The following is a 55409-nucleotide window of genomic DNA, read 5'->3' as shown; positions in this document are numbered from 1 at the left end:
CAGCACGCCGAACAGCGTGCCCAGCACCAGCCCCGCGCCCCCGGTCAGCAACGTGCCGCCCACGACCACGGCGGCGATGGCGTCAAGTTCGACCCCCACCGTAGCAAGCGAATAGCCGGCCGAGGTGTAAAGCGTATAGGCCAGCCCCGCCAATCCCGCCATGAACCCGGAAAACGCATATAGTTGAACGGTGGTGCGGCGCAGCGGCACGCCCATCAGTTCGGCGGATTGGCTTGATCCGCCAAGGGCATAGACATTGGCCCCGAACCGCGTGCGATGGGCCAGGACGACCCCGATGACAAAGGCGGCCAGCATCAGCATGGCCAGAAACGTCAGGCGCCCCTTGTCCGGCAGGCTGATATACAACCCCTTGAGCGTGCGCAGGAAATCGTGGCTGATCGGCACGCTGTCGGTGGAAATCAGGAAGGCCGCGCCGCGCGCCAGAAACATCCCGGCCAGCGTGACGACAAAGGCGGGCATCTTCAGCGCATGGATCGTCAGCCCCATCAATGCTCCGAAGCCCGTGGACAGCGCGAGTGCCAAAGCGAATGCCAGCGCCGGATGCACGCCCGCCCGGATCAGCACTGCAACAAAGACCGAGGTGAAGGCGATGACCGAACCAACCGACAGATCGATACCGCCCGACAGGATCACGAAGGTCATGCCCACCGCCGCGATACCAAGAAATGCGTTGTCAGTCAGCAGGTTGCCCGCAACGCGGAACGACAGCATGTTCGGAAATTGCAGCGCGCAAAGCGCGTAAGCCAGCAGGAAGATGACGACTGTGGCGACAAAGGGCAGGTTGCGGGCGCGGATCATTTCTGCGGGCCTTTCCGGCGGAACAAGCCGCGCAGCGCCGTCAGCTCATCCGCGACGGCGGGGGATTGCAGCGTCAGGATGGCGACGATGACGACTGCCTTGACGATCAGGTTGAACTCGGGCGGCCAGCCGGACATCAGGATGCCGGTGTTCAGCGCCTGAATGATCAGCGCCCCGATTAGCGATGCGGTGATCGAAAACCGCCCGCCCGACAGCGCCGTGCCGCCGATGACGACCGCAAGGATTGCGTCCAGCTCAAGCCACAGACCCGCGTTATTGGCATCGGCCCCGCGAATATCGGCGGTGACGATCATGCCCGCCATCGCGGCGCAAAGCCCCGAGATCGCGTAGGTCGCAAGGATCAGGAAGCGGGCGCGCACCCCCACCAGCATAGAGGCGCGGCGGTTGATGCCCACCGCCTCGATCAGCAGGCCAAGGGCGGTGCGGCGGACCAGCAGGCCCACCACAAGACCGGTGGCCAGCCAGATCAGGATGGGCATGGGGATGCCCAGAACTGCGCCCGAGCCGATGAAGCTGAAAGCGGGATCGTTGAATGTCAGGATGACGCCGCCGGTCACAAGCTGCGCGATGCCGCGTCCCGCGACCATCAGGATCAGCGTGGCGATGATCGGCTGGATGTCCAGAAACGCCACCAGCACGCCGTTCCAGATGCCACAGATAAGTCCCAGCGCCAGCGATACGGCCAGCACGACGATGACCGGTTGGCCGTCCGCCACAAGGCTGGCCGCGACCGCCCCGGTGATCGCCATGACCGCGCCGACCGACAGGTCGATCCCCTTGGTCGCAATCACCAGCGTCATGCCCACCGCCAGCAACGCCACAGGGGCCACGCGCACGCCCACGTCGATCAGGCTGCCATACAGCCTGCCGCCCTGCACGGTGACGTTGAAAAAGCCCGGTGAGATCAGGGCGATCAGCAGCAGCACGACGACCAAAGCGATGAGTTGCGGGCGCAGGTCCAGAAGTTTCCTCATGCGGCGGCTCCCGGCTGGGCCATGGCATCGACGATGGCCTGCGCGTTGATCTGATCGCCGCGCAATTCGCGGACGTGGTGGCGGTCGGACAGCACGACAATGCGCGAGGAGTATGCGACAAGCTCCTCGATTTCCGAGGAAATCACGACCAACGCCATGCCATCGGCGCGAAGCCGGGCGATCAGATTGATGATCTCGGCATGGGCGCCGATGTCGATGCCGCGCGTGGGTTCGTCAAGGATCAACAGGCGCGGATCGGTGGCCAGCCAGCGGGCAAGGATCGCCTTTTGCTGATTGCCGCCGGACAGGAACTTGATGGGCCGGTTCGGATCGGGCGGACGAATGTCCAGCGCCTTGATATAGCGTTCGGCCAGCGCATCGGCCTCGCGGCGCGGCACGGGATGGGCCCAGCCGCGCCGGGCTTGCAGCGCCAGCACGATGTTCTGGCGCAGGGACAAATCGCCGACGATGCCGTCCGATTTCCGCTCCTCGGGGCACATGCCGAAGCCCAAGCGGATCGCATCCTCGGGCGAGGTCAGGGTGACGGGCTGCCCGTCCACCGTCGCCTGACCGCTATCGGCGCGGTCTATGCCGAACAGCAGCCGTGCGGTTTCGGTGCGGCCCGAACCCAGCAGACCCGCGATGCCCACCACCTCTCCGGGACGGATGTCCAGATCGAAGGGGGCGATGCTGCCGCGTTTGCCATAGCCCTGGAAACGGAACGCTGCGGGGGTGTCGGGGGGCGTGGCGTCGGGATCGCGTTGCCCGGTCGCCTCGGCCAGTTCACGGCCCAGCATCAGCGCGACCAGATCGCGGCGGGGCAGGTCGGCAATGGCGCGGCTGCCGACCATGCGGCCATTGCGCAGCACCGTCACCCGGTCGGCGATCTGATAAACCTGCTCCAGAAAATGCGTGATGATGACGATGGCCATGCCCTGCGCGCGAAGCTGACGCAGCACGGTGAACAGCGCCTGAACCTCGCGCGCGTCAAGGCTGGCGGTGGGTTCGTCCAGAAACAGCACCTTGCCCGACAGGTCCACCGCGCGGGCGATGGCGATGATCTGGCGCACAGCGACGGGATAATGCGCCAGCGTTTCGTCAGGGTCGGCGTCGATGCCATAGCGGGTCAGCAGGGCGCGCGCGTCGTCGCGCATCCGGGCGCGACGGATCAGACCATAGCGGCGCGGCTGGCGGCCCAGATACAGGTTTTCCGCGACGGTCAGGTTCTCCAGCAGGTTCACTTCCTGATAGACGGTGCCGATGCCCAGATCCTGTGCCTCGGCCACGGAACGCGGCTCAACCGATATGCCTCCAAGCTGCATCGTGCCCGCGTCGCGGCGGTAAGCGCCGGTCAGAATCTTGACCAGCGTCGATTTGCCCGCCCCGTTTTCGCCCAGAAGCGCGTGGATTTCGCCGCCATGCAGGTCGAAATCCACCCCGTCCAGCACCTTGACGCCGAAAAATGCCTTGTCGATGCCGCGCGCCGTCAGAACCGCGTCCATGCCCAATCCCCCCGATTGGTCGGGCGGGGTCGCCCCCGCCCGTTCCGGTCAGTAGCCGAGGCCCTTTTTCGCCTCATAGACCGCTTTCGGGTCGTCGGCCTGGGTGTAAAGCTTCGACTCGGTCTGGATCCATTTCGGCGGCGCGGTGCCGTCCGCCTTGAACTTGGCCAGCGCATCGAAGGCGGGTCCGGCCATGTTGGGCGTCAGCTCGACCGTGGCATTCGCCTCACCGGCTTCCATGGCCAGAAAGATGTCGGGCACGGCGTCGATCGACACGACCTTGATGTCGGTGCCGGGCTTCAGGCCGGCTTCCTTGATCGCCTGAATCGCGCCCACGGCCATGTCGTCGTTATGGGCATAGACCGCGCAGATGTCCTTGCCACCACCTTCGGCCTTGATGAAGCTTTCCATGACTTCCTTGCCCTTGGTGCGGGTAAAGTCGCCGGTCTGGCTGCGGGCGATGGTGATTTTCGGATTGGACGCGATGCCTTCCTCGAAGCCCTTCTTGCGGTTGATGGCGGGGGACGACCCAGTGGTGCCTTGCAGCTCGACCACCTTGCAGTCCTTGTCGCCGACTTCCTTGGCCAGCCATTCGCCTGCGACCTTGCCCTCATAGACCTGATCCGAGGTGACGGCAGTCAGATACAGGTCGTCGGGCGCGTCGATCTGACGGTCCAGCAGGACCACGGGGATTTCGGCATCCTTGGCCTCGGTCAGCACGTCGTCCCAGCCGGTGGCGACGACGGGCGCGATCAGGATCGCGTCCACGCCCTGCGCGATGAAGCCGCGCACGGCCTTGATCTGATTTTCCTGTTTCTGCTGGGCATCGGCGAATTTCAGGTCGATGCCGCGTTCCTTGGCCTGCTGCTGGGTCACGGTGGTTTCCGCCGCGCGCCAACCCGATTCCGAGCCGATCTGCGAAAAGCCCACGGTCATATCTTGCGCATAGACCGCGCCGGACAGCATCAGACAGGCGACCGAGCTGGCCGCCAGAAGCTTGCGTTTCATGGTATTCCTCCCCTGTAAGGGCCTCCCAACCCTCAGGGTGAATCGGTAAAGTATGATTTATTTTCCGTCAACGCCGATTTTGCCGGGGATTTTGCTGCATGGCGGCGAAATCTTGCGGGATTAGTCTGATCAGGGCGAATCCGCTTTACTTGGCGGCGGGGCATCTGTAATCAGCCATCCTTTGGCTCCGCACGCCCGGAGTGGCGGGTTGGGAGTGGCCGCCGCAAGGGTCTTGGGCCTCCATCGGGTGCTGGTCACCCCCCGTTTTGGCGAAGATATGACAGAACACAATATTGCCGCGCCTTTGGCTGCGGCGCTGGCGGCCAAGGGCTATGCCAGCCTCACCTCGGTGCAGGAAGCCGTGCTGGCTGCCGATGCTGCGGGCCGCGACATGCTGGTTTCGGCGCAGACCGGATCGGGCAAGACCGTGGCATTCGGTCTGGCCGTCGCGCCCGACATTTTGCGCGGCAGCGATACGCTGGAGCCGGCCTATGTGCCGCTGGGACTGGCGATTGCGCCGACCCGCGAACTGGCGTTGCAAGTCGCGCGCGAGCTTGAATGGCTTTACGCCGAAACCGGTGCCCGCATCGCGACCTGCGTCGGCGGCATGGATTACCGCACCGAGCGTCGTGCGCTGGAACGTGGCCCGCATATCGTCGTGGGCACCCCCGGCCGTCTGCGCGACCATATCGACCGTGGCGGTCTGGACCTGTCCGGCCTGCGCGCCGCTGTTCTGGACGAAGCCGATGAAATGCTGGATCTGGGCTTCCGCGAGGATCTGGAGTTCATCCTTGGTGCCGCGCCGTCCGATCGCCGCACGCTGATGTTTTCGGCCACCGTGCCGCCTGCCATCGAAAAGCTGGCCAAGGATTTCCAGAATGACGCGCTGCGCATCGCCGCGCAGGGCGAAGCCCGCCAGCATGGCGACATCGAATACCGCGCGATCAGCGTGCAGACGCGCGACCGCGAACCCGCGATCTTCAACATGCTGCGCCTGCATGACGCACGCACCACGATCATCTTCTGCAAGACCCGCGCCAATGTGAACCACCTGCTGGCCCGCATGAGCAATCGCGGCTTCAAGGCCGTGGCGCTGTCGGGCGAACTGTCGCAATCCGAACGCACCCACGCGCTGCAAGCCCTGCGCGACGGTCGCGCCAGCGTCTGCATCGCGACCGATGTGGCTGCGCGTGGCATCGACCTGCCGGGGCTGGAACTGGTGATCCATGCCGATCTGCCGACCAATGCCGAAACCCTGCTGCACCGTTCGGGTCGCACGGGTCGCGCAGGCTCCAAGGGCGTCTCGGCCCTGATCGTCGTCGCGCCGGAATACAAGAAAGCGCAGCGCTTGCTGAAATTTGCCAAGGTCGAAGCCGAATGGGGGCCCGCCCCCTCGGCCGATGAGGTGCGCGCCAAGGATGACGAACGTATGCTGGCTCATCCGGGTCTGGCCGAGCAGCCGGGTGATGAGGCCGCGCAGGCCGCCACGCTGATCGAACGCTTTGGCGCCGAAAACGTCGCCAGCGCCTTTATCCGGCTGTGGCGCGAAGGGCGCCCCACGCCCGAGGAACTGACCGTGGTGCGCGAGCGTCCCGAACCGACCGCGCCGCGCGAACCGCGCGAATTCGGCGATTCCGTCTGGTTCTCGCTTTCCGTGGGCTATTCGGGCCGGGCCGAGGCGCGTTGGCTGCTGCCCAAGATTTGCGAAGCAGGCGGCGTGACCAAGAATGCCATCGGCGCGATCAAAGTGCGTGACGACGAAAGCTATGTCCAGATCGCCAAGGCCGATGCCGACAAGTTCGGTGAGGCGATCGAGCTGGAAGAAGGGCTTATGATGATGCGTCTGGCTGGTATGCCCAGCTTTGAACGCAGCGAACGCCCCGCCGGTCCGCGTCCGCGACCCGAGAAAAAGGGCTATCCCAAGCGCGAAGCCAGCGAGCGCAGCTATGAGCCGCGCGCGCCCCGCGAACCGCGTGAAGAACGTGCGCCCCGCGAATATCGCGAAGATCGTGCCCCGCGTGAATATCGCGATGACCGCGCCCCGCGGGATGAGGCTGCGCCCAAGAAAGCCCGCTGGTCGACCAGCGAAAAGGCCGCAAAACGCGCCGAAGGTGTGCGGGACTACAAACCCGCCGGAAAACCTGCTGCCAAGGCCGGTTGGGCCAAACCCGCACCCAAGCGCGACGCCGCCAAAGGCAAGCACGCGCCGCGCGGCAAAAAGTAATACGAAAACGCCCGGAGGAAACTCCGGGCGTCTTTCATTTCAGGGCTTTGCGCGGATCACTTGCGTCGTAGTGATCGCGATGGCGGCCAGCAGGCCCACGGCTGCAAAGACATAGAAGCCCCATGGATGGCCGATGCCCATCGTGACCAACGTGCCACCCAGAAGCGGGCCGGAAATCGCACCCAGGCGTCCGATCCCTGCCGCCATGCCAAGCGCGGTTGCGCGGATCGCGGGCGGGTGGTTTGCCGCCGTATAGGCATAGACCAGAACCTGCGCCGAAAACACAAAGCAGCCCGTGACGAAGATGACCGGGTAAAGCGCTAGCACGGGCAGTTTGACCGACAGCGCCGCCAGTAGGACCGCGCTGGCCAGAAACCAGATCGTTGCCGCTGTCTTCAGCCCGATACGGTCGCCCACCTGGCCCGCGATCAGCAGCCCGACGATTGCACCGACATTCATCAAAAGCAGGAACCACAGCCCTTTGCTAAGCCCGTAACCCGCCGAGATCATAAGCGTCGGAAGCCAGGTGTTCAGCGCATATACCAACAGCAGCCCCATGAAGGAGGTGACCCAGATGCCGATCGAATTGCGCAGCAAGGGCGCGCGGAACAGCGTCGAGGCCGAGGCGTTTTCCTGCGCTGCGACGGGCGCTTCCTCAAGCGTCAGGCCGTGGGCGCGGGCGATTTCCTCGGCCTCGGCGTGGCGTCCCTTGGTCATAAGGAATGAAGGAGATTCAGGGAGTTGCCGCATCATTATGGGAAAAAGGATGAACCCCGGCAATGCGCCTGCGACGAACATCGCACGCCAACCCAGCGTCGGCAGCAGGATCAGCCCCAGCAGAGCCGTCGCGACTGCGCCGACATGGTAGCCCGTCATCACGCGGGTCGATGCCTTGCCCGTCTGACCCTTGGAAAATTCGGTGACCATGGCGATTGCTGTGGGCAGGCAACCGCCCAGCCCGAAGCCTGCCAGAAAACGGAACAGACCCAGCGTCGTCCAGTCATGCGCAAAGGCGCAGGCCAGAGTTGCCAGTGAAAATGACGCGACCGCCCAGATCATGGCGCGTCTGCGACCCACCATATCCGTCAGGGCGCCGATCATCAGCGCGCCCAGCGTCATGCCGAGAAGGCTGATGGTCGATACGAACGTCGCCTGCGCCGGCGTCATGAACGGCGCATCGCCCCCGGTCAGCGTCGGGATCAGCGCCCCTAGAACGACCAGATCGAACCCGTCCAGAACCACGGCGGTCCAGCAAAGACCAGCCACCGTGCCCGCCGACATCAGTCCGCGCGCCTGCGTTTGAAGCCCCATGGGGATGCCCTCCTTCGTTGTGCGAAAAAACGCGAAGGCTCCTCGACCTCCGGCGATTTTCGCGCCCAGTAACAACGGGCAGGGCAGGCGTAAACGGTTTTTTACGGGGCTGCGCGACAGCTTCGGCGCGGCCCGTCACGCCTCGCGCGTAGATATATCCCGCGCGATATGCAGGAAATCCTCAAGCCCAGGCGCGGCAGCTTCGTGACGTTGCGTCACTCCGACGGCGCCGGACAGGAAACGTGCCCCGGTGGGCAGCTCGATCAGTTCGGCGCGCTGCAATTCATGGACCACCACGCCGCGGGAAATGAACCACAGCGCGTCCGAGCCAAGGCAGAGCCCGCGGCCCAAAGCCAGGGATACCGTCTCGAAGGCCGGGCGTAGTCCGGCCAGCCCGTTCGCCGCCAGATAATCGGCGACCACCGGGCGGATCAGCGCGGTCGCGGGCGGCAGGATGACGGGGCAGGCGGCCAGCGCCTGAGGTGCGGGAAGGTCGCGCATCGGATGGCCCGCGCGGGCGGTCAGGATGACATCCTCTTCGTAAAGATGATCGAAGCGCAAGCCAGCCATCTCGGTCGCGCCGGGCAGGCGACCCACGACCAGATCGACCGCGCCGTCGCGCAGCGCGCGCATCAGGTGGAAATGTGGCCCGGTTTCCGCAGCGACCAGAATTTCAGGATGCAGCGTCCGAAAGCGCAGCAGCACTTGCGGCAGGAAATGCGTGGCGACCGTGGGCAGCACGCCGATGCGCAGCGTGGTTTCACCGCCCGGCCGCAGCGCCGCCGCGCCCGCCTCAAGCGCCTGAACGGCTGCGAAGGCGTGGCGACGAAACAGTGCCCCGCCCTCGGTCAAGACCAGCTTGCGGCCCTGACGCAGGAACATGGGTTGGCCCAGCAGCGTTTCCAGTTCGGCCAATGTGCGCGACAGGGCGGGCTGGGTGATGCCTTGCGCACGGGCGACCGAAGTCAGCCCCCCTTCCGCCGCGATGTCCAGAAAGGCGCGGATATGGCGCAGCTTCACGCCGGGATGCATAGCAGGACGGTTATCCATTTTGGCCGATTTTGCATTATTAACACTGAATTCGTTATGTCAGATTATCAAACGAGGGAGAACACCATGCAAGTTCTGAACCGTCCTTGGGGCGCGATGCATTACCGCATCGACGGACCGGCCGATGGCCCGCCCGTCGTCTTTGCCAATTCACTGGGGACGGATCTGCGTCTGTGGGACGCGCTTTTGGCGGAAATGCCCGGCATCCGCGCCGTGCGGTTCGACAAGCGCGGGCACGGTCTGTCGGACGAAGGCGGCGATTTCAGCATTGATGATCTGGCCGATGACGCGGCGGCGCTGATCGAGCATCTGGCGCTTGGCCCGGTCGTCTTTGTCGGCCTGTCCATCGGCGGGATGATCGCGCAGGCTTTGGCAGCACGTCGCCCGGATTTGGTCCGGGCGGCCGTGTTGTCGAATACCGCCGTCCGCATGGGCACCACCCAAAGCTGGGGCGACCGCATTGCGGCTGTCGAAACCGGCGGTATCGACGCGATTGCCGACACGATCATGGAACGCTGGTTCGCCCCCGCATTTCGCGCCACGCCTGTGCTGGCCGCTTGGCGCAACATGGTCGCGCGCACCTCGGTCCCCGGATATGTCGGTGCCTGCCGCGCCTTGGCGACGACCGATCTTAGCCTGACCACGCGGCTTTTGGATCTGCCGGTGCTGGTGATCGCGGGGGATCAGGACGGATCGTCCCCATCCGATCTGGTGCTGGCCACTGCCGAGCTGATCCCCGGCGCGACGTTCCACATCGTCCGCGATGCGGGCCATCTGCCCTGCGTCGAACAGCCTGCGGCATTTGCCGCGATCCTAAAGCCATTCTTGCAGGAACATGCCCGATGAACCCACGCTTTGACCAAGGCATGGCGACCCGCCGCCGCGTTCTGGGCGATGCCCATGTGAACCGCGCCGAGGCTGCCAAGACCGATTTCGACGAACCGTTCCAGACGCTGATCACTGAGGCCGCATGGGGTTCGGTCTGGTCCCGCGACGCGATCAGCCCGCGCGAACGTTCCATGCTGACCATCGCGCTGTTGGCGGGCTTGGGCAATGACCACGAACTGGCCATGCATATCCGCGCCACCGCCAATACCGGGGCCACACAGGACGACGTGCTTGAGGCGCTTTTGCATGTCGCGATCTATGCCGGCGTGCCCCGCGCCAATCACGCCATCAAGATTGCCAAGGAAACCTTCGCCGAAATGGAGAGCAAGGGATGAACCCCAGCCAAACCGACCGCGGCCCGCTGTTCTTTCGTGACCGCGACTGGCATCCGGCGGCTTATACACCGGGCTACAAGACCTCGATGACGCGCGCGCCGTTCCGCCCGCTGGTCGCGATGGGGTCAACCCTGTCCGAGGAGACCGGCCCCGCCTTCGGTCATTCTATGATCGGCGCGTTGGACAACAACCTGATCCTGAATTTCACCGGCCAGCCCGCAATAGGCGAGCGGATCATCATGCATGGCCGGGTGCTGGACGAAAACGGTCGCGGCGTGCCCCATGTGCTGGTCGAGATCTGGCAGGCCAATGCAGGCGGGCGCTACCGGCATAAAAAGGACAGCTATGCCGCGCCGCTGGACCCGAATTTCGGCGGCTGTGGTCGCACCTTGTCCGGCCCGGACGGTGCTTACGAATTCCTGACTGTTCGTCCCGGCGCCTATCCATGGCCCAACCGCGTCAACGACTGGCGCCCGATGCATATCCATATCTCGGTCTTCGGGTCCGGTTTTGGTCAACGCCTGATCACACAGCTTTATTTCGAAGGCGACCCGCTGATCGCCCGCTGCCCCATCGTCAAGACCATTGGCAACGACAAGGCCATTCAGGCACTGATCGCGCCTCTGGACATGAACCGCGCCATTCCGATGGATTGTCTTGCCTATAGGTTCGACATCGTGCTGCGCGGTCGCCGCCAGTCGTTCTTCGAAAACCGCAAGGAGGGGATGTGATGCAGGATCTGGACTACCTCAAGGAAACGCCGTCGCAGACCGGCGGGCCTTACGTTCATATCGGCCTGACCCCCAACAAGCTGGGCATCGAAGGCATCTATCCCGTCGATCTGGGCGAAAGCCCGATCCGCGACGGGGCCAAGGGCGAGATCGTGACGATCACCGGCACGGTCAGCGACGGCGCGGGCATGGTCATGCGCGATGCGCTGATGGAAAGCTGGCAGGCCGATGCGGCGGGCATCTATCCCGGCAACGATCCACGCGGCGCGGCAGATCCGAATGTCACGGGCTGGGCGCGTATCATCGCCGATTTCGACAGCGGCGAATGGGTGCTGAAAACCGTCAAACCGGGCCGCGTGCCGTTCCCGGACGGGCGGATGATGGCGCCGCATATCTCGCTTTGGATCGTGGCGCGCGGTATCAATCTGGCACTGCAGACCCGCATCTATTTCGAGGATGAGGATAACGAAGCCTGCCCCGTCCTGCAGCGTATCGAACACCGCGCCCGCGTGACCACGCTGATCGCGAAAAAATCGGGCGCGGGGCAATATCGTTTCGACATCGTGCTGCAGGGCGACAACGAAACCGTCTTCTTCGACATTTAGGCGCGCGTCATGGAGTTTTCGGCCAAACCCTGCATGATCTGCGTGGCGATCACCGGCTCAATTCCGACCAAGGCCAAAAACCCCGCTGCCCAGATCACGGTGGCCGAGCGGATCGTGCCCACGCATGAGGCGTTCGAGCCGGGCGCCTCGATCGCGCATTGCCATGTCCGCGACCACGCGGGTCGCCCGACCTCGCACCCCGAGCGGTTTGCAGCCGTGCGCGGTGGCTTGCGCAAACACTGCCCCGGCCTGATCGTGCAATTGTCCACAGGCGGGCGTTCCGGTGCCGGGCAGGAACGCGGCGGAATGCCGGGACTTCAACTCGACATGGCATCGCTTTCCGTGGGATCGAACAATTTCCCGACGCGGGTCTATCAAATCCGCCCGATCTGGTGGACTGGCTCGCCGCCGAAATGATCCGCCATGACATCAAGCCCGAGATCAAGGCCTTCGACCTCAGCCACATCCTGCAGGCCGCGGCGATGCATCGGGACGGACGCATCAAGGGCCGCCCCTATGTGCAATTCGTGATGGGCGTCAAAAACGCCATGCCCGCCGCCCGTGACGTTTTCGACTACTATATATACGGTGAAACGCCTGCTCGGCGCGGACGCAGCATGGTGTGCGGCAGGGATCGGACCGAACCAGATCGTGCTTAACAAATGGGCCATCGCCAGCGTGGGTCATGCCCGCACCGGGCTCCAAGATAATGTCCCCCTCGACCGCGACAATCTTGCCCCTTCGAACGCGGCCCTTGTCCGGCGCGCCGCTGAAATCTGCGCGGGCCACGACCGGCCCGTCGCGACATGGCAACAGGCGCGCCAGATCCTCGGGTTGCGCGAACCCTGAAATTAAGCCCTTTCGACTTCTTTGTTCAAAAAATACCCTCGGGGGGTTCGGGGGGCAGACGGCCCCCCGGCCAACCGCGCCAACAAGGACCGCCCATGCCCGCCTCGATCACTGACAGCGCCATCTATCGCAACCTGTTTTCCGATGACGCCTCGGCGGCATTGTTCACCGACAGCGCAGAGATCCGCGCCATGCTGCTGGTCGAAGGCACGCTGGCCCGCGTGCAGGGCGCGCTGGGGCTGATCCCCGAAACCGCCGCCGCCTATATCGACCGGGCATCGCGCGAGGTGCAGATCGACCCCGCTGCTCTGGGGGCCGAGACCGCGACGAATGGCGTCCCGGTTCCGGGTCTGGTCGCTGCCTTTCGCAAGGCGATGCAGGCCCCCGAACATGCGCAATACCTGCATTGGGGCGCGACCAGTCAGGACATCGTGGAAACCGCGCAGGCGCTGCGACTTCGCCGCGTGCTGGCGATCTGGGACGAAAGGCTTGAGGCGCTGATCGCCGCACTTGGGCGTCTGGCGCGCGAACATGCGGACCTGCCCATGGCCGCGCGCACCTATGGTCAGGCGGCAACGCCGACCAGCTTCGGTGCGGTCGTCGCGGGCTGGGGGCATCCCTTGCTGCGGCATCGCGAACGGATTGTCACCCTGCGCCCCGAACTTGCCACCGTTTCGCTGGGCGGGGCGGCGGGCACGCTTTCGGCCATGGGTGCCGAAGGACCGGCGGTGCGCGCGGCGCTGGCGCAGGCGCTTGACCTGACCGATCCGGGCCACAGCTGGCACGCCGAACGCGACCGGATCGGAGCTTTTGCGGCTTGGATGGCGGGCATCACCGTCAGCCTTGCCAAGCTGGGCGAGGATCTGATCCTGATGACCCAATCCGGCATCAACGAAATCCGGCTGGAAGGCGCGGGCGGTTCTTCGACCATGCCGCAAAAACAGAACCCGGTCGGGCCGTCGGTGCTGGTCGCTTTGGCGCGGCAGGTGGTGGGTCTGGCGGGGGCGGTACAGGGCGCAGGCATCCATCGCCAGCAACGCGACGGGGCGGCGTGGTTCGTGGAATGGCTGACCCTGCCGCAGCTTTGTATCAGCACGGGACGCGCCATCGCCTTGGCCAGTGAGCTTGCAGCCCGCATCACCCCGGATGCGCAGGCCATGGCGCGCGCGCTGGATGACGGCACGGGCCTGATCCATGCCGAAGCCTATAGCTTCGCGCTTGCCCGCCATCTGCCTCGCCCCGAGGCGCAGGCCAGGATCAAGGCGCTGTGCCAGGAAGCCTTGGCCGAACGCAGACCGCTGCCTGAACTGGTCGCCCGCGATTTCCCCGATCTGGACCTGTCGTCGGCAGGCGGGCTTGGCACGGCACCTGCCGAGGCGCGGGCCTTTGCCGCTTCGGTCGGGGTCTAGCGCATCGCCCGCCAGATCGAGGACGCAATATCGCCCAGATCGCCAAGGCGGGCGACGATATGCTCACGCTCGACCCCTGCCGCGCCCTGGTGACGGTCCAGCCGGTCCAGCATCCGCATCAGCCGCCGCCGATGCGTGCCGGTGGCGACCTGCACCGGATCGGCGACCAGCCCCGCGAATGTCGTCAGAACGGATGCGATGACGGACAGCACTACGCCGGTCAGCACCACCTCCCAGACAGACAGATGGGTCGGGAACATGCCATACCAGACGCCACCCGCCCAGCTTCCCAGCGCGAAATCCTGAATGGCCTGTCCTTGCGCGCGCATGTTGGCAATGGGTTCGGCCAGTGATATGACGCCGGGCGTGGCGCGGTTGAACAGAAAAAATCCAAAGACCAGCACGATCAGCGAGGTGGTGATCTCGGACACTGCATTGCGTGTCTCGGCATAGCCGTTAATGGCATGGTGCGCGATATCCGGGGGCGCGTCCGGCCCGACCCCCTGATCGCGCAGCCGCTGGAACAGCGCACCAAGGTCGATTTCAAGCTGGCGCGCGACGTCTGAGGTTAGGAAAATCTGCCTTGCGCCCAGCCATTGCGAGGCCCGCGTGGCACCGCACCAGCCAAGGATCGCGGCGATCAGCTTGATCAGCAGAAAGATCGGCGACAGCGTGACGTTCAGCGGTGCGCGCAGCAGATCCATGCCTAGCGCGGCGCGATGCAGCCGGAAAGTCCCCCGGATGCCATAGCGGTCACGGACGAACCGGCGCACCTCGGCGTCGCGCAGGGTCAGGGGCCGTGGATCGGCGGGGGCGGGCGGCATTGTCGCGGGTCCTCGCGTTTTGGCAGACCCGCTTTATCTAAGGTGGCGGAGGCCGCGCCTCAACCCGTCAGACCAGATGGACCAGACAAAGCGCCAGCGTTACGATGAAACCCGTGGCGATGGCACCCAAGGCAAGCGGGCGGATGCCCTTGGCGCGCAGCTTGGCGATGTCCGTCTCAAGCCCCATCGCGGCCAAGGCGACGGTCAACAGAAACCCGGTCAGGGTCACGACCGCGCCGCGTGCCGCATCGGGCAAGGGCATGACGCTGTTGAGCAGCACCACCGCGATAAAGCCCAGCACGAACCACGGCATCGGCGCCGAGCCCTGCGCGTCGTCGCCGCGACGGCGGGCCAAGGCGCCAAGCGTCAGGATCAGCGGTGCAAGCAGGATGACCCGGCTAAGTTTCGCGACCGTGCCCGCCTGCCCGGCCTCGGGGCCATGCTGGAATGCGGCACCGACGACCTGCGCGACTTCGTGGACGCTGGCACCGATCCAGATGCCGTAATGGCCCGAGTCCAGCGCCAGCCAGCCACCCAATCCGGGCAGGATCAGCATGGCGAGCGAGCCGAAGACCGTAACGCAGGCGATGGCATAGGCCACGTCCTCATCCGTGCCGCGTGTCACGGTATTGGTGGCCAGCACCGCGGATGCGCCGCAGACCGATGTGCCCGCCGCGATCAGCTGTGTCAGGCGCGGCTCTACCCCCAGCAACCGCCCGACCCAAGTGGTAAAGCAGAAGGTCGCGGCCAGGGTCACAGCAATGACCGCAAGACCGGGAACCCCCACCTGCCGCAATTGCAGCAACGTCAGTTGAAAGCCCAGCAGCACGATGGCAAAGCGCAGGATGCGCCGCAGAGAAAAGGTGATGCCCACCCGCGCCGTGTCGGCAGTGCCGATCAGGTTGCGCCAGCCGATCCCAAGCACCATCGCGACCACAAGCGGGCTAAGCGCCGCGATGCCCGTCAGGCGCTGCGCCACTGTGGCAACAGTTGCGATGGTGAATGTCAGGGCCAGACCCGGCAGATGTCGGGCGATCCAGCTTGGCGGGGTGCGGGTGATTTCTATGGCGGTCATGTGACAGAAGATCGCGCTTGCGTGTCGTTCGATCCAACGCATTATTATGGTGAAACCGTTCGATTCCGGTGATGAATGACGCTAGATCAGCTGCGCATCTTTCTGGCCGTCGCGGAACGCCAGCACGTGACCCATGCCGCGCGGGCGCTGAACCTGACGCAATCTGCCGTCAGCGCCGCAATTTCGGCGCTTGAGGCAAGGCATGGCGTGCGGTTGTTCGACCGCGTAGGGCGCGGCATCGCGCTGACCGAGGATGGCCGCGCCTTCATGGCCGAGGCGCGGGCCGTGCTGGACCGCGCCGAAACCGCAGCGGCTGTGCTGGACGATCTGTCGCGCGAACCGCGCGGGCGTCTGCGCATCCATGCCAGCCAGACGGTCGCCAGCCATTGGCTGCCGCCGCGCCTGATGGCGCTGCATGACCTGCATCCGAGGATCGAGTTCCGCATGATCCTTGGCAATACGCGGCAGGTCGCGGATGCCGTGGCCGAGGGCGTGGCCGATCTGGGCTTTGTCGAGGGCGACGTGACGCAGGGCGATCTGCACCGGCAAGTCGTCGCCCGCGACCAGCTGGTTCTGGTCATGAGCGCGGGGCACCCGCTGGAACAGGGCGCGACCCCGGCGCAGATGTCTGCCTATCGCTGGGTCTTGCGCGAACCCGGCTCTGGCACGCGCGCGGAATTCGAGGCGTGGCTGACCACGCAGGGCCTGTCCGTGGATGCGCTGTCGGTCGCGATCGAAATGCCCTCGAACGAGGCGGTGCTCAGCGCCGTCGCCAACAGCCAATGCCTTGCCGTGTTGTCGCATCGCGCCGTGGCCAGCGCGGCGGGGGCGGGTTGGGTGCGGTTTCAGCCCTTGGCCGGGGCGGAACGGCGCTTCAGCGTGCTGACCGATCCACGCCGCCACCGCACCCGCGCGATCGAGGCGTTGCTGCGCATCGCGACCGCGCCCGAACCTTAGGCGGGGGACAGCTCCAGCGTGACCTCAAGCCCCGGAAGGGCGTTGCGCATCCGCAGATTGCCCTGCGCCGCCTCGATCACGCCGGCGACCACGGCAAGGCCGATGCCCTGACCCTCGCCCTGCGGATCAAGGCTAAGGCCGCGCTGGGTCAGGCGCGTCAGGTCCGCGTCGGGAACGCCGGGGCCGTCATCGCGGATTGCGATATGCAGCGTTGCGGCATCCTGCCAGACGCGGGCGCTGACGGTTTCATGGGCATGGCGCATGGCGTTTTCCAACAGCGCGCCAAGCGCCTCGGTCAGGTCGTCGGGGTCGATGCGGGCGCGCAGGCCGGGCGCGGCATCCACCTGCCAGTCGATCATGTTGCCCAAGGGGGTGCGGCGCAGCACGCCGATCAGCTTATGCAGAACCTGCGCGGGTTCGGCCACCGCGCCCGCGCGGTCCGACTGGATCCGGGCGCGGGCCAATTCGCGGTCCACGTGGCGGCGCATGGCAGCGGCGATGCCTTCAACGCTGCGGGCGATCTCGGCCTCGCCCTTGTCGCGCAACTGGCCCGCATCGCCCATCAACGCCTGAAGCGGGGTCTTAAACCCATGCGCCAGATCGGCGGCGCGGTGGCGCGCGCGGGCCAGTTCGTGGTCGCGGGCGTCCAGCAGCTTGTCGATTTCAGTCGCTAGCGGGATGACTTCCGAGGGCATGTCGCTGCCGATACGCGGGCGCAGGCCGGTGCGCAGTTCCGCGACCCGCGCCCCCACCTGCGCCAAGGGGCCAAGGCCCACGCGGATCTGCACATAGGATGCCGCCAGCAGCAGCAGCCCCAAAAGCCCCAGCCACGGCAGCATATCGCCGGTAAAGCCACGCCGCGCCAGATCAAGCTGGGTGCGATCCATCGCGACCAGAACCCGAAGGGGCAGGGCATCGTCGCCCTTGCCCACGACCAGCCTTTGTTCCAGCGTGATCAAAGGCTCTCCCTGCGGGCCGGGCAGGGTTTGCATCCGGGTCTGTCCGGCTTCGGGGCCATGTTCGGGCAAAGGCAGCGTGTGATCCCACAGCGAACGCGATTGCACCAGCCGTTCGCCCAGCCGCAACTGCCAGTAATGCCCCGAGAAAACCTGATCATAGCGCGGATCAAGCGGCACCGACCGCAAGCCCGGCCCCGAGGGTTCCACCATCGCCAGCACGGCCAGCGCGCGGGATTTCAGCTCCGCCTCGGCGATGCGGGCGACGTGGCGGTCGAACAGCAGCGCCAGCCCGCCCGCCGCCAGCGCCAGCGCCACAAGGATGGCCAGCGTCCCCGCCAGCATCATGCGCCAGCGGATCGAGCCGCTTTTCATGCCCGTTCGTCCAGATGATAGCCAAAGCCGCGCCGCGTCGCGATGACGCCGGGGCCAAGTTTGCGCCGCAGCCGTGCCACCAGCGCCTCAAGCGCGTTGGCTTCGCGGGAATCGTCGTCGCCGTAAAGATGTTCCAGCAATTCGCTGGGCGCGACCACGCGGTCACGGTTCAGCGCCAGATAGGCGACAAGGCGAAACTCAAGCGGCGTGACGGGCACGGGGATGCCGTCCAGACTGGCGCTCATGCGGTTCAGATCGACGGTCAGGCGTCCGAATTGCTGCAGCGCCGCGCCATGCCCACCCGCGCGGCGCACCAGTGCGCGGGCGCGGGCGATAAGTTCCTCCATGCGAAAGGGCTTGGGCAGATAGTCGTCGGCACCCGCGTCGATCCCCTCGACCCGTTCGGTCCAAGCGCCGCGTGCGGTCAGGATCAGGACAGGGGCATTGCACCCCTCGGCCCGCCAGCGTTTCAGCACGGTCAGCCCGTCCAGACGCGGCAGGTTCAGGTCCAGCACGATCAGATCATAGCTTTCCGTGCCACCGCGAAACCAGGCGCTTTCGCCGTCTGACAGCCGTTCGACCCGGAACCCCGACGCGCTGAGCGCGCGGTCCAGATCATCCGCGATGCGGGGGTCATCTTCGACCACAAGGGCGCGCATCAGTCCTCGTCTTCTTCGTCTATATCGACGATCCTGCCATCTGTGGCGTCCATATCGACCTCGATCAGCCGGCCTTCGGGGGTCACGACGTCGATTTCATAGACAAGGATGCCGTCTTCATATTCCAGCTCGACCTCGACCACCTGGCCGGGATGCTGAGTTTCCAGCAAGTCCAGCACGCGGGCAAGGGGCAGGATCTCGCCCCGCGCGACCAGATCGCGGGCCAGTTCGGCATCGCCGCCGGGCGCACCTTGTCCGCCCGCCGCAACGGGCAGGATCAGCAGGGCAGCAAGGGTGGGGGCGAATATCCGGGTCATGGCGGGTTCTATAAGACCCCTTGCCTGACAATTCACTGACGAACGGGATCAGATCGGCGTCAGCACCGTTATGGCATTGGACGGACGCACAGAGGCCGCAAGGCTTCCCAATCACGCAATGGTGGCACGGGTGCCGCCCCATCGAAAAGGAAGATGACCATGGTGCGCAAACTTGGAACGAATGCGGCAGATCGCCTTGTCGGCTCCAGCGTCACGGACTGGCTTTCGGGCAGTGGCGGCAATGACACGCTGTTCGGCCTTGGCGGCCATGACAGCCTTTATGGCGGCACGGGTAACGACCTGCTGATCGGCGGAGACGGCAATGACGATCTGGAGGGTGGTCTGGGCAACGACACCCTGCTGGGCGGTGCGGGCAACGACGAGCTTGAGGGCGGCGCAGGCGACGATCGCTTGGATGGCGGTCTGGGCAACGACGAATTGGAAGGCGGCTCCGGCAACGACTACCTGCTTGGCGGTGCGGGTCAGGACGATCTTGAGGGTGGTTCGGGCAATGACACACTGCTGGGCGGTGCGGGCAATGACAGTCTGGAGGGCGGCGATGGCAATGACTGGCTGCTGGGTGGCGCAGGCAATGACTGGCTTGAAGGCGACAAAGGCAACGATCTGCTGATCGGCGGCGCAGGTGCGGATGTCTTTGAATTCGAGCGCGGCGACGGGCGCGATACCATCCTTGATTTCACCAATGGTCAGGACCGGATCCATCTGGACGACTTCAACAGCGCGCAACTGAACGCCGTGATCTCGACCGCCAAGCAGGTCGGCAATCACGTGGTTCTTAGCTTGTCGGCGGATACCACGGTCGTGCTGAACAATGTGCAACTGTCGCAGATCGACGCGAACGACTTCCTGATCTGATCTTTTCAGATTTTCACCACAGGGCACCGCCGGTCTGACATCGGCGGTGCCTTTTTGCGTGGTGGTCGCGACGGGCGGTTGAAGTGAATAAGAATTAATAACAGCGTGATACGCGAATTATATCTATGAAGTTATAGACAAATATTCCTGCCGAAAATCTGTGCAATAGCCGGGTTTTAAGCCTGCCGCGGCGGGTCGCAATCACCCCCTCACATACCTGCTGGCCAGAATCACTATATACTCGGTCGTCTTTTGATGTATTCTTGCCTTGATGAATCACCGTGGCTGTGCGCCATGGTCCAAATCAGGAAAGGACCGTCATATGACCCTCCCTATCCCAGACCAGATCAAGGTTCTTTGGTTTCTGCCGACGCATGGCGATGCCCGCTATCTGGGCACATCTGAAGGGGGACGGGCGGTAAACCTGCCCTATCTGCGTCAGATCGCGCAGGCGGCGGATTCGCTGGGTTACTATGGGGTCTTGCTGCCCACTGGTCGTAGCTGCGAAGATAGCTGGATTGTCGCTGCCGCGCTGGCGTCGCAAACCGAAAAGCTGCGGTTTCTAGTGGCGGTGCGGCCGGGGCTGCAATCTCCGACGCTGGCGGCGCGCATGACGGCAACGCTGGACCGGCTGTCGGGCGGGCGCGTGCTGATCAACGTGGTGACGGGCGGCGATCCGGTCGAAAACGCGGGCGACGGCATTCACCTGAACCATGCCGAACGCTATGAGGTCACGCGCGAATTTCTGGACATCTACAAGGCGCTGCTGGCCGGAGAAACGGTCAATTACGCCAGCAAACATTTCAAGATCGACGATGGCAAACTGCTGTTCGCGCCTTTGCAGAAATCCGGTCCGCCGCTGTTCTTTGGCGGCTCATCGGACGCAGCCAACGTCGTGGCGGCAAAGCAGGTCGATAAATACCTGACCTGGGGTGAGCCGCCCGCGCAGGTCCGCGACAAGATCGAAGGCGTACGCCGCCTGGCCGAGGCCGAAGGGCGCGATGTCAGCTTCGGCATCCGTCTGCACGTCATCGTGCGCGATACCAATGCCGAGGCATGGGATGCGGCGGAACGTCTGATCAGCAAGCTTGACGACGAAACCATCGCCAAGGCGCAGGCGACGTTTGCACGCATGGACTCGGTCGGGCAGCGGCGCATGGCGGAACTGCATGGCGGGCGGCGTGACAAGCTGGAAATCAGCCCGAACCTTTGGGCGGGCGTGGGGCTGGTCCGTGGCGGGGCCGGGACGGCGCTTGTGGGCGACGCGGCCACGGTGGCCGAACGGATTGATGAATATCGCCGCGTGGGTATCGATACCTTCATTCTGTCCGGTTATCCGCATCTTGAGGAAGCCTATAGTTTCGGCGAGCGCGTGATGCCGCTGTTGCCGCTGGAAAATCCGCTGCCGCAGGCCAGCCTTGCCGCGAATATGGGCCCGTTCGGCGAAACTGTCGGCAATGACTACCGGCCCGCCGCCGCGCCCCGTCCCGTGCTGGTGACCGGGGGCTGAGCCGATGAACCAAATGCCCACGCCACCTCTTGCCGCCCGATTGCGTGTTGTCGTGATCGGTGGCGGCGTCAGCGGCGCAACCGTCGCGTGGCAGCTTGCGCGTATGCAGGTTCCGGCCAGCGTCACCGTGGTCGAGCCTCGGGCGGAACTGGGCCGCGGCCTTGCCTATTCGACCAATGAGCCCACGCACCGCATCAACGTCCCGGCCCATCGCATGACGATAGACCCGGACAACCGCGCGGATTTCGTGGAATGGCTGGCAAAGGCCGAGGCGACAGGCAAGATCAAGCCAGATACCGATGCACCCACCGCATCGGGCGACGTGTTCCCCCGCCGCGAGGTCTTTGGCGCCTATGTCGCGGACCGTCTGTCGCCGTATCTGCAATCGGGTGCCGTGCGTCATATCCGGGCGCGTGTCAGCGATATTGAGCGTCTGGCCGACGGCACGCTGCTGCTAATCCTTTCGGACGAAAGCCGCATCCGTGCCGATCAGCTTGTTCTGGCCACGGGGCATCCGGCCCCCGCCTTGCCCAAGGTGATCGCAGGGCTGGCGGGTTCCCGGCATCTGGTTGCCGATCCCTATGATCCGGCGCTGCTTGCCGGGATCGATCCGCATGACCGTGTGCTGATCATGGGCGCTGCGCTGACCTCGGCCGATGTCATCGCGACATTGGAACGGCAGGGATTTGCTGGGCAGATCACCTGCATCTCGCGGCACGGGTTGCGGTCGCGTGGTCACGGCATGGTCACGCAGGACTGTCAGGTCGATTTCACCCAGCCGCCTGCCGGCAAAGTGTCGGACCTGCTGTGCCGCGTACGCCGCGCGATTGCCGAAGATCAGGCCCGTGGCCAGACATGGCATGCCGTTCTGCACCGCCTGCGTGCGCAGGGGCAGCAAATATGGACTGCGCTGGACGGCGATGCGCAGGCCCGCCTGCTGCGGCATCTGCGCACGTTCTGGGATGTTCACCGCTATCGTATCGCTCCGCAGCTGGAAGCGGTGCAGATCCGTCTGATCGAAACCGGGCATCTGGATTATGTTGCGGGGCATCTGGTCTTGGCTATACCTCGCGACGGCGCGGTCGAGGTGACATGGCGCGTGCGTGGTAGCGAATCGCTGCGTCAGCGCAGCTTCGACCGCATCATCGTCACGACCGGCCCCGCCCACGGCCGATGTATCGACGCAAATCCCGCATTGGCTGCCTTGGCGCGTATGGGGCTGATATCCCCCGACCCGCTGGGCATGGGCATCGCGACGGTCGCGGATTGCGTGGCGCTGGATGCGCAGGGTCACGAAAGCGACCGGGTGCTGGTCGCGGGGCCGCTGGCGCGTGGCCATGTGGGCGAACTTGTCGGTGCGCCGGAATGTGCGGCCCATGCATGCAATCTGGCGCGTGACATTGCTGCACGCTGTGTCGGCGCCGTGTCGCTGCGCGCCTTGTCCGACAACATTTCCGACCACGCCTGACCCGTCGGGCAAAAGGACAGAATTACCGGGAGTTTACCATGACCACCCTGAACATCGTCGGCTTTGCCGGCAGCTTTTCCGTGCCTTCACGGACCCGCTCGGTTGTTGAAACCGCCGTCGAACTGGCAAGCGAACGCTTCGACGTCGTGGGCAGCGTCTTTGATCTGGGCGAAATCGGCCCGTCACTCGGGCTAGCCCGCCAACTGGGGGATCTGGAGCCGCAGGCGCGCGAGCTGGTCAATTCCATGATTGCCGCAGATGCGCTTGTCATCGCAAGTCCCGTTCACAAGGGCAGCTATTCCGGCTTGTTCAAGCATGTCTTTGACCTGCTTGATCCGGGGATGCTGCAAGCGAAACCCATCCTGCTTGCAGCTTGCGGCGGCGGCGACCGTCATGCGCTGGTGATCGAACATCAGCTGCGCCCGCTTTTCGCTTTTTTCGAGGCGCAGTCGCTGGGAACAGGCATCTATGCCTCGGATCGCGAATTCGTGGGCGGCAAACTGGCGGACGAGGCTGCGCGTGCCCGGCTAAGCCGCGCCGTCGATCAGTTCGCGCCCTTCCTTCCCGCTCGTTCAAAAGCCGATACGCCGGTCATCCCGGTAGCTGCGCTGACTGCGCTTTGAAAGGAATTACGCCATGAGCATCAAACTCTCGCGCCGCAGTGCCTTGGCCATGGGCATGGCCGCGTTGGCCGCGCCCACCATCCTGCGCGCCGCGCCTGCACGGGAATTGCGTGTCGGCTGGCAAAAGGGCGGCCTGCTGGGGCTGGTCAAGGGCGAAGGCGCGTTCGAAAAAGCCTTTGCCGATCAGGGCATCCGCGTCAGCTGGTCCGAATTCACCTCGGGGCCGCCTTTGCTGGAGGCGATGTCGGCCAACGCGCTGGACTTCGGCTATACCGGCAACGTCCCGCCGATTTTCGCCCATGCAGCGCGGGGCAACCTGCTTTTCGTCGGCGCGGCGCAAGGATCGCATGAAGGCCATGCGATCCTGGTCCCAAAGGATTCACCCATCCAGACCGTCGACGATCTGAAGGGCCAGACCATCGCCTTCAAACGCGGCAGCTCGGCGCATTACGCGACGATCAAGATCCTTGCCGCAGCCGGTCTGACGCTGGACGACATCAAGCCACAGGATCTTGCCCCGCCAGATGCCATCGCAGCCTTCGATGCAGGTGCGATCGGCGCGTGGACCATCTGGGATCCTTACTTCGCGATGGCGCAGGAACGTCCCAATACCCGCGTGCTGCGCACGACCGAGGGGCTGGAGCCGGATTACAACTTCTATTCCGCCAATGCCGATTACACCAAGGAACATCCCGAGATCGTGCGCCGCGCGGTCGAGGTGGTGGCCGATGTCGGCAAGCGTGGACAAGCGAACCTGACCGACACCGGCAAGATATTCGCCAAGGAGACCGGGCTAAGCGAAAGCATCATGACCCGCTTCCTGACGCGCAACGGCTCGGATCTTGGACTGCTGGGCTTCGTCGAACCCAAGCACATCACCTATGAACAGGGCGTGGCGGATCAATTCTACAAGCTCAAGATCATCCCGCGTGAAGTTGACATCGCTTCGGTGGTGTGGACCCCCGAAACCGCAAGCTGAGAAAGGATAGCCGATGAGCGTGATCGAAACCCTCAGCCCCGCGCGCAGCCGCAGCCCCGGCTGGCGCCCCAGCCTGCCGGGCCGACATGCCCTGCTGCCCTATGCGGTGCCCGCTGCCATTCTGATGCTGTGGGAAATCGCGGGCGCGACCGGGCTTGTGGCCGATACGGTGATGCCGCGCCCTTCGACCATCTTTGCGACCGCCGTGCGGATGACGCTGTCGGGCGAGCTGTTCACCCATCTGGGCGTGTCGGCGGCGCGTGCGCTGGCCGGGCTGGTCATCGGCGGCGGCATCGGTTTTGCGCTTGGCGTGGCCAACGGCGTGTCGCGCATCAGCGAAACGTTGACCGACACCACCTTGCAGATGATCCGCAACATCCCGCATCTGGCGCTGATCCCGCTGGTGATCCTGTGGTTCGGCATCGGAGAGGGGGCCAAGCTGTTTCTTGTGGCGCTTGGAGTATTTTTCCCGATCTATCTGAACACGTTGCACGGTATTCGTAATGTGGATTCGCAACTGATCGAGATGGGCCGCGCTTACGGCATGACATCGCGTGAGCTGTTCCGGCGCGTCGTGTTGCCCGGCGCGCTGCCCTCGATCTTTGTCGGCCTGCGCTATGGCCTCGGCATCATGTGGCTGACGCTGATCGTGGCCGAAACGCTCTCGGCTTCGTCCGGTCTGGGCTACATGGCGATGCAGGCGCGGGAATTCATGATCCTTGACGTGGTGGTGCTGTCGATCCTGCTTTACGCGGCGCTTGGCAAGCTGGCCGATACGCTGACCCGTGCGCTGGACCGCCGCGCCCTGAAATGGAGCCCCGCTTATGCAGGCCGTTAATCTTTTGCCCCGCGACATCGAGGTGCCGCCCATGCTGCGCGGCAATCAGGGCGCATCGGTCAGGCTGTCGGGTGTCAGCCGCAGCTTTGACGCAAACCGCGTGCTGGCCGGGCTGGACCTGCATGTGCGCCCCGGCGAATTCCTGTCCATCGTGGGCAAAAGCGGCTGCGGAAAATCCACGCTGCTGCGGCTGATCGCGGGGCTGGACAAGCCTACGACCGGGACCGTCACCGTTGATGGCAAACCCGCCACGCAGGCGGGCGACCGGCTGCGCATCATGTTTCAGGAACCACGTCTGCTGCCATGGGCCTCGGTCGCGGATAACGTGGCCATCGGGCTGCGCAACGGTCCCGATCCCGATGCCGTGGCCGAGGCGCTGGAGCTGGTGCAACTGCCCGACAAGGCCAGCTTCTGGCCTGCCCAGCTTTCCGGCGGTCAGCGCCAGCGGGTCGCGCTGGCCCGTGCGCTGGTCAGCCATCCGGGGCTTCTGGTGCTGGACGAACCCTTGGGCGCGCTGGATGCGCTGACGCGCCTGACCATGCAGAACCTGATCCGCGACATGCACGCCAAAGCGGGCTTTACGGCGATCCTTGTCACCCATGACGTGGCCGAGGCGGTGGCGTTGTCGGACCGCGTGATCGTTCTGGGTCAGGGCGGCATCCTGTCCCAGACCGAAATCCTGCGCGTCGGCCCCGTCACGCGCGGCAGCGCCGAACTGGCCGCGATCGAGGGCGAGATCCTTGACGCAATCTTTGCCGCCTGAAAGGGCACAACCCCGCCTGTGTGATCGCAATCGCGTTAGCGGGGTTGTCATCTGCGTAAGGTCGTGATGACCTGACCCCATATCCGACGCTGAACACCGAAAGCTTATGTTGAAAAGCATTTTGCCGCTGGGTGCGCTTCTTCTGGGGTCCGCATTCCTGTTATTCGCGGGTGGGGTGAACGCCCTGATCCTGCCCATCAGGGGCGAGATTCAGGGATTTACCGCCGCCTCGCTGGGGCTTCTGGGCACGGGCTGGGCCGTGGGCTATGTCGCGGGCTGCATCATGACGCCGCGTCTGGTGCAGCGCGTGGGCCATGTCCGGGTCTTCGGCGCGATGTGCGCATTCGCCAGCATCTCGATCCTGCTGTCGCTGTTGATGATGTCGCCTTGGGTTTGGATCCCGCTGCGCGGCCTGTCGGGTTTCTGCTTTGCGGGTGCGGCCATGGTCGTCGAAAGCTGGCTGAGCGAACGGGCCGAACAGGGTGCGCGGGGCCGCGTCTTCGGCGTCTATACCATGGTCAACCTGTCTGCGACCACGGCGGGGCAGATGGTGCTGACGCTGGGCGATCCGCGCGGTTATCTGTTCTTTGTGCTGGCCGCGATCATCTATTGCTTTGCGCTGCTGCCCACGGCGGTATCGGCAACCAGCACGCCCGCGCCTTTGGCGAATGTCCGGCTGGACCTGCGGGCGCTGTGGCGCAACTCGCCTGTCGCGGTCTTTGCCGTCTTCATGGTAGGGATCTCCAATGGATCATTCGGCACGCTGGCCCCGGTCTATGCGGCGCGGGCGGGGCTGCAGCTCAGCGACGTGGCGCTGTTTGCCAGCGTCCCGGTGCTGGCGGGGGCCTTGGCGCAATTGCCGGTGGGGTTCCTGTCGGACCGCTTCGACCGCAGACTGGTGCTGATCGGGACGGCGGTGGTGGCGTTGGCGGCGGATTTGACCTTTATCGTTGCAACGCCACAGGGCGCGACGGCGAACCTGATCGTCGCCGCATGGTTCGGGGCCATGGTCTTTGCCATGTATCCGCTGATCGTGGCCCATGCCAATGATCACGCACCCGCAGGCACCGCCATTCAGGTCAGCGGCGGGCTGCTGCTGGTCTTTGGGGCTGGCACGATGATCGGGCCGACCGTCGCGGGCTTTGCGATGACGGGTTACGGCACGGTCAGTCTGTTCTGGGTGACGGCGGTGGCACATGCCGCGCTGATCGCCTTTGGGCTGGTCCGCATTCGCGCCCGCACCGCCGTCGCAGCCGAGGATAAGACAGCTTTCCGTGTGGCCCCGGCGACCCGCGCCGTCACGCCCGAAACCGCTGCCTTGCAGGAATCCAGCGACGCGCCGCCGCCCACCGAACGCGAGGCGGCCTAGCCCGCAACCGGCGTCCAGATTACATCATCGATGCGCGGCGCGCCGGTCGCCAGCATCACCAGCCGGTCAAAGCCCAAAGCACAGCCCGATGCGGCGGGCATCTGCGCAAGGGCTGCCAGAAAATCTTCGTCCAGCGGATAGGTTTCGCCATAGACGCGGGCTTTCTCGGCCATCTCAAGCTGGAAACGGCGGCGTTGTTCGGCGGGGTCGGTCAATTCGCCAAAACCGTTCGCAAGCTCGATCCCGCAGGCGTAAAGCTCGAACCGTTCGGCCTCGCGCGGGTCTTGGGCAGGGCGGGCCAGCGCGGCCTCGGCGGCAGGGTAGCGGTCAAGGATCAAGGGGCGCGCGTGGCCCAGATGCGGCTCGACCTTTTCGACCAGCACGCGGGACAGGATGTCGGACCATGTGTCATCCGGTGCAGTGCGGATGTCGGTCTGCGCGCGGAGGGCATCGACATCGGTATCCGCGCCATCGCAGGTCGCCAGCAGGTCGATCCCCGCATATTCGCGAAACGCCTCGGCCACGGTCATCACCTGCGGCGTGGCATAGGGATCGCAGGTCGCGCCGCGATGGTGCAGGGCTTCGGCCCCCGCAGCCTCGGCGGCCAGTCGCAGGAATGCCGCGCAATCGTCGAACAGCACGCGGTAATCGACGCCGACGCGATACCATTCCAGCATGGTGAACTCGGGATGGTGGCGCGGCGTGCGTTCGCGGTTGCGCCAGACATGGCCAAGGCAGAAGATCCGTTCTTCCCCGGCTGCCAGCAGCTTTTTCATGGCGAATTCGGGGCTGGTATGCAGATACATCTGCCGGCCCGTGCCGTCATTGCCGATCATCTGGGTCGCAAAGCCGTGCAGATGCGCCTCATTCCCCGGACTTAGGGCAAGTGCGGAGGCGTCCACCTCAAGGAAATCCTGCGCGCCCAGCCAGTCGCGGATCGCCGCCTGCGTGCGGTTGCGCGCCAGCAGCAGGGGGCGGCGTTCGGCATGGCGTTCGCGGTTCCACCAAGGCGTCGTCATGGTCGTTCCTTTCCAGACTGGCAATAGCGGGCGGGAAACGCTATTGAACCGCAATCTTTGCCGGCTTGCGAATAGCCGGTGATCCGGTATTTGAAAAGCACGCAAGGAAACCAGCCTTGAAAGTCATCGCCTCCAGCCTTCGCAAAGGCAATGTCGTCGAAATCGACGGCAAGCTTCATGTCGTCCTGACGGCGACCAACTTCCACCCCGGCAAGGGCACGCCCACCACGCAGGTCGATCTGCGCCGCATCGCCGACGGCAACAAGGTGTCGGAACGCTGGAAGACCACAGAACAGGTCGAACGCGCCCATGTCGACGAACGCAGCTACGACTTCCTGTATGAAGATGGCGAAGGCTACCATTTCATGGAGCCGGAAAGCTATGCGCAGGTCGTCGTGTCCCCCGACGTGGTCGGCGACGACAAGGTATTCCTGGAAGACGGCATCCGCGTCTTCCTGCAGGTCCACAACGATGTCGTCATCGCGATCGAACTGCCCCAGCGCGTCACCGTCGAAGTGACCGAGACCGAGCCGGTCGTGAAGGGCCAGACCGCGTCCTCAAGCTACAAACCAGCAATCGCTCATAACGGCGTGCGCATCATGGTGCCACCCCATATCGGCGTCGGCACCAAAGTCATCATCAACACCGAAGACTTGACCTATGTCGAACGGGCGAAAGCCTAAGTAAAAGGGGCCTTTGGCCCCTTTTTTCATCCCACGCGGCGGCCTTCGACCCAGACGCCGGTGACGCGGGCGGTGCGCTCCATATCCGCCAGCCGGATCAGATCGGCGCGCAGGCCCACCGCGATCTGCCCGCGATCGGCCAGACCCGTCGCGCGCGCGGGCGCATCGGTCACCGTGGCGAATGCGCGGGGCATATCGTCCCACAGCCGCGCCAGATGGCAGGCGCCCAGAAGCAGGCTGGACGGCACATAATCCGACGAGATGATGTCCAGCAGCCCGGCGCGGGCCAGCACCTCGGCCGCGACATTGCCGGAATGCGACCCGCCGCGGATCAGGTTCGGCCCACCCATGATGTTCAGGATGCCGTGGTCATGGCCTGCCCGCGCCGCTTCCTCGGTCGTGGGGAATTCGGCCAGACGAATGCCGTGGCCCGCGCTGATGGCGACCTGACCCGCATCGGTGTCGTCATGGCTGGCCAGCACCGCGCCCAGACGCTTGGCAGCAGCGACCGCCCCCGCCTCATGCGCGTCGCCAAAGCGGTCGCGCAGATCTTGCAGGCGGGCGACGTGTTCGGCGAATTCCTGATCGTTCAGGCCCTTTTTGCCCTGCACATATTCGGCCAGCTTGGTGATGTCGCGGAACTGGCGCTGGCCCGGCGTGTGATCCATCAGGCTGACCAGCCGGACCCGGTCCCCAGCCCCAAATTCGGCCAGTTCATCCAAAAGGGTTTCGCAGCAGATCTCGGTCCGCAGATGGATGAAATGGCTGATGCGCAGCCGCCCCGCCAGCGCCAGCGCGTTGATTTCCGTGACCAGCGGGCGGGCGTATTTCGCGTAACCCGCGCCGTCCTTGGGGATCGATCCCACCCGCACCGCGTCGAACACCGTGGTGATCCCGGTCGAGGCAAGCTCGCCATCATGGGCGAAGATCGCCGCCGAATGCGGCCAGTCGACGCCGGGGCGGGGCTGGATGTGGCGTTCCAGATTGTCGGTATGCAGCTCGATCAGGCCGGGCGCGACATGGGCGCCGCCGCAATCCTCGGCACCGGCGGGCACGGCGTCGCCTTCGGTGATCGCCGCGATCATGCCGTTCTCGACATGGATCGCGCCGCGCATCACGCGGTCTTTCAGGATCAGCTGCGCATTGGCCAGTATCATCGGATCACCTTGTCCAGCGCGGCAACGAATGTACCGAGCGCCGTTTCGAGAGTTTCGGAATTGTCGATATGCGTCACCGGCAAGCCGTCAGGCAAGGGGCCGGTCTCGCGCGCGATCCGCGCGGCGACCTGGTTGGCATCTTCACGCCCACGGGCGGCAAGGCGGGCGGCCAGAACCTCGGGGTGGGCGCTGACATGGATGACATGCAGGCCCGGCAGGCGCGCCGCCGCCGCAACCAGCACCCGCCGCGACAGGTTCAGAAGCTTCGGCCCCCCGGCAAAGGCATCATGCGGCAGGCCGTAGCTTAGCCCATGCGCCTGCCAGTCCAGCAAAAAGCGGCCATCGGCCCGCATCCGGGCGAATTCCAAAGGCGTCACGCCTTCGAAATCCTCGCCCCCGGCATCGGATGGGCGGGTGATGACCCGCCGCACCAATGACCAGCCGGGCCGCCGGGCCATGGCCGCCAGCATCAGCGTATCCTTGCCCGCGCCGGATGGGCCTACGACCGCCACATGGGTCATGCGTCAAGCCCCGGACGGAAGCCCGTCACATCGACCACCCGGTCGCACAACCGGTCCCGCGCGCCTTCGTCATGGAAGATGCCAAGGATGGCGGTGCCCCGTGCCTTTGCTTCCTCGATCAGCGACATCATCGTTTCGCGGTTCTGGGCGTCAAGGCTGGCGGTGGGTTCATCCAGCAACAGCGCCGGATAGGGGTGGATGAAGCCCCTTGCGATGTTCACCCGCTGCTGTTCCCCGCCGGAAAACGTGGTGGGCGACAGCCCCCACAGGCTTTCCCCGATGCGCAGCCGCGTCAGCAGATGCGTGGCCCGTGCCTCGGCCTCGGACTCGGGCACGCCAAGCGCCAGCAGCGGCTCGGCCACGACCCGCAGCGTGGGCACGCGGGGCAGCACGCGCAGAAACTGGCTGACATAGCCCAGCGTGCCGCGCCGCATCGCGATGATCTGGCGTGGCTCGGCGCGGGACACCTCAAGATCGCCCACCCGGATCACCCCGGCATCGGTGCGGTAATTCCCCCAGATCATCCGCATCAGCGTGGATTTCCCAGCACCCGAGGCACCGGTCAGCGCGACACATTCCCCGCGCCCGACATGCAGGCTCGCGCCCTCCATCACGCGCAGCACCGTGCCGCCCTGATTGTGCAGGGTGAATTCCTTGGCGACGTTTTCAGCGTGGATCATGGCTTAGACCTGCAGGACTGAGGAAACAAGAAGTTGCGTATAGGCATGTTGCGGATCGTCCAAGACCTGATCGGTCAGGCCCGCCTCGATCACATGCCCGCCCTTCATGACCATCAGCCGGTCGGCCAGCAGCCGCACCACGGCCAGATCATGCGTGACCAGTACAACCGACAAGCCGATGTCGCGCACAAGACCGCGCAACAGGTCCAAAAGCCGCGCCTGAACGCTGACATCAAGTCCACCCGTTGGCTCATCCATGAAAGCCAGCCGCGGCCCGGACACCAGATTGCGCGCAATCTGCAGCCGCTGCTGCATCCCGCCCGAAAACTGCCGCGGCCGGTCGTCGATGCGGGTTGGGTCGATCTCGACCCGCTCCAGCCAATCGGCGGCGGTCGCCCGGATATTCCCGTAATGCCTCGCGCCATTGGCCATCAGCCGCTCGCCGACATTGCCACCAGCGCTGACACCCAGCCGCAGACCATCGCGCGGGTTCTGATGCACGAATGCCCAGTCGGTGCGCCCCAGATGCCGCCGCTCGGCCTCGGACATGCTCAGCGTATCGATCGGCCCGTGATCGCGCGTGTCAAAGATCACCTGACCACTATCGGGCCGCAACTGGCCTGACAGGCAACCAAGCAAAGTCGATTTCCCCGAGCCGCTTTCGCCCACGATGCCCAGCACCTCGCCCGGCCAAAGATCAAAGCTGACCCCGGTGCAGCCGATGCGCGTGCCATAACGTTTTTCAACGCCCCGCACCGAAAGCAGGGGCCGCGCCTCGGCTTCTTGGTTCCCCCAAATACCCCCGCCGGAGGCACCTGCCATATCCATCACGCACCCCCTTCGGCCATTTCGGCGCAATAATCCGTATCCGAGCAGACGAACATCCGCCCCCCCGCATCGTCGGTAATCACCTCGTCCAGATAGCTGGTCGTCGATCCGCAGATCGCGCAGGCATGATCGGCCTTGGACGCGACAAAGGGATGGTCGTCAAAATCCAGCGACCGCACGCGGGTAAAGGGTGGCAGCGCATAGATCCGCTGTTCGCGCCCCGCGCCGAACAGCTGGATCGCCGGACAATCATCCAGCTTCGGATTGTCGAATTTTGGAATGGGCGAGGGGTCCATGACATAGCGCCCTGCCACCTCGACCGGATAGGCGTAGGACGTCGCGATCTCGCCATGTCTCGCGATGTCTTCGTAAAGCCGCACCTGCATCAGCCCGTAATCGGCCAGTGCGTGGATGCGGCGTGTCTCGGTCTCGCGCGGTTCCAGAAAGCGCATGGGTTCGGGGATCGGCACCTGATAGACGAGGATCTGATCCTGGGTCAGCGGCATTTCCGGCACGCGGTGGCGGGTCTGGATCACGGTCGCCTCGCGCGTGCGCTCGGTCACGGCCACGGCGGCGGTCTTCTGGAAGAATTTGCGGATGCTGACGGCGTTTGTGGTGTCATCGGCGCCCTGGTCGATGACTTTCAGCACATCCTCGGGCACCAGCGTCGCCGCCGTCACCTGCACCCCGCCCGTGCCCCAGCCGTATGGCATGGGCATTTCGCGGCTGGCAAAGGGCACTTGGTAACCCGGCACGGCGATCCCCTTCAGGATGGCGCGGCGGATCATGCGCTTGGTGTCTTCATCAAGATAGGCGAAGTTGTAATCGCTCATGCCTCATCCTCCGCGCCCGCGCGCAGGCGGCGCACCAGTTCCAGCTCGGCCTGAAAATCGACGTAATGCGGCAGCTTGATATGCTCCAGGAAACCCGTCGCCTGAATATTGTCGCAATGCGACAGCACAAATTCCTGATCCTGTGCGGGGGCGCCCTGATCATCCTCGCCCAATTCATCCCAGCGCAGGGCGCGATCGACCAACGCCATGGACAGCGCCTTGCGTTCGGTCTGGCCAAAGGTCAGGCCATAGCCGCGGGTGAATTGGGCGGGTTCCGTGCGTGAGCCCTTGAACTGGTTCACCGTCTCGCATTCGGTCACCTCGACCTCGCCCAACTCGATGGCAAAGCCCAGCTCGGGGATCTCCATCTCGACGCTGACCGCGCCGATGCGCAATTCGCCGACAAAGGCGTGGTTGCGGGCATAGCCGCGCTGCGTGGAATAGGCCAGGCCCAGCAGAAAGCCTTCGTCCCCCCGCGCCAGCGCCTGCAGACGCAAGGCGCGGTCGGCGGGCAGTTCCATCGGTTCGCGCGTCAGATCGCCCGGTTCCTTTCCGTCATCCGGCGTATCCTCGATCAGCCCATCGCGGTTCAGAAAGCCCAGCACATGCGGGGCGTGCAGCGCCGCGCCGTCGCCCGTGGCCGGAGGTGTCGCGGGCAATTCACCATCCGCCATCAGCCGGAAATCCAGCAGGCGGTGGGTGTAATCGAAGGTCGGCCCCAGCACCTGACCGCCGGGAATATCCTTGAACGTGGCCGAGACGCGGCGCTTGACCCGCATCGCGCCGGTATCCACCGCAGCCGACGCCCCAAGACGCGGCAGCGTGGTGCGATAGGCGCGGATCAGAAAGATCGCCTCGATCAGGTCACCGCGCGCCTGCTTGATCGCCAGCGCGGCCAGATCGGGATCGTAAAGCGAGCCTTCGGCCATGACCCGCGCCACCGCCAGCGCCATTTGATCACGGATCTGGGCGGTATCCAGCGGTGCCTGTTCGGCAGGTCCGCGATGGGCGCGGCCCAGCCAGTCATGGGCGGCATCAATCGCACGCTCGCCCCCTTTGACGGCGACATACATCAGCGCACCTTTGTCGAACGGGGCAGGGCAGCGATGCGGGAACCTGCGGTGAAAATGGCGTCCCAGCCCAGCGGAAAGCGGGCGTGGTTCGCGGCGAAGGCTGCGGTCTTAGGTAGGGCAAGGGTTGCGCTGTCCTTGATGCCGGGGCCGAAAAGCCACGCGGGGGTGGCGTTGAAATCATGCCCGTCGATGATCAGCGTCGCGGCGCGGTCGGGATATTCCGGCGTGCCGATGGCAAAGCGGTCCAGCGGTTGCAGCGCGGCCCAGTCGCCAAGCGCGAATGCAGCATCCGGGGCATCGACCAAGGGCGCGGCGCAGTGGAAGGCGATCCATTCGCGCATATCCGCCGTGTCGTGGCTGGGGGCCAGATGCAGCGGCGTGGTGCGGTCGCACAGCACCAGCAGCACCGTGGCCGCAGCGTCGGACAGCGGCGCGGGGCCATGCCCGCCTGCCAGATCCAGCACCGTGCCGGGGCGCGACATGGCGGACAGAATGGTGCGAAAGCCACGCGCGCTGTCGAATGCCGGCGTGATAAAGCCGCCCGAAAGCCGGGTCTGGGGGGCGTTCATTCGTCCTCTCCTCGGGCGAGGGTGAAGAATTCGACGCGGGTGGCGGCCGCCTCGACCGCGATGGCGGCGCGGCGGGCGGTTTCCTCGGCCCGCAGCGTTTCGATGATGTCGGGGCGTCCCATTGCGTCGATCAGCGCGGCGCGCAGGGCGTGGGATTTATCGCGGCCCTGCACATAACCGTGCCCGACATGACCCGAAGGCAGCCGGATGCTGGCGCGCGTCACAGTGATTTCGCCCAGATTGAAGGCCGCGCCTGTGCCGCCCGCACGCCCCCGCACCATGACGGTGCCGATTTCGGGCGCACGCAGCAGGTCATGCGCGGGCAGTTCGGGCAAAAGTTCGGCCAGTCTTGCGGCGGGGGCGCGGGCCAGCAGCCCCAGCGCATCACGCCGGTCCATCTGTGAAGGAATCGCGGTCATTTGATTTCACCGGTTGTCTATACAACTAGACTTCTTGTAGTATGCCCCAGAGCGGGCGACAATCCGCAAAATGTGAATTTTTGGTGACGACATGAGCCTTTGGCAAAGCATCGCGGATCAACTTCGCGGAGAAATCGCGCGCGGCAAATGGCCACCCGGAATGCGCCTGCCGCCCGAGGCGGAGCTGGCCGCGCGGTTCGGCGTGAACCGCCATACCGTGCGCCATGCCACCCGCGTGCTGGCCGATGAAGGGCTTTTGTATTCCCGGCGCGGGGCAGGCGTCTTTGTCGCAGCCGCTCCGGTCGATTACCCGCTGAGCGACCGCGTGCGCTTTCACCGCAATATCGAACTGTCGGGCAAGATTCCGGGCCGGAGCATCGACACGATCATGACCCGCCCCGCCGGACATGCCGAGGCCGAGGCGCTGGACCTTGATCCCGGCGCGCCCGTGCATGTGGCCGAAGGCATATCGCTGGTCGATTTCAAGCCGGTGGCGCTGTTTCGCACGATCTACCCGGCGGAACTGGTGCCCGACCTGCCCGCCGCGTTGCGCAGCGAAAATTCGGTGACCCGCGCCTTGCAGGTCTGCGGCGTTGATGATTATCAGCGCATCACCACGCGCATTTCGGCCCGGATCGCGGATGCGGTGCAGGCCGGGAAGCTGCAGCTTGAACCGGGCGATCCGCTGTTGCGGACCGAAGGTCTTAGCCAATGGCGTGGCAAGATGGTCGAACGCGCCCTGACATGGTGGGCGGCAGAGCGGGTGACCTTGACCCTGCCTCATCTGCCTTCGTAGCGCGCAAGGAATTCGGCGACTGGCAGTTTGCGGAAGTCGGGCAGGGCATCGCGCAGCCGCGCATGATCCCAATCCCACCATGCAAGCGACAGCAGCCGCGCCCCGATCTGCGGCGAAAACCGTTCGCGCAAAGGCTTGGCCGGGCAGCCCGCAACGATCATCCAGTCGGGCACATCCTTGGTCACGACCGCGCCCGCAGCCACGATGGCGCCGTGGCCGATCGTCACCTCGGGCTTGATGATCGCGCCATGGCCGATCCAGGTGTCATGGCCGATGACCGTGCGCCGCGCGGCGCGGGCGGCAAAGAAATCCGGGTCCGGCTGGGCGTCATCGAAGTAGTATTCCGAGCGATACAGGAAGTGATGCAGGCTGGCCGTCGTCATCGGGTGATCGGTCGGCCCGATCCGTGTCATCGCGGCGATATTGGCAAATTTGCCGATGGTCGTGTTCGCGATGTCGGATAGGCGTTCGCAATAGCTGTAGTCACCGAATTCCGAGTTCAGCACGCGGCTGTCTGCACCGACCTCGCAATAGCGGCCAAAGACGGAATTCACGGTCTCCGCGCCGTTGTGCAGAAAGGGCGCGTCGGGGGATAGTTTGGGCATTCTGGTTCAGCCTTTGATCAGTCTTGCCCGCAGGCGGCCGGACACCCAGTCCATGACCATGACCATCAGCACGATCAGCAGGATGTAATAGGCGACATGTTCCCAGTCTTGCTGGGTCTGCATCGCCTGCATCAGCAAAAGACCGATGCCGCCGCCGGTGATGGCGCCGATGACGGTCGCGCCGCGGGTGTTGGATTCGAAATAGTAAAGCAGTTGCGACAGGATCACCGGCGCGACTTGCGGGATCACGGCCCAGCGGATGCGGGCGATGGACCCCGCGCCGGTCGAGCGCAGCCCCTCGATCGGTTTTTCGTCAACGTTTTCCAGCGCCTCGCTGAAAAGTTTGCCGAATGTGCCGGTATCGGTCAGCAGGATCGCCAGACTGCCGGTCAGCGGACCGGGGCCAAAGGCGCGTGACATGATGACCGTCCAGATCAGCGCATCCACACCGCGCAGCAGGTCGAAAATCCGCCGCACCGCCTGACGCACGACCGCCAGCGGGGTAAAGTTCGAAGCGGCAAGAAACGCCAGCGGGACCGAGATCAGGCCGGCGGCAAAGGTGCCAAGAAACGCCATCAGGATCGTTTCAAAAATCGCCCATGCCACGTCGCCATGATGCCAGATGCCATTGGTCCAGAAATCATGCGCCATATTGCCGATGTTGGACTGGTCCGGTTGGATGCGCGGACCGACGGCCAACGCGCCAAGTTCGCCCCATGATTTGCCGTAAAACTCGCTGGAAAGATCGAAAAAGAACAGCTCCCACCCGGCTTGACGGCGAAACACCTCGGTCCGGGCGCGGGTCACGGTCAGGCGCGCGCCTTCGGGCAGATAGGCGGTGACGCGGCTGTCCGAGATGTTGAAATTCTTGGGCGGGTTCGGAATGTCGGATTCGACGCCCGTGCGGGTCGCGCGAACCTGGTAACTGCCATCCGGCGTGGTCAGCGTCACCAATCCATCTGCGCCGAATTCGACGCTATTGCCCTGAGGCAGTTCGACGCGCGTGCCAGTGGCGGTGTCACTGACGAAATCGGGCCGCTGTTCAGGGGAAAAGGTCGCGTTGCGCATCCCCTCGATCGAGCTTGTGATCTCATCCCGGCGATTGTCGCGTGTGACGTGAATCTTATAGGACCAGAAATCCTGCATCAGCAGGGCGCCGTTATCCAGACGCGCCCGCCCGGCCAATCCGCCAAGGTCAAAGGCCACAGCGACATAGGCCAGATACACGACGACCATCGCAGGCACGCCAAATGACCAGAACCGCTTGCGCGAAATCAGGCGTCCGGCGGCGATATTCGTGTCGATGGTCGCCATCAGATGCGCCCTCCGGCTTGGCCCTGTTCCTGACCGCGCACCAGACGGTTGCGTGCCATCGAGGTCAGTTGGTCAAAGAATACGATTGTGCCGAACAGCAGCAGGAAGATGGCGGCGGCGGCGTCATAGCGGCCCTGACCCCAGCTGATCGCGTTGCGCAGTTCATATCCGATACCGCCCGCCCCGACGAAACCAAGAATGGCACTGGCGCGGATGTTGATTTCGAACCGCAGCATGGCATAGCTGGCCCAGTTCGGCGCAACCTGCGGCACGATGCCGAACCACATGCGTTGCAGCCAGCTTGCGCCGACGGATTCCAGCCCCTCGACCGGCTTCATGCTGGCGTTCTCGGCCACTTCGGAAAACAGTTTGCCAAGCGCGCCGACGGTGTGGAACGCGATGGCGATGACGGCGGGCACGGGGCCACCGCCAAGCACGAAGATCAGCACCAGCGCGATGACCATTTCCGGGTAGGCGCGGGCAATATCCAGAATGCGGCGGAACACCGGCACCAGCCGCGGGAACGGAGCAAGGCCGGATGTCGCCAGCAATGCCATGACCGCGCCGCCCATCGTGCCCAACAGCGTGGAAGCAGCGGCGATGTTCAGCGTTTCCACCAGCGCGGGCAGGGCGCGCAGCATGTGGCCGGGCAGGTTCCCGATCTTGTCCCACGCCTCGCCGATCAGGGCTGCGGGATAGTCCAGCACCTTGGGCAGACCCGCGACGAAACCCCCGGCATTGCGGGAATTCGCCATGTCGAAACCTGCGACCAGCAGGGCCACGAACACCGCCCAAAGCACGGTGCTATAGGCGCGGCGACGGGAAAGCTGGGCGTGATAGGCCGCAGCGATGCGGTCGGCGGGAACGGTGGTCATCGGGCCCTCGGCAGGCTTGGAAACGAAACCGCGCGGGCCTGTTCGGCCCGCGCGTCAGTCATGCGCGGGCGATCAGCTGCCGCGCTGCTCTTCCAGTTTGCGGGCTTCAATGATCGACTGATAGTTGTCGTGCTTCACCGGAGTGAAGCCGGCGGTTTCACCGCCCGCAACGCCATAGGTGCAGTCCTTGTCGGTCTTGATCAGGTTCGCCATCATGTCGGTGAACTTGGCTTTGACATCGGCCGGCAGCGCCTTGCGCACAACCAGCGGACCTTCCGGGATCGGCTCCGAGCGCCAGATTTCGACCATGTCGTTCATATCGACGATGCCCGCATCCACGGCCTTGCGCAGCGCGCCCGAGTTGTAGCCGTCTTCCCAGTTGCCCAGTCCGTCGGCCCAGGTCACGCCTGCGTCGATGTCGCCGTTGTTCACTGCAACGATGGTCTGTTCATGGCCGCCGGTGAACTTGATTTCCTTGAAGAAAGCGCCCGGCTCCATCGAATAGCCTTTTTTCGGCATTTCGACGGCGGGGATCAGATAGCCCGAAGTCGAGTTGGGATCGCCAAAGCCCAGCACCTTGCCTTTGAGGTCGTCCATCGAGGCAATGCCGCTGTCCTTGCGGGCGAACCCGACCGAGAAATAGTCCGAAGCGCCGTCAAGGTTCGTCTTGACCAGCACCGGCTCGACCGATTCCGGGTCGGTCAGATAGGCTTTGGCATAGCCCGAAGCGCCCAGGATTGCGGCGTCCAGCGTGCCGCCCAGCAGACCCTGGATCACGCCGTCATAGTCGGCGGGGGTAAAGATGCGGACCGGGACGCCCAGCGTTTCCTGGGTGTGCTTGGCCAGGCATTCGTTGTTGGTCATACGCTCTTGCGCGTTTTCACCGCCCAGAACCCCGATGCGGAATTCCTTGATGTCTTGTGCGGCGGCGATCTGGGGCAGGGCCAGCGCGGTGGTCAGTGCCAGCAGGGTCAGGGTCTTGGTCATGGCTCTCTCCATGGTGGGGATCAGTCCGCGAGCAGCCGGTCCGCATAGGCGCGGTCGGCGGCGGCAGGGGGCTCAATGGCGGTCGAGGTGGTGGCTTCGCTGAAATCGGCCCCGGCGCCATAGATGTCGCGGGCAACGCCGGTGGTCAGTTGATCCGGCATGCCGTCGAAAACGATGCGGCCCTTGCGCATGCCGATCACCCGGTCGCAATAGCGCCGCGCGGTGTCCAGCGTGTGCAGGTTGGCGATGACGGTGCGTCCGTCTTCGTCATGGATGCGGCGCAGCGTGTCCATCACGATCTGCGCGTTCATCGGGTCAAGGCTGGCGATGGGTTCGTCGGCCAGAATGATCTTGGGATCCTGCATCAGCGCGCGCGCAATCGCCACGCGCTGCTGTTGGCCACCCGACAGCGCCTCGGCCCGCTTGGTGGCCTGTTCGGCGATGCCCAGACGGTCAAGGATCTGGCAGGCCCGGTCGATATCGGCGCGCGACCACATGTTGAAAAGGGTTGGCAGCAGCCCGCGCTTGTTCAAAAGCCCGTGCAGCACGTTCGACACCACGTCCAGACGCGGCACCAGATTGAACTGCTGGAAGATCATCGCGCAATCGGCCTGCCACGCGCGTTTGTCGCTGCCCTTCAGCGCCAGCACGTCGCGGCCGTCGATCATTAGTCGACCGGCGCTTGCATCGGTCAGGCGGTTCACCATGCGCAGCAGCGTGGATTTGCCCGCGCCCGAGCTGCCGATGATGCCGACGACCATCGGACGGTCGATGACGAAGCTGGCGGCATCCACCGCTGTCGCCGTGCCGAAAATCCGGGTGATCTGTTCCGCCTCGATCCGCATCCTGTCCCCTGCCTTTGTTCGGCGGCAGGAATGCGCCCCGTTCGTGACATTCGGCTGACAGTTCATGCGACTGTTTGTGAATGTTTCGTCGTGGGTGCGCACAAGCAGGTGATATGGTGCAATAATCTGAAAACAATTAACAAAATTAAAAACCCCCGTTGTTTCCAACGGGGGTCGTCTTGGTCCGATGCGCTGTGTCGCGCGGGATCAGCTTAGAACGGGCTTTCGGGATAGTAGAATTGCTGCGCGTTTTCCGGCGTGATCAGCTGGCTGCCGATGATAAAGCGGCCGGTCATCGGCGCGTTCGACATGAAGTTCAGCACAGTCATTTCGATCGCCGAGGAGATCAGCGCGGGCGGATAGGTCACGTTCACGGGCAGTTGCTTGTCGCCGTCCATGATGCGCTTGACGATTTCCTTCATGCCGGCGCCGCCGACGACCCACATTTCGTCCTGACGGTTGGCGGCCGAAATGGCCTCCAGCACGCCAACGGCCATGTCGTCATCCGCAGCCCAAACAGCGTCGATTTCCGGGTATTTCGACAGGTAGTCCTGCATGACGGTAAAGGCGTCGTCGCGGTTCCAGTTGCCGTGCTGCATGTCGAGGATTTCGACTTCCGAGCCTTCCAGCGCCTTCTGGAACGCATCCACACGCTCATTGTCCAGCGTGGTCGGGATGCCGCGCAGCACCACGATCTTGCTGCCCGGCTCAAGATGCTCGCGGAAATACTGGCCCGCGACGCGCCCGAACGCGGTGTTGTCACCCGCGACGTAAAGGTTCTCGATGCCTTCCTGGGACAGGCCGCGGTCAACGACTGTGACGAACTTGCCCGCTTCGCGCACGGCAGCGACCGGGGCGGTCAGCGGCTCGGATTCAAAGGGCAGCACGACAAGGCCGTCGATGTTGCGGGTCGCCATCATGTCTTCGATGTCCGACACCTGCTTGGCGGCGTCCGGTGCGGTCGACAGCACGAATTCGATGTTCGGATACGCCTCGCCCATGCGCTTGATGGTGTCCTGCGCGTGCCAGTTCAGGCCGCCCATGAAACCATGCGTCGCCGAGGGGATCGAGACGCCGATCACCTTCTTTTCGGCTTCCTGCGCGAAAACCGCGCCTGCCGTCATCCCAAAGGTCGCCGCAAGCGCCGCGGCTTTCATCAGGCTTCTGCGTTTCATTTCCGGTTTCCCTCCCGTTACCGCTCGTCGGCGGTGCGTTTCTCTCGCTGCAACACGACAGCAAGAACGATGATGACCCCTTGGATAGCCCCATTCAGATACGGGCTGACCAGATCGGCCAAGTTCAGAATATTGTCGATCAGCGACAGGATCAGGACGCCGACGACGGTGCCCCAGACCCGGCCCGTGCCGCCTTTCAGCGCTGTGCCGCCGATGATGACCGCCGCGATCGCCTCAAGCTCCCACAGCACGCCGGTCGAGCCGGAGGCCGAGCCGAGGCGCGGGACGTAAAGCACGGTCGCCAGACCGACCAGCAGGCCAAGCAGCAGATAGGTCATCAGCTTGACCCGGCCCACGTCGATGGCCGAATACTTCGCAACGCGGTCGTTCGAACCGATGGCCTCGACATGGCGGCCAAAGCGCGAGTGGCGCATCATCAGTTCGCCCACGATGGCCACGACGGCAAAGGCGATGATGGGCCATGTGATCCAGCCGATACCGCCGTAATAGACCGGGCGGTAAAGCGTGCGCAGACCGTATTCCAGGGACAGCGTGCCACCGTCCGCCAGCCATGTCACAAGGCTGCGGAAGATGCCCATGGTGCCCAGCGTGACGATGAAAGGTTCGATCTTGGCCTTTGTGATCAGCGCGCCGTTCACATATCCGGCGATCAGACCACCAAGGATCGCGACGCCCATGCCGATCAGGATGGTGCCCCAGTTTTCGCCCACCGAGGGCAGGACCGCGTTCATCGCGATGATGGCAAGCCCCGCAAGGAATGCAGCCATCGAGCCGACCGACAGGTCAAGCCCGCCCGCCGTGATGACAAAGGTCATGCCCACGGCGATCATGCCGATAAAGGCCGAGCGCGCCAGCACGTTGGTGATGTTGCCCGGCGCAAGAAAGGACGAATTCAGCAGCGCCCCAAGAATGACCAGCGCGACCAGCGCGACGATGGGTCCAAGTGTGTGAAGGTCCAGACGTTTCATGCGGCCTCTCCGCTGACGCCCATGGCAAGGCGCACGATGTTTTCTTCAGTCATGGCGGGCCCTGCGACCTCTCCGGCCAAGCGGCCTTCGCGCATGACCAGCACGCGATCGGACAGACCGATAACTTCGGTCATTTCCGAGCTGATGACGATGACGCTGCGCCCTTCGTCCGCAAGCTTGCGGATAAAGGCATAGATCTGACGCTTGGTGCCCACGTCGATGCCGCGCGTCGGTTCGTCGATGATGATGATTTTGGGATCGGGCAGCATGGTTTTCGCCAGCAGCAGCTTTTGCTGGTTGCCGCCAGACAGCTTGCCCGCAACCATGTCGCGGCTTTTGGCGCGGATGTCGAAATCCTGCGTCGCGCGATCCAGCGCGGCTTCCTCGGCCTTGGTGTCCAGCCGCAGGTTGCCGAACCGCTCAAGCGTGGCCAGCGTCAGGTTCTCGCGCAGGCCCTTTTCCAGCAGCAGCCCGGCTTCCTTCCGATCCTCGGTCAGATAGGCAAGGCCGGCGGCAAAGGCGTCGCGCAGGCCGCGGATCTGTATGGGCTGGCCGTTCACCCGGATCTCCCCGGTCGAATTGCGCAGCCCCACCAACCCCTCGGCCAGTTCGGTGCGGCCCGAGCCGACAAGGCCCGCGATGCCCAGCACCTCGCCACGGCCAAGCGTCAGGTCCACACCATGCACGCGGCCCGGCACAGTCAGCCCCTTGACCTCAAGCGCGACCTGCCCGGTGGGCGTGCCTTTGGGCGGATAGAAATCCTCAAGCTCGCGGCCCACCATGGCGGTGGCCATGCCGTCTTCGTTCAACTCACCGCGCATCGCCTGACGCACGACGCGACCGTCGCGCAGCACGGTGATGCGGTCGGCCAGATGTGCCACCTCGTCCAGACGGTGCGAGCAGTAAAGGATCGCAACGCCTTCGGCCCGCAGCCGGTCGATCTGTTCGTAAAGCGTCCCCACCTCGCGATGGGTCAGGACCGCACTGGGTTCGTCCATGATCAGGACGCGGGTGTTGCGCGACAGCGCCTTGGCGATCTCGACCATCTGGCGGTCGGGCACGGAAAGGTCGCGGATCAGCGTGTCCGGGTCGATATGGCTGTGCAGCCGCTGCAGCAGCGCCGCCGTCTGCTTGCGCATCGCTGCGTGGTCCAGCCGAAAGCCGCCCAGTTCGCGGCCCAGAAACACGTTGGCCGAAACCGACAGATCGGCGGCAAGGTTGAATTCCTGATGGATGACGACGATGCCCGCCGCCTCGGCCTCGGGGCCCGAAACGAAGCGGTGGGGCTTGCCGTCCAGCAGCAATTCCCCCGAGGTCGGGTCCAGAAACCCGCCCAGCGTCTTCATGATCGTCGATTTGCCGGCGCCGTTTTCGCCGATCAGCGCGTGAACCTCGCCGGGTTCCAGCGCCAGATCGACATTGTGCAGAACCTGGATCGGCCCGAAGCTTTTGGATACATCCCTGAGTGCCAGAACCGTCATGCCATCACCTCGACCCATGCGCCGTCACGATCGGAAGATTGCTTGGCCGCCGCGATAAAGGCCATGCCCGACAGACCGTCGGCCAGGCCCGGCACGCGGTCGGCATTGCTGTCATCCCCGCGAATAATCGCAGCCACGTCGCTGTAAAGATTGGCGAAACCCTCAAGATAGCCCTCCGGGTGACCCGGTGGCGTGCGGAAGGAGCCCGAACGATCCTGCGCGCGCGTCATGATCTGCGCAGGGCCGTCCTTGGGCGTAAAGACCAGCCGTTCGCTGGTATCCAGCCGCCATTCCAGCGCCGCCTTGGTGCCGAATACGCGCAGCGACAGGCCGTTTTCCTGACCGACCGCAACCTGACTGGCCCAAAGCCCGCCCTTCGTACCCGAGGGGTAGCGCAGCGCCACCCGCGCATCGTCGTCGATCGGGCGACCGGGCACCATGCTGGACAGATCGGCCGAGACATGGCTGGGCGTCATGCCCGTCACGAAGCCGGCCAATTGCCACGCGTGGGTGCCGATATCGCCAAGCGCGCCGGCACCGGCGCGCGCCGGATCGGTGCGCCAGTCGGCCTGCTTGCTTTGCGCGTCATCCGACAGCCAGCCTTGCAGATATTCCGCTTGCACCAGCCGTATATCGCCAAGCGCACCTTCGGCCACCAGCGCGCGGGCTTCGCGCACCATCGGCAGTGCCGAATAATTATGGGTCAGAAAGAAACGCGCGCGGCTTTCGGCGGCGGCCCCGGCAATCTGCGCGGCCTGTTCCGGCGTCGCCGCCAGCGGCTTGTCGCAGATCACGTGAATGCCTGCACGCAGGAAAGCCACGGCGGGCGCGGCGTGCATATGGTTCGGCGTCACGATGCTGACCGCCTGAATGCCGTCTTCTCGCGCAGCCTCGGCCTGCGCCATGTCGTTGAAGTCGCTATACGAACGCAGGCCCAATTCGTCTGCGCTGGCCTGTGCACGGGTCGGATCGCTGCTAAGCGCGCCTGCAACAAGCTGGAAATGCCCGTCCATACGCGCTGCAATGCGGTGGATCGCCCCGATAAAGGCGCCGCTGCCGCCGCCCACCATGCCAAGTCGGATCGGTTTCATAGTCCCAAAGCCTTCTCGATGGCGGCATGGTCCACGTGACTTGCCGCGAAATCGTCGAATGCGTGGGGCGTCACGCGGATCAGGTGGTCGCGGACAAAGGCCGCACCCTCACGCGCCCCGTCCTCGGGGTGCTTCAGCGCGCATTCCCATTCGACCACCGCCCAGCCATCAAAGCCGTATTGCGTCAGTTTCGAGAAAACCGCGCCAAAATCAACCTGCCCGTCGCCGGGGCTGCGGAAACGGCCCGCGCGTTCGGCCCAGGGCTGATAGCCGCCATAGACGCCCTGACGGCCCGTCGGGCGGAATTCGGCATCCTTGACGTGGAACATGCGGATGCGTTCGTGATAGATGTCGATATTCTGCAGATAATCAAGCTGTTGCAGAATGTAATGCGACGGATCGTAAAGCATGTTCGCCCGTGCATGACCGCCGACGCGATCAAGGAACATCTCAAATGTCACGCCGTCATGCAGGTCTTCGCCGGGGTGGATTTCATAACAGATGTCCACGCCGTTTTCCTCGGCCAGATCCAGCAGCGGTCGCCAGCGCGCAGCCAGCGTGTCGAATGCCGTATCGACCAGACCCGGCGCGCGTTGTGGCCACGGGTAAAGATAAGGCCATGCCAGCGCCCCAGAAAAGGTCGCCATGGCTTTCAGGCCAAGCAGGCGGCTGACGCGGATGGCGCTGGCCACTTGCGCCACGGCCCATTCCTGCCGAGCTTTGGGGTTGCCATGCACCGCTTTGGGCGCAAAGGCGTCGAAACCGGCGTCATAGGCGGGATGAACCGCCACGAGCTGCCCTTGAGTATGGGTCGAAAGCTCAGTCACCTCGACGCCGTTCTGGCGCGCGATGCCCAGAAACTCGTCCCGGTAATCCGCAGAGCTTTCGGCCAGCGCCAGATCGATGATGCGCGGGTCTCCCGTGGGAACCTGCACACCCGCATATCCGCAATCGGCGGCCCATTTCGTGATGCCATCCCAGCTGTCGAATGGCTGCTTGTCACTGATGAACTGCGCCAGAAAAAGCGCAGGCCCTTTGATTGTCCGCATGGAATCCTCATTCTCCTCAGGGGCAAGCTGCACTGCTTTGAAATCGATTGCAACCAGTTCTTTTCGTCACTTGCCGAAAGGATAACGCGGCCCTAGTGTGCGCGCATGGAAAAGCTGTCCTCGCGGGCGAAACTGGCAGATGTGGCGCGACTGGCGGGGGTGTCATCCTCGACGGTCAGTCGGGTCCTGTCCCATCCCGAAGTCGTTGCCGAAGCCACCCGGCAAGCCGTCATGGATGCCGTTGCCGCGACCGGATACCGGATGAACCACGCCGCCCGAAATCTGCGCAAGGGCCGGACCGGCAGCGTCGTGGCGCTGGTGCCCAATCTGGGCAATCCGTTCTTTGCCAAGATCCTTGACGGGATGGGTCGCGAACTGGCTGCGGCGGGTTATGGTCTGCTGGTGGCCGATACGCTTGACGGGCAGGGGCGCGACACCGCGCTGGTGCGTTTTCTGGACCCGTCGCGGGCCGATGGGATCATCCTGATGGACGGGCTGGTATCATCGGGCCATCTGGACGCGCCCGATCAGCCGCCCGTCATCACCGCCTGCGAATGGATCGAAGGGGCGGCGCTGCCCCGCGTCATGCTGGACAATCGCGAAGGCGGGCGCATGGCGGTGCAGCATCTGCTGGGGCTGGGGCATCGCCATATCGGGCTGATTGGCGGTCCGGCGCAGAACGTCCTGCACAGATCCCGCCTGCAAGGCGCGACCGAGGCGGCGCAGCACGTGCGCCTGACCGTCATGACGGGGGATTTCACGCTGCAGGCCGGACATGCTGCCGCGCAGGCGTGGATCGCAATGCCTCAGGCGGATCGTCCGACCGGCATTTTTGCATTCTCGGACGAAATGGCCTGTGCCTTTGTCGCGACATTGGTCCGCGCGGGCTTTTCCGTGCCGCGCGACGTGTCGGTGATCGGGTTCGACGACATCGAACTGGTGTCGCATATCGCACCCGCGCTGACCACCATCCGCCAGCCAAAGCGAGAGTTGGGGCGGCTGGCCGCCCGCGTCATCCTTGACCGGATCGAGGGGCGCGAGGTTCAGCCGCTGACCCTGCTTGAGCCCCTGCTGATGCTGCGCGAAACCACCGCGCCGCCTAGCCCGCGTCCCTGATCGCGCTGCCCGCGCCCGGTTGCCGTGCAATCAGCCGTGCCGCATCGGCCAGCGGCAAAAGCGGCGGCATCGAAGTAGGCGTCGCCAGATAATGCGGTGTCCAGTCTGGGCCGAACTTGTCCTTGAAGGCGCGCAGCCCCTCGAAGCGGTAAAAGCTGCCGCCATGGCGGAAGATCAGCGAACCGAAGCGGTCCCAGACCCGGCGCGACCGGTTCGGGTCCAGCCCGGCCAGCGGGGCCATGCCCAGCGAAAAGGCCGGATAGCCGCGCTCCTTCAGTGTCAGCATCAGCGCGGTGAACATGAATTCCATCGTGCCGCCGGGCGCATCGTCGCGGTGCCGCATCAGGTCGATCGAGGCGACGGCGTGGCTGTCGGTCGTCATGACATTGCCGAATGCCACCAGCCGCCCGTTCTGACGCACCAGAGCCAGGGCCCAGCGTTCCAGCCATTCGGGATCGAAGCGCCCGACCGAAAAGCCTTTCTCGCGCGATTTCTTGGCGGTCAGCCATTCATCCGAAATCTCTCGCAACTCGGCCAGCAGGGCGGGGTCATGCGGGGGCATGACCATTTCCAGCGTCAGCCCGTCGCGGCCCGCGCGGGCATAGGTCGTGCGCAGCCGCTTGCGGTCCGGCCCGTCCAGCGAAAAGCGGCGCAGGTCGATCACCGCCTCCTCGCCCATCTTGTGCAGCGTCATGCCAAGGTCCAGCATCAGCGGCACGGCATCGGGGCCCACTTCGTAAAAGATCGGGCGTGCGCCCGCGCGGCGGGCGGCATCGACAAAGCTATAGGCCACTTCCTCGCAGGCTTCGCCATGGCCGATGGGGGGGCCGTAGGCGATCCATGACGATCCGGCGACGCCGAACATCAGGAACGCCTCGCGGTTATCGGACAGCATGATGGCCTTGTCGCCGGTCAGCACGAAACCGGCATCCGGGTTGTTCTGCGCCATGGCGATGCCGCCCGCGATCTCCAGCGTGCGGGTGTCGGGGGGCAGCGGGCGGAACCGCGGGATGCGCAAAAGCAGAAACAGCCCGCCCAGCCCGACCAGCAGCGCCGCCAACAGACCTGCGCGCAGGGCGCGGGGGGCGCGTTCGTCTGCGGCGAATTGCCACCACAGTTCGTTGGAATAGGGCGTTTCCTTATGGGCAAAGAACAGCACGAAGCCAAAGCCCGCGACCGCCGCCACCATCACCGCGATCCAGCCCGGCGTCAGCGCCGAATGCGTCAGCATCGAGCGGCGGTGGAACGCGCGGCGGAACGGCATCAGGATCAGCACCCCCACCAAAAGCGCGCTGGCCTGTTCCAGATCCACCCCTTCGAGCAGGGCGAAGACCGCGCCGGTCAGCATGGCAGCGACCGTCAGCCAGAACGCGCCAAGGCTGCGGCGCACGACGCCCAGCGACAGCACGATCAGCCCCGCGCCAAGCGCGCTGGACAGCAGGATGGACCCTTCGACAAAGGCGAGCGGAAAGAACGACTCTGCCAGTTCCGAGGTTTCGGTCATCGGCGGCAGCAGGGCGGACAGGCTCATCCACATGCCCGAGCCGAAGACCATCACGGCCAGCAGCAAAGGCGCCAGCGGTGACACGGCCCGCAGCGCGGGTTCGACCACCGACAACCTGCGTCCCAGCGCGGTCGTGGGCGCACGGCCCAGCACGCGCCAGCCCTCATAGAGAGCAAGCAGGATCAGGGCGAGCGCAAAGGGGAACAGGTAATAGACCAGCCGGAACAGCAGCAGCCCCGCCGCCACCTTGTCGATGGGCGTGCCCGCAGGCATGGCGGCGATGATGACGCTTTCGAAGACGCCGACGCCGCCCGGCACGTGGCTAAGCACACCCGCCATCATGGCGGCGGAAAACACCGCCAGAAATGTGGGAAACCCGATCTCGGTGACCGGCAACAGGATATACAGCGTCAGCGCCGAAAAGGTGATGTCGCCGACGCAGATGACCAGTTGCGCGCCCAGAACGCCCAGTGTCGGGGCGTGCAGACGGAACCGGCCGATGCGCAGCTCTCGGCGGGTGACCGATGCCCATAGCAGCGGCAGCGACACGACAAGGATTGCCGCGATGGCCAGCAGACGGATCGTGCCATGCGGCAGCGGCAGGATCGGTCCCAGCGCACCGGGATGGATCGCCAGCGCCGAAAACCCCAGCAACGAGGCCGCGATACCGAAGGATGCCGCCGTGAAGGTCGAAATCGCCGCGATGTCGTAGCCGTCAAGGCCAAGCCCGGAATAGACCCGCCAGCGCACCGCCGCCCCCGAGATGGCCGACAACCCGATCGTGTTGCCAAAGGCATAGGCCATCAATCCGCCCGTCATGGCGACCGGCAGCGGCAGCGGCTTGCCGATATGGCGCAGCGCCGACCAGTCATAGCCCGCAAGGAACAGATAGCCTGCGATTGTCGTCAACAAAGCCATGCCCGTGACGTGCCATGGCGTCGCCCGGATATGGTTCGCCACTTCGCGAATATCGACGGGGGCCAACAGCTTGTTCAGCGCGTAAAGCCCTGCGCCGAACAGGGCGAAGGCCACGATATAGGGCAGGAATTGCCGCCACAGGGCCGGGGCGCGCGTGGGTTCGTGATCGTCGATCTGCGTTGGCCCTGCGGGCATATGCGATACGCTCATCTTTTTGTGCTGGGGCAGGGCCTTTGGGGCCGCGGTCCCGTGATACGTTTCCGGTTGCATAAAGCACGGGCGCGCTGCGGAAAAGATGGTGCGCGACATGCGCGGGTCAATGCCGCTTTCGGCTGACTTGCGCCCGGCGCGCGACTGGGACAGGTTCGCGCACAACGGATGGGGGACGGCATGATGGATCGCGTAACGCCTTGGCGGCAGCTCGTGCATGGTCTTGGACCCGCCATCGGGCCGGGATCGCTGCGCGAGGCGCTTCGCGCAGGGCTTGGCGCGGCAATCGGGCTGGCCGTCACCGGCCTGTTCCTGCTGTCACCCGAGGCGGATCTGCGGCTGGGCCTTTATCTGATCGCGCCGTTCGGGGCCAGTTCGGTCCTGCTGTTTGCCGCGCCGAACAGCCCGCTGGCGCAGCCATGGTCGGCGCTGGTCGGCAATATGGCGGCGGCTGCGGTGGGTGTGGCGGTCTGCCTGAGCGTTTCCGATCCGGTCTGGCGTATCGCCTTGGCCGTGGGCCTGACCATCGTGGCGACCATTACGTTGCGCGCCGTCCACCCACCCGCCGGGGCCGTCGCCATGACCGCCGCCATGAACCCCGAAGCCGTGGCGAAGCTGGGTTTCGGCTTTGTGCTTGCGCCGGTGGGACTGGGGACGCTGGCGCTGATCGTGGTCGCGGTGATCTATGCCCGCGCGACGGGTCGGCACTATCCGTTCCGCCAGTTCTCGGACCCCGGCCCGCATGGCACTGCCGATCCCGCACCGTCGGAACGCCTGGGCCTGTCGCATGACGAATTGACCGCGATCTTGCAGAACTATCGCCAAAGCCTGAATCTTGGGGTCGAGGATCTGGCCCGCCTGATCGGTGCGGCCGAGTTGCAGGCGGCGGCGCATCGATCCGGTCCGCTGACGGTGCAGGCGATCATGTCGCGCGATCTGGTCACCGTGGGGCCGGATACGCCGCTGGACGAGGTGGCCGATCTGTTCCGGGACCACGATTTCACCTCGATCCCGGTGGTCGAGGCGGGGGACAAATATCTGGGCGTCATCTTTCAGCTGGACCTGATCCGCCGCGCCGGAGAGGACGCCTTTCGCTATGAAGGGGGCTTCGCTCCCGCCATGTCGCGCCTGATCCGCCGCGACGGCGAAGCGCCAGACGCGGGTGCGATCATGCGCCGCGACGTGCCCCAGAGCCGGCCCGATACGCCCGTGGGGGCGCTGCTGCCGCTGCTGTCGGATGGCGGTTGTCATGCCGTTCCCGTGCTGAACCGGGGCCGGATCATCGGCATCGTCACCCAGACCGATCTGATCGCGGCACTGGCGCGGCAAAGTCTGCGACCGACCTAGACCTTGCGAAATCCGGCGGGGGTGGTGCCCTGCTGCTTTAGAAAGGCGCGGTGGAACGCGCCGGGTTCCGCATAGCCCAGCCGCCCGGCGATCGCGGCGATGCTGGCATCGGTGTCGCGCAGCAGGCGGCAGGCCAGCGTGTGGCGCATCTCGGCGCGGATGGCGGCAAAGCCCTGACCCTCGGCCCGCAGGCGACGGCGCAGGGTGGCGGGCGAATGACCCAGATCATGCGCGAGCGTGTCGAAATCGGGCCAATCTTCGGGAGGGGTGGCGCGCAGGCGGGCGCGGATGCGGCCCGCGATGCCCTGATCGTGGCGATAGCGGATCAGGATATTGCCGGGTGCGCCGCGCAGAAATGTCTTCAGCGCCTTTTCGCTGCGGATCAGCGGCAGCGTCAGATGCTGCGCGGCAAAGACCAGACGGCTTTGCGGCTGGTCAAACTGCACCGGCGCGCCAAAGAACTGCCGGTAATCCTGCCGGTCTGGCGGGGCGGGGCAGGCGAAATCGACCTGCACCAGCGGGATGCGCCGCCCGATCAGCCAGCACATCAGCCCCAGCAGGATCAGCCAATAGGCCCGCGACGCAAAGGCGGGGCGCGTGCCTCGGGTGTCGGTCAGCACCACCTCGGCCAGACCGTCGCGCAGGCGCAACTGGCCCTGCGGCTGATCCAGCACGACGTTCAGAAACCGCAGCGCCCGGCGCAGCGCGCGTTCCAGCGTGCCCCCATGCAGCACGGCATGGCCCATCAGCGCAAAGCTGCCCGGACGCATGGCGCGCGCGCCCTGACCAAAGAACTCGCACCCGGTCGCCTGCGCGATGGCCAGCCACAAGCGGCCATATTGCAGGTTCGACACCGGCTGGCCCGCATCCTCGATGCCCGCCATGGCCAGCAAGGGCGCGGCATCCCGGTCGCCAAGGCTGTCCAGCGCATCGCGCACAAAGCCGGGCGAGATCATGCGGCGTTCCATCAAATCCCCCAAGGCATGGCATTTCCGATCACGAATTCTGGCCGCGAATGTCATTGTCTGCAATGCCCCACGGCGTAACCTGATCGTAGAGCTCGTGGAGGAGTTCGCAGGGGGGAAGACCACGATGGGCAACAGAACCGTGCCGGATTATGCTGCGGCATATCGGGCGTTCCGCATCGAGGATGCGATGGCTATGCTTGCGGGCGATCTTCGGGGCGGGGTGAATGCCTGCGTTGAATGTTGCGACCGTCATTGCGGCCAGAACCGTCTGGCGCTGCGCTGCATCGCGGCCGATGGCAGCCTGACCGAATACAGCTTTGAACAGTTGCGCGACCTGTCCGCCAAGGCCGCGAACCTGATGCGCGACAAGGGCGTGCGTCCGGGCGATGTGGTGGCGGGGCTGCTGCCGCGCACGGTCGATCTGGTCGCGGTGATCCTTGGCGCGTGGCGTCTTGGGGCGGTCTATCAGCCGCTTTTCACTGCCTTCGGTCCCAAGGCGATCGAGCATCGGCTGATGACCAGCGGCGCCAGGCTTGTCGTGACCAACATCGCAAACCGCGCCAAGCTGGACGCGATCGCGGATTGCCCGCTGGTCGCGACCGTCGATGGCGGTGGCGGCTTGCCGCAGGACGTGGATTTCCGTGCGGGTATGGCAGCGGCTTCGGCTGATTTTGCGCCCGTTATGCGGCAGGCGGACGATCTGTTCATGATGATGTCCACATCGGGCACCACGGGTCTGCCCAAGGGCGTGCCGGTTCCGCTGCAGGCGCTGCTGGCCTTTGGCACCTATATGCGCGATGCGATCGACCTGCGCGCGGACGATGTGTTCTGGAACATCGCGGATCCCGGCTGGGCCTATGGGCTTTACTATGCGATCTGCGGGCCGCTTTTGCTGGGCTGCACCACCACGCTTTATGAAGGCGGGTTCAGCGCCGAATCCACCTGCCGCCTGATCGAGCGGCTGGGGGTGACGAACCTTGCGGGCTCGCCCACCGCATTCCGGCTGCTGATCGCGGCCGGGCCGCAGGCGGTCGCGCCGATCAAGGGCCAGCTTCGCGCCGTCAGTTCCGCGGGCGAGCCGCTGAACCCCGAAATCCTTCGCTGGTTCGCCGCGCATCTGGCCGTGCCGATCCATGACCATTACGGCCAGACGGAAATGGGCATGTGCGTGAACAACCACCACGGCCTTGCCCATCCGGTGCGAGAGGGATCGTCCGGCGTGCCGATGCCCGGCTATCGCATCGCGGTATTGGGCGATGACGACACGGAATTGCCTCCGAACCGCCCCGGCGTTCTGGCCATCGACCTGCGAAATTCGCCGCTGATGTGGTTTTCGGGCTATCTGGGCAAGCCGCGCCTGACGACCCGTTATTACCGCACCGGCGACAGCGTCGAGCTTGAGCCGGACGGCTCGGTCAGCTTCATCGGGCGGTCGGATGATGTCATCACCTCCTCGGGGTATCGGATCGGGCCGTTCGACGTGGAAAGCGCGCTGATCGAACATCCCGCCGTGATCGAGGCCGCGGTGATCGGCGTTCCCGATCCCGAACGGACCGAGATCGTCAAGGCGTTCGTCGTGCTGGCCAAAGGCGCTGCGCCTTCCGAGGCGCTGGCCGAGGAATTGCAGGCGCATGTGAAAAAGCGGCTATCGGCCCATGCCTATCCGCGTCTGGTCGAATTCACCACCGAACTGCCCAAGACGCCCAGCGGCAAGATCCAGCGTTTCCTGCTGCGCAATGCGGAAATCCAGAAACAGGAGGCCGCCCATGCAGCTCAGCGATAGCGTTTTCATGGTGACCGGCGGCGGTTCGGGCCTTGGCGCGGCCGTGGCGCGGATGGCGGCGGGTGCGGGCGCGCGGGTCGCTATTGTGGACATCAATGCCGATGCGGGGCAGGCGGTGGCCGACCAACTGGACGCGCGGTTCATCCGCGCCGACGTGACCAGCGCGACGGATGGGCAGGCAGCGATCGGCGCTGTGCAAACGGCTTTTGGCCGCATCGACGTGGCGGTGAACTGTGCGGGTGTGGCTCCGGGGGAACGGATCGTCGGGCGCGACGGCCCACATGATCTGGACCGCTTTGCCCGCGCGATCCAGATCAACCTGATCGGCACGTTCAACATGCTGCGCCTTGCCGCCGAGGCGATGACGCGCAATGCGGGCGACGAACGCGGGGTGATCATCAACACCGCCTCGATCGCGGCCTATGACGGGCAGATCGGGCAGGCGGCCTATGCGGCGTCCAAGGGGGGCGTGGCGGCGCTGACCCTGCCTGCCGCGCGCGAACTGGCACGACACGGCATCCGCGTGATGACCATTGCGCCGGGCATCTTCGCCACGCCGATGATGGCCGGTCTGCCGCAGGATGTGCAGGACAGTCTGGGTGCCACCGTGCCCTTTCCGCCGCGCCTTGGCGATCCGGCGGAATTTGCGGCGCTGGTGCGTCATATCGTCGAAAACCCCATGCTCAACGGCGAGGTCATCCGACTGGACGGCGCGCTGCGCATGGCCCCGAAATGAGAAAGGCTGACATGGACCCCATCGTCATCACCGGCGCGGCCCGCACCCCCATGGGCGGCTTTCAGGGCGCATTGGCCGGGGCCGATGCCCCGACCCTTGGCGCGACGGCCATTGGCAAGGCGCTGGCAGGACTGCCGCCCGAGGCGGTGCAGGAAATCATCATGGGCTGCGTGCTGCCCGCAGGTCAGGGACAGGCCCCCGCGCGTCAGGCCGCCCTGGGGGCCGGGTTGCCCCTGGGTGCAGGGGCCACGACGGTCAACAAGATGTGCGGATCGGGGATGAAGGCCGCGATGCTGGCCCATGACCTGATCCTTGCCGGCTCTGCCGATGTGGTGGTCGCAGGCGGAATGGAGAGCATGTCGAACGCCCCCTATCTGCTGCCCAAGGCCCGCGCGGGATACCGCATGGGTCACGGACAGGTCATGGATCACATGTTTCTGGATGGGCTTGAGGACGCCTATGACAAGGGCCGCCTGATGGGCACATTCGCCGAAGATTGCGCCCAGTCCTTTCAGTTCACGCG

General features: G+C 64.9%; 54 protein-coding genes and 1 pseudogene (2 of these 55 cut by a window edge). 23 read left to right on the top strand and 32 right to left on the bottom strand.

The annotated features are described in order from the left end of the window. The 4 genes in view from yjfF to ytfQ are tightly spaced (at most 48 nt apart) and all read right to left on the bottom strand, a layout consistent with a single transcriptional unit that may run on beyond the window. Positions 1-819, bottom strand: the 5' portion of a protein-coding gene (gene yjfF / locus FN835_RS02650; protein ID WP_142661651.1) for a galactofuranose ABC transporter, permease protein YjfF. Its footprint begins 165 nt before the window's first position; 819 of the gene's 984 nt are visible here — the first part of the coding sequence; it begins with the start codon at positions 817-819; the stop codon falls past the left edge of the window. Continuing rightward, a complete protein-coding gene (locus FN835_RS02645; RefSeq protein WP_142661650.1) occupies positions 816-1814 on the bottom strand; it encodes an ABC transporter permease in 999 nt (332 codons plus the stop codon). Before FN835_RS02645 ends, yjfF begins: the two co-directional genes overlap by 4 nt. Continuing rightward, positions 1811-3316, bottom strand: coding sequence for a sugar ABC transporter ATP-binding protein (locus tag FN835_RS02640; RefSeq protein ID WP_142661649.1), 1506 nt, complete (start codon positions 3314-3316; stop codon positions 1811-1813). The genes FN835_RS02645 and FN835_RS02640 overlap by 4 nt, the downstream gene beginning before the upstream one ends. A gap of 48 nt (positions 3317-3364) precedes the next feature. Next, positions 3365-4324, bottom strand: coding sequence for a galactofuranose ABC transporter, galactofuranose-binding protein YtfQ (gene ytfQ, locus FN835_RS02635; protein ID WP_142661648.1), 960 nt, complete (start codon positions 4322-4324; stop codon positions 3365-3367). Between the two features lie 277 nt (positions 4325-4601). Between ytfQ and FN835_RS02630 the strand changes: the two genes are divergently transcribed. Then, on the top strand, positions 4602-6548 hold the full coding sequence (locus tag FN835_RS02630) for a DEAD/DEAH box helicase (protein ID WP_142661647.1): 1947 nt from the start codon (positions 4602-4604) through the stop codon (positions 6546-6548). Positions 6549-6587: 39 nt separating this feature from the next. Here FN835_RS02630 and FN835_RS02625 read toward each other — a convergent pair whose 3' ends face one another. After that, positions 6588-7859 carry an MFS transporter gene (locus FN835_RS02625; protein ID WP_142661646.1) on the bottom strand — a complete coding sequence of 424 codons (1272 nt, stop codon included), beginning with the start codon at positions 7857-7859 and terminating at the stop codon, positions 6588-6590. A gap of 135 nt (positions 7860-7994) precedes the next feature. After that, positions 7995-8909 (bottom strand): LysR substrate-binding domain-containing protein, encoded by a 915-nt coding sequence (locus tag FN835_RS02620; protein WP_142661645.1) that lies wholly within the window; start codon positions 8907-8909, stop codon positions 7995-7997. Positions 8910-8975: 66 nt separating this feature from the next. Between FN835_RS02620 and pcaD the strand changes: the two genes are divergently transcribed. The 6 genes and pseudogenes from pcaD to FN835_RS02590 all read left to right on the top strand — a co-directional run bounded on the left by pcaD (position 8976) and on the right by FN835_RS02590 (position 13726). Further along, positions 8976-9755 carry a 3-oxoadipate enol-lactonase gene (pcaD, locus tag FN835_RS02615; protein WP_142661644.1) on the top strand — a complete coding sequence of 260 codons (780 nt, stop codon included), beginning with the start codon at positions 8976-8978 and terminating at the stop codon, positions 9753-9755. Further along, entirely contained in the window at positions 9752-10132 is a 381-nt protein-coding gene (gene pcaC, locus FN835_RS02610) for a 4-carboxymuconolactone decarboxylase (RefSeq protein ID WP_142661643.1), read from the top strand. Before pcaD ends, pcaC begins: the two co-directional genes overlap by 4 nt. Beyond that, on the top strand, positions 10129-10863 hold the full coding sequence (gene pcaH / locus FN835_RS02605) for a protocatechuate 3,4-dioxygenase subunit beta (RefSeq protein ID WP_142661642.1): 735 nt from the start codon (positions 10129-10131) through the stop codon (positions 10861-10863). The genes pcaC and pcaH overlap by 4 nt, the downstream gene beginning before the upstream one ends. Then, positions 10863-11468 (top strand): protocatechuate 3,4-dioxygenase subunit alpha, encoded by a 606-nt coding sequence (gene pcaG, locus FN835_RS02600; protein WP_142661641.1) that lies wholly within the window; start codon positions 10863-10865, stop codon positions 11466-11468. The genes pcaH and pcaG overlap by 1 nt, the downstream gene beginning before the upstream one ends. 9 nt (positions 11469-11477) lie before the next feature. Next, positions 11478-12317: pseudogene (locus FN835_RS02595) on the top strand (3-oxoadipate:acetyl-CoA acetyltransferase). Between the two features lie 95 nt (positions 12318-12412). Next, positions 12413-13726, top strand: coding sequence for a class-II fumarase/aspartase family protein (locus FN835_RS02590; RefSeq protein ID WP_142661640.1), 1314 nt, complete (start codon positions 12413-12415; stop codon positions 13724-13726). Here the strand turns inward: FN835_RS02590 and FN835_RS02585 are convergent. Beyond that, complete coding sequence (locus tag FN835_RS02585) at positions 13723-14550, bottom strand: DUF6635 family protein (RefSeq protein WP_142661639.1); 828 nt, start codon at positions 14548-14550, stop codon at positions 13723-13725. The two genes, FN835_RS02590 and FN835_RS02585, sit on opposite strands and share 4 nt — an antisense overlap. Positions 14551-14617: 67 nt before the next feature. Then, the gene (locus FN835_RS02580; protein WP_142661880.1) at positions 14618-15625 is read right to left on the bottom strand and encodes a YeiH family protein; all 1008 of its coding nucleotides are present in this window, start codon (positions 15623-15625) and stop codon (positions 14618-14620) included. A gap of 75 nt (positions 15626-15700) precedes the next feature. Between FN835_RS02580 and FN835_RS02575 the strand changes: the two genes are divergently transcribed. Further along, positions 15701-16582: a LysR substrate-binding domain-containing protein gene (locus FN835_RS02575; protein ID WP_142661638.1), complete on the top strand. Its 882-nt coding sequence runs from the start codon at positions 15701-15703 to the stop codon at positions 16580-16582. Here the strand turns inward: FN835_RS02575 and FN835_RS02570 are convergent. The 3 genes from FN835_RS02570 to FN835_RS02560 are packed head-to-tail and all read right to left on the bottom strand — an operon-like array spanning position 16579 to position 18889. Next, on the bottom strand, positions 16579-17913 hold the full coding sequence (locus tag FN835_RS02570; protein ID WP_142661637.1) for a sensor histidine kinase: 1335 nt from the start codon (positions 17911-17913) through the stop codon (positions 16579-16581). The two genes, FN835_RS02575 and FN835_RS02570, sit on opposite strands and share 4 nt — an antisense overlap. After that, positions 17910-18572: a response regulator transcription factor gene (locus tag FN835_RS02565; RefSeq protein ID WP_142661636.1), complete on the bottom strand. Its 663-nt coding sequence runs from the start codon at positions 18570-18572 to the stop codon at positions 17910-17912. Before FN835_RS02565 ends, FN835_RS02570 begins: the two co-directional genes overlap by 4 nt. After that, positions 18572-18889, bottom strand: a complete 318-nt coding sequence (locus FN835_RS02560) for a PepSY domain-containing protein (RefSeq protein WP_142661635.1) — start codon at positions 18887-18889, stop codon at positions 18572-18574. The genes FN835_RS02565 and FN835_RS02560 overlap by 1 nt, the downstream gene beginning before the upstream one ends. 159 nt (positions 18890-19048) lie before the next feature. Between FN835_RS02560 and FN835_RS02555 the strand changes: the two genes are divergently transcribed. From FN835_RS02555 to FN835_RS02520, 8 genes are all read left to right on the top strand, one after another. Next, positions 19049-19765 carry a calcium-binding protein gene (locus FN835_RS02555; RefSeq protein ID WP_142661634.1) on the top strand — a complete coding sequence of 239 codons (717 nt, stop codon included), beginning with the start codon at positions 19049-19051 and terminating at the stop codon, positions 19763-19765. Positions 19766-20087: 322 nt separating this feature from the next. Then, positions 20088-21275 carry an FMNH2-dependent alkanesulfonate monooxygenase gene (gene ssuD, locus FN835_RS02550; RefSeq protein ID WP_142661633.1) on the top strand — a complete coding sequence of 396 codons (1188 nt, stop codon included), beginning with the start codon at positions 20088-20090 and terminating at the stop codon, positions 21273-21275. A gap of 4 nt (positions 21276-21279) precedes the next feature. Beyond that, positions 21280-22743 carry an FAD/NAD(P)-binding protein gene (locus tag FN835_RS02545; RefSeq protein ID WP_142661632.1) on the top strand — a complete coding sequence of 488 codons (1464 nt, stop codon included), beginning with the start codon at positions 21280-21282 and terminating at the stop codon, positions 22741-22743. Between the two features lie 38 nt (positions 22744-22781). Further along, positions 22782-23366: an NAD(P)H-dependent oxidoreductase gene (locus tag FN835_RS02540; protein WP_142661631.1), complete on the top strand. Its 585-nt coding sequence runs from the start codon at positions 22782-22784 to the stop codon at positions 23364-23366. 13 nt (positions 23367-23379) lie between these two features. After that, the gene (locus FN835_RS02535) at positions 23380-24345 is read left to right on the top strand and encodes an aliphatic sulfonate ABC transporter substrate-binding protein (RefSeq protein WP_142661630.1); all 966 of its coding nucleotides are present in this window, start codon (positions 23380-23382) and stop codon (positions 24343-24345) included. 13 nt (positions 24346-24358) lie between these two features. Beyond that, a complete protein-coding gene (locus FN835_RS02530) occupies positions 24359-25183 on the top strand; it encodes an ABC transporter permease subunit (protein WP_142661629.1) in 825 nt (274 codons plus the stop codon). Then, positions 25170-25946 (top strand): ABC transporter ATP-binding protein, encoded by a 777-nt coding sequence (locus FN835_RS02525; RefSeq protein ID WP_142661628.1) that lies wholly within the window; start codon positions 25170-25172, stop codon positions 25944-25946. The genes FN835_RS02530 and FN835_RS02525 overlap by 14 nt, the downstream gene beginning before the upstream one ends. Before the next feature lie 106 nt (positions 25947-26052). Beyond that, complete coding sequence (locus FN835_RS02520; RefSeq protein ID WP_142661627.1) at positions 26053-27315, top strand: MFS transporter; 1263 nt, start codon at positions 26053-26055, stop codon at positions 27313-27315. Here the strand turns inward: FN835_RS02520 and epmA are convergent. After that, the gene (gene epmA / locus FN835_RS02515) at positions 27312-28334 is read right to left on the bottom strand and encodes an EF-P lysine aminoacylase EpmA (protein ID WP_142661626.1); all 1023 of its coding nucleotides are present in this window, start codon (positions 28332-28334) and stop codon (positions 27312-27314) included. The two genes, FN835_RS02520 and epmA, sit on opposite strands and share 4 nt — an antisense overlap. Positions 28335-28450: 116 nt before the next feature. Here epmA and efp point away from each other — a divergent pair, with 116 nt between their 5' ends. Continuing rightward, positions 28451-29017: an elongation factor P gene (gene efp, locus FN835_RS02510; RefSeq protein WP_142661625.1), complete on the top strand. Its 567-nt coding sequence runs from the start codon at positions 28451-28453 to the stop codon at positions 29015-29017. A 26-nt stretch (positions 29018-29043) separates the two neighbouring features. Here efp and FN835_RS02505 read toward each other — a convergent pair whose 3' ends face one another. The 8 genes from FN835_RS02505 to phnG are packed head-to-tail and all read right to left on the bottom strand — an operon-like array spanning position 29044 to position 35097. After that, entirely contained in the window at positions 29044-30174 is a 1131-nt protein-coding gene (locus FN835_RS02505) for an alpha-D-ribose 1-methylphosphonate 5-triphosphate diphosphatase (protein ID WP_142661624.1), read from the bottom strand. Continuing rightward, on the bottom strand, positions 30171-30695 hold the full coding sequence (locus tag FN835_RS02500; RefSeq protein ID WP_142661623.1) for a phosphonate metabolism protein/1,5-bisphosphokinase (PRPP-forming) PhnN: 525 nt from the start codon (positions 30693-30695) through the stop codon (positions 30171-30173). Before FN835_RS02500 ends, FN835_RS02505 begins: the two co-directional genes overlap by 4 nt. Beyond that, positions 30692-31375 (bottom strand): phosphonate C-P lyase system protein PhnL, encoded by a 684-nt coding sequence (gene phnL, locus FN835_RS02495; protein ID WP_142661622.1) that lies wholly within the window; start codon positions 31373-31375, stop codon positions 30692-30694. The genes FN835_RS02500 and phnL overlap by 4 nt, the downstream gene beginning before the upstream one ends. A 3-nt stretch (positions 31376-31378) precedes the next feature. Further along, on the bottom strand, positions 31379-32197 hold the full coding sequence (phnK, locus tag FN835_RS02490) for a phosphonate C-P lyase system protein PhnK (RefSeq protein ID WP_142661879.1): 819 nt from the start codon (positions 32195-32197) through the stop codon (positions 31379-31381). 5 nt (positions 32198-32202) lie between these two features. Beyond that, positions 32203-33036, bottom strand: coding sequence for an alpha-D-ribose 1-methylphosphonate 5-phosphate C-P-lyase PhnJ (locus tag FN835_RS02485; protein WP_142661621.1), 834 nt, complete (start codon positions 33034-33036; stop codon positions 32203-32205). Then, positions 33033-34109, bottom strand: coding sequence for a carbon-phosphorus lyase complex subunit (locus tag FN835_RS02480; RefSeq protein WP_142661620.1), 1077 nt, complete (start codon positions 34107-34109; stop codon positions 33033-33035). Before FN835_RS02480 ends, FN835_RS02485 begins: the two co-directional genes overlap by 4 nt. Further along, entirely contained in the window at positions 34109-34678 is a 570-nt protein-coding gene (gene phnH, locus FN835_RS02475) for a phosphonate C-P lyase system protein PhnH (RefSeq protein ID WP_142661619.1), read from the bottom strand. The genes FN835_RS02480 and phnH overlap by 1 nt, the downstream gene beginning before the upstream one ends. Further along, the gene (gene phnG / locus FN835_RS02470) at positions 34675-35097 is read right to left on the bottom strand and encodes a phosphonate C-P lyase system protein PhnG (protein ID WP_142661618.1); all 423 of its coding nucleotides are present in this window, start codon (positions 35095-35097) and stop codon (positions 34675-34677) included. Before phnG ends, phnH begins: the two co-directional genes overlap by 4 nt. A 91-nt stretch (positions 35098-35188) precedes the next feature. On the opposite strand from phnG, the gene phnF reads away from it, so the two are divergent. Continuing rightward, positions 35189-35893, top strand: coding sequence for a phosphonate metabolism transcriptional regulator PhnF (gene phnF / locus FN835_RS02465; RefSeq protein WP_142661617.1), 705 nt, complete (start codon positions 35189-35191; stop codon positions 35891-35893). Here phnF and FN835_RS02460 read toward each other — a convergent pair. The 10 genes from FN835_RS02460 to FN835_RS02415 all read right to left on the bottom strand — a co-directional run bounded on the left by FN835_RS02460 (position 35878) and on the right by FN835_RS02415 (position 46304). Next, positions 35878-36498, bottom strand: coding sequence for an LbetaH domain-containing protein (locus tag FN835_RS02460; protein WP_142661616.1), 621 nt, complete (start codon positions 36496-36498; stop codon positions 35878-35880). The genes phnF and FN835_RS02460 overlap by 16 nt on opposite strands. Positions 36499-36504: 6 nt before the next feature. Further along, entirely contained in the window at positions 36505-37812 is a 1308-nt protein-coding gene (gene phnE, locus FN835_RS02455; protein WP_142661615.1) for a phosphonate ABC transporter, permease protein PhnE, read from the bottom strand. Further along, positions 37812-38687, bottom strand: coding sequence for a phosphonate ABC transporter, permease protein PhnE (phnE, locus tag FN835_RS02450; protein WP_142661614.1), 876 nt, complete (start codon positions 38685-38687; stop codon positions 37812-37814). The genes phnE (FN835_RS02455) and phnE (FN835_RS02450) overlap by 1 nt, the downstream gene beginning before the upstream one ends. A gap of 72 nt (positions 38688-38759) precedes the next feature. Continuing rightward, entirely contained in the window at positions 38760-39674 is a 915-nt protein-coding gene (phnD, locus tag FN835_RS02445; RefSeq protein WP_142661613.1) for a phosphonate ABC transporter substrate-binding protein, read from the bottom strand. Between the two features lie 20 nt (positions 39675-39694). Next, entirely contained in the window at positions 39695-40519 is an 825-nt protein-coding gene (gene phnC, locus FN835_RS02440) for a phosphonate ABC transporter ATP-binding protein (RefSeq protein WP_142661612.1), read from the bottom strand. Positions 40520-40731: 212 nt separating this feature from the next. Continuing rightward, positions 40732-41694 (bottom strand): ABC transporter substrate-binding protein, encoded by a 963-nt coding sequence (locus FN835_RS02435; RefSeq protein WP_142661611.1) that lies wholly within the window; start codon positions 41692-41694, stop codon positions 40732-40734. A gap of 17 nt (positions 41695-41711) precedes the next feature. Further along, on the bottom strand, positions 41712-42683 hold the full coding sequence (locus FN835_RS02430) for an ABC transporter permease (RefSeq protein WP_142661610.1): 972 nt from the start codon (positions 42681-42683) through the stop codon (positions 41712-41714). Then, the gene (locus FN835_RS02425; RefSeq protein WP_142661609.1) at positions 42680-44164 is read right to left on the bottom strand and encodes a sugar ABC transporter ATP-binding protein; all 1485 of its coding nucleotides are present in this window, start codon (positions 44162-44164) and stop codon (positions 42680-42682) included. The genes FN835_RS02430 and FN835_RS02425 overlap by 4 nt, the downstream gene beginning before the upstream one ends. Next, positions 44161-45255: a Gfo/Idh/MocA family protein gene (locus FN835_RS02420; RefSeq protein ID WP_142661608.1), complete on the bottom strand. Its 1095-nt coding sequence runs from the start codon at positions 45253-45255 to the stop codon at positions 44161-44163. The genes FN835_RS02425 and FN835_RS02420 overlap by 4 nt, the downstream gene beginning before the upstream one ends. Continuing rightward, positions 45252-46304, bottom strand: coding sequence for a sugar phosphate isomerase/epimerase family protein (locus FN835_RS02415; RefSeq protein ID WP_142661607.1), 1053 nt, complete (start codon positions 46302-46304; stop codon positions 45252-45254). Before FN835_RS02415 ends, FN835_RS02420 begins: the two co-directional genes overlap by 4 nt. A 105-nt stretch (positions 46305-46409) precedes the next feature. On the opposite strand from FN835_RS02415, the gene FN835_RS02410 reads away from it, so the two are divergent. Further along, positions 46410-47420 (top strand): LacI family DNA-binding transcriptional regulator, encoded by a 1011-nt coding sequence (locus FN835_RS02410; protein WP_142661606.1) that lies wholly within the window; start codon positions 46410-46412, stop codon positions 47418-47420. On the opposite strand, the gene mprF is transcribed toward FN835_RS02410, so the two are convergent. Continuing rightward, positions 47404-50052: a bifunctional lysylphosphatidylglycerol flippase/synthetase MprF gene (gene mprF / locus FN835_RS02405; RefSeq protein WP_185958552.1), complete on the bottom strand. Its 2649-nt coding sequence runs from the start codon at positions 50050-50052 to the stop codon at positions 47404-47406. The genes FN835_RS02410 and mprF overlap by 17 nt on opposite strands. A 180-nt stretch (positions 50053-50232) precedes the next feature. On the opposite strand from mprF, the gene FN835_RS02400 reads away from it, so the two are divergent. Beyond that, positions 50233-51399 (top strand): HPP family protein, encoded by a 1167-nt coding sequence (locus tag FN835_RS02400; RefSeq protein WP_142661604.1) that lies wholly within the window; start codon positions 50233-50235, stop codon positions 51397-51399. On the opposite strand, the gene FN835_RS02395 is transcribed toward FN835_RS02400, so the two are convergent. Beyond that, on the bottom strand, positions 51396-52367 hold the full coding sequence (locus FN835_RS02395; protein WP_142661603.1) for an AraC family transcriptional regulator: 972 nt from the start codon (positions 52365-52367) through the stop codon (positions 51396-51398). The genes FN835_RS02400 and FN835_RS02395 overlap by 4 nt on opposite strands. Positions 52368-52491: 124 nt before the next feature. Here FN835_RS02395 and FN835_RS02390 point away from each other — a divergent pair, with 124 nt between their 5' ends. The 3 genes in view from FN835_RS02390 to FN835_RS02380 are tightly spaced (each overlapping or abutting the next) and all read left to right on the top strand, a layout consistent with a single transcriptional unit that may run on beyond the window. Continuing rightward, complete coding sequence (locus FN835_RS02390; RefSeq protein WP_142661602.1) at positions 52492-54150, top strand: acyl-CoA synthetase; 1659 nt, start codon at positions 52492-52494, stop codon at positions 54148-54150. After that, positions 54134-54886 (top strand): SDR family NAD(P)-dependent oxidoreductase, encoded by a 753-nt coding sequence (locus FN835_RS02385; protein ID WP_142661601.1) that lies wholly within the window; start codon positions 54134-54136, stop codon positions 54884-54886. Before FN835_RS02390 ends, FN835_RS02385 begins: the two co-directional genes overlap by 17 nt. Then, positions 54883-55409, top strand: the 5' portion of a protein-coding gene (locus FN835_RS02380; protein WP_425467447.1) for an acetyl-CoA C-acyltransferase. It continues 652 nt past the right edge of the window; only the first 527 of its 1179 coding nucleotides appear in the window; its start codon is at positions 54883-54885; the stop codon falls past the right edge of the window. The genes FN835_RS02385 and FN835_RS02380 overlap by 4 nt, the downstream gene beginning before the upstream one ends.

Source organism: Paracoccus laeviglucosivorans (assembly GCF_900182695.1).
Lineage (GTDB): Bacteria > Pseudomonadota > Alphaproteobacteria > Rhodobacterales > Rhodobacteraceae > Paracoccus > Paracoccus laeviglucosivorans.
Note: the sequence above shows the minus strand (reverse complement) of the source record. Positions and strands in the feature narration are given on the sequence as shown.

Excerpts from the sequence above, each read along its gene's own strand:
- FN835_RS02645 (WP_142661650.1), bottom strand. The coding sequence starts at position 1,814 with ATGAGGAAACTTCTGGACCTGCGCCCGCAACTCATCGCTTTGGTCGTC.
- FN835_RS02640 (WP_142661649.1), bottom strand. The coding sequence starts at position 3,316 with ATGGACGCGGTTCTGACGGCGCGCGGCATCGACAAGGCATTTTTCGGC.
- ytfQ (WP_142661648.1), bottom strand. The coding sequence starts at position 4,324 with ATGAAACGCAAGCTTCTGGCGGCCAGCTCGGTCGCCTGTCTGATGCTG.
- FN835_RS02630 (WP_142661647.1), top strand. The coding sequence starts at position 4,602 with ATGACAGAACACAATATTGCCGCGCCTTTGGCTGCGGCGCTGGCGGCC.
- FN835_RS02625 (WP_142661646.1), bottom strand. The coding sequence starts at position 7,859 with ATGGGGCTTCAAACGCAGGCGCGCGGACTGATGTCGGCGGGCACGGTG.
- FN835_RS02620 (WP_142661645.1), bottom strand. The coding sequence starts at position 8,909 with ATGGATAACCGTCCTGCTATGCATCCCGGCGTGAAGCTGCGCCATATC.
- pcaD (WP_142661644.1), top strand. The coding sequence starts at position 8,976 with ATGCAAGTTCTGAACCGTCCTTGGGGCGCGATGCATTACCGCATCGAC.
- pcaC (WP_142661643.1), top strand. The coding sequence starts at position 9,752 with ATGAACCCACGCTTTGACCAAGGCATGGCGACCCGCCGCCGCGTTCTG.
- pcaH (WP_142661642.1), top strand. The coding sequence starts at position 10,129 with ATGAACCCCAGCCAAACCGACCGCGGCCCGCTGTTCTTTCGTGACCGC.
- pcaG (WP_142661641.1), top strand. The coding sequence starts at position 10,863 with ATGCAGGATCTGGACTACCTCAAGGAAACGCCGTCGCAGACCGGCGGG.
- FN835_RS02590 (WP_142661640.1), top strand. The coding sequence starts at position 12,413 with ATGCCCGCCTCGATCACTGACAGCGCCATCTATCGCAACCTGTTTTCC.
- FN835_RS02585 (WP_142661639.1), bottom strand. The coding sequence starts at position 14,550 with ATGCCGCCCGCCCCCGCCGATCCACGGCCCCTGACCCTGCGCGACGCC.
- FN835_RS02580 (WP_142661880.1), bottom strand. The coding sequence starts at position 15,625 with ATGACCGCCATAGAAATCACCCGCACCCCGCCAAGCTGGATCGCCCGA.
- FN835_RS02575 (WP_142661638.1), top strand. The coding sequence starts at position 15,701 with ATGACGCTAGATCAGCTGCGCATCTTTCTGGCCGTCGCGGAACGCCAG.
- FN835_RS02570 (WP_142661637.1), bottom strand. The coding sequence starts at position 17,913 with ATGAAAAGCGGCTCGATCCGCTGGCGCATGATGCTGGCGGGGACGCTG.
- FN835_RS02565 (WP_142661636.1), bottom strand. The coding sequence starts at position 18,572 with ATGCGCGCCCTTGTGGTCGAAGATGACCCCCGCATCGCGGATGATCTG.
- FN835_RS02560 (WP_142661635.1), bottom strand. The coding sequence starts at position 18,889 with ATGACCCGGATATTCGCCCCCACCCTTGCTGCCCTGCTGATCCTGCCC.
- FN835_RS02555 (WP_142661634.1), top strand. The coding sequence starts at position 19,049 with ATGGTGCGCAAACTTGGAACGAATGCGGCAGATCGCCTTGTCGGCTCC.
- ssuD (WP_142661633.1), top strand. The coding sequence starts at position 20,088 with ATGACCCTCCCTATCCCAGACCAGATCAAGGTTCTTTGGTTTCTGCCG.
- FN835_RS02545 (WP_142661632.1), top strand. The coding sequence starts at position 21,280 with ATGAACCAAATGCCCACGCCACCTCTTGCCGCCCGATTGCGTGTTGTC.
- FN835_RS02540 (WP_142661631.1), top strand. The coding sequence starts at position 22,782 with ATGACCACCCTGAACATCGTCGGCTTTGCCGGCAGCTTTTCCGTGCCT.
- FN835_RS02535 (WP_142661630.1), top strand. The coding sequence starts at position 23,380 with ATGAGCATCAAACTCTCGCGCCGCAGTGCCTTGGCCATGGGCATGGCC.
- FN835_RS02530 (WP_142661629.1), top strand. The coding sequence starts at position 24,359 with ATGAGCGTGATCGAAACCCTCAGCCCCGCGCGCAGCCGCAGCCCCGGC.
- FN835_RS02525 (WP_142661628.1), top strand. The coding sequence starts at position 25,170 with ATGCAGGCCGTTAATCTTTTGCCCCGCGACATCGAGGTGCCGCCCATG.
- FN835_RS02520 (WP_142661627.1), top strand. The coding sequence starts at position 26,053 with ATGTTGAAAAGCATTTTGCCGCTGGGTGCGCTTCTTCTGGGGTCCGCA.
- epmA (WP_142661626.1), bottom strand. The coding sequence starts at position 28,334 with ATGACGACGCCTTGGTGGAACCGCGAACGCCATGCCGAACGCCGCCCC.
- FN835_RS02505 (WP_142661624.1), bottom strand. The coding sequence starts at position 30,174 with ATGATACTGGCCAATGCGCAGCTGATCCTGAAAGACCGCGTGATGCGC.
- FN835_RS02500 (WP_142661623.1), bottom strand. The coding sequence starts at position 30,695 with ATGACCCATGTGGCGGTCGTAGGCCCATCCGGCGCGGGCAAGGATACG.
- phnL (WP_142661622.1), bottom strand. The coding sequence starts at position 31,375 with ATGATCCACGCTGAAAACGTCGCCAAGGAATTCACCCTGCACAATCAG.
- phnK (WP_142661879.1), bottom strand. The coding sequence starts at position 32,197 with ATGGCAGGTGCCTCCGGCGGGGGTATTTGGGGGAACCAAGAAGCCGAG.
- FN835_RS02485 (WP_142661621.1), bottom strand. The coding sequence starts at position 33,036 with ATGAGCGATTACAACTTCGCCTATCTTGATGAAGACACCAAGCGCATG.
- FN835_RS02480 (WP_142661620.1), bottom strand. The coding sequence starts at position 34,109 with ATGTATGTCGCCGTCAAAGGGGGCGAGCGTGCGATTGATGCCGCCCAT.
- phnH (WP_142661619.1), bottom strand. The coding sequence starts at position 34,678 with ATGAACGCCCCCCAGACCCGGCTTTCGGGCGGCTTTATCACGCCGGCA.
- phnG (WP_142661618.1), bottom strand. The coding sequence starts at position 35,097 with ATGACCGCGATTCCTTCACAGATGGACCGGCGTGATGCGCTGGGGCTG.
- phnF (WP_142661617.1), top strand. The coding sequence starts at position 35,189 with ATGAGCCTTTGGCAAAGCATCGCGGATCAACTTCGCGGAGAAATCGCG.
- FN835_RS02460 (WP_142661616.1), bottom strand. The coding sequence starts at position 36,498 with ATGCCCAAACTATCCCCCGACGCGCCCTTTCTGCACAACGGCGCGGAG.
- phnE (WP_142661615.1), bottom strand. The coding sequence starts at position 37,812 with ATGGCGACCATCGACACGAATATCGCCGCCGGACGCCTGATTTCGCGC.
- phnE (WP_142661614.1), bottom strand. The coding sequence starts at position 38,687 with ATGACCACCGTTCCCGCCGACCGCATCGCTGCGGCCTATCACGCCCAG.
- phnD (WP_142661613.1), bottom strand. The coding sequence starts at position 39,674 with ATGACCAAGACCCTGACCCTGCTGGCACTGACCACCGCGCTGGCCCTG.
- phnC (WP_142661612.1), bottom strand. The coding sequence starts at position 40,519 with ATGCGGATCGAGGCGGAACAGATCACCCGGATTTTCGGCACGGCGACA.
- FN835_RS02435 (WP_142661611.1), bottom strand. The coding sequence starts at position 41,694 with ATGAAACGCAGAAGCCTGATGAAAGCCGCGGCGCTTGCGGCGACCTTT.
- FN835_RS02430 (WP_142661610.1), bottom strand. The coding sequence starts at position 42,683 with ATGAAACGTCTGGACCTTCACACACTTGGACCCATCGTCGCGCTGGTC.
- FN835_RS02425 (WP_142661609.1), bottom strand. The coding sequence starts at position 44,164 with ATGACGGTTCTGGCACTCAGGGATGTATCCAAAAGCTTCGGGCCGATC.
- FN835_RS02420 (WP_142661608.1), bottom strand. The coding sequence starts at position 45,255 with ATGAAACCGATCCGACTTGGCATGGTGGGCGGCGGCAGCGGCGCCTTT.
- FN835_RS02415 (WP_142661607.1), bottom strand. The coding sequence starts at position 46,304 with ATGCGGACAATCAAAGGGCCTGCGCTTTTTCTGGCGCAGTTCATCAGT.
- FN835_RS02410 (WP_142661606.1), top strand. The coding sequence starts at position 46,410 with ATGGAAAAGCTGTCCTCGCGGGCGAAACTGGCAGATGTGGCGCGACTG.
- mprF (WP_185958552.1), bottom strand. The coding sequence starts at position 50,052 with ATGAGCGTATCGCATATGCCCGCAGGGCCAACGCAGATCGACGATCAC.
- FN835_RS02400 (WP_142661604.1), top strand. The coding sequence starts at position 50,233 with ATGATGGATCGCGTAACGCCTTGGCGGCAGCTCGTGCATGGTCTTGGA.
- FN835_RS02395 (WP_142661603.1), bottom strand. The coding sequence starts at position 52,367 with ATGGAACGCCGCATGATCTCGCCCGGCTTTGTGCGCGATGCGCTGGAC.
- FN835_RS02390 (WP_142661602.1), top strand. The coding sequence starts at position 52,492 with ATGGGCAACAGAACCGTGCCGGATTATGCTGCGGCATATCGGGCGTTC.
- FN835_RS02385 (WP_142661601.1), top strand. The coding sequence starts at position 54,134 with ATGCAGCTCAGCGATAGCGTTTTCATGGTGACCGGCGGCGGTTCGGGC.